The 57,671-nt window shown below is 43.2% G+C and carries 40 protein-coding genes, 1 tRNA gene and 7 pseudogenes (2 of these 48 only partly in view); 21 read left to right on the top strand and 27 right to left on the bottom strand.

Going from position 1 to position 57,671, the window contains the following annotated elements; genetic code table 11:
• The 7 genes and pseudogenes from CCS41_RS07215 to CCS41_RS07185 all read right to left on the bottom strand — a co-directional run.
• Positions 1 to 584, bottom strand: a pseudogene (locus tag CCS41_RS07215) (NADH:ubiquinone reductase (Na(+)-transporting) subunit D) (it extends 51 nt beyond the left edge of the window).
• Entirely contained in the window at positions 577 to 1,392 is an 816-nt protein-coding gene (locus CCS41_RS07210) for a Na(+)-translocating NADH-quinone reductase subunit C (protein WP_072549618.1), read from the bottom strand. The pseudogene CCS41_RS07215 and the gene CCS41_RS07210 overlap by 8 nt, the downstream one beginning before the upstream one ends.
• Positions 1,382 to 2,623, bottom strand: a complete 1,242-nt coding sequence (locus CCS41_RS07205; RefSeq protein ID WP_119797446.1) for an NADH:ubiquinone reductase (Na(+)-transporting) subunit B — start codon at positions 2,621 to 2,623, stop codon at positions 1,382 to 1,384. Before CCS41_RS07205 ends, CCS41_RS07210 begins: the two co-directional genes overlap by 11 nt.
• Positions 2,624 to 2,626: 3 nt before the next feature.
• Positions 2,627 to 3,970 (bottom strand): Na(+)-translocating NADH-quinone reductase subunit A, encoded by a 1,344-nt coding sequence (locus CCS41_RS07200; RefSeq protein WP_072549619.1) that lies wholly within the window; start codon positions 3,968 to 3,970, stop codon positions 2,627 to 2,629.
• A 213-nt stretch (positions 3,971 to 4,183) separates the two neighbouring features.
• A pseudogene (gene lpcA / locus CCS41_RS07195) lies at positions 4,184 to 4,807 on the bottom strand (D-sedoheptulose 7-phosphate isomerase); the annotation flags it as partial.
• Between the two features lie 33 nt (positions 4,808 to 4,840).
• Positions 4,841 to 7,714: a valine--tRNA ligase gene (locus CCS41_RS07190; protein WP_072549620.1), complete on the bottom strand. Its 2,874-nt coding sequence runs from the start codon at positions 7,712 to 7,714 to the stop codon at positions 4,841 to 4,843.
• A gap of 13 nt (positions 7,715 to 7,727) precedes the next feature.
• Entirely contained in the window at positions 7,728 to 8,210 is a 483-nt protein-coding gene (locus tag CCS41_RS07185) for a DNA polymerase III subunit chi (protein WP_072549632.1), read from the bottom strand.
• Between the two features lie 381 nt (positions 8,211 to 8,591).
• Here CCS41_RS07185 and arnB point away from each other — a divergent pair, with 381 nt between their 5' ends.
• From arnB to arnF, 7 genes are read left to right on the top strand one after another with little or no spacing between them, the layout of a single operon-like run.
• Positions 8,592 to 9,752, top strand: coding sequence for a UDP-4-amino-4-deoxy-L-arabinose aminotransferase (gene arnB / locus CCS41_RS07175; RefSeq protein ID WP_072549621.1), 1,161 nt, complete (start codon positions 8,592 to 8,594; stop codon positions 9,750 to 9,752).
• Positions 9,739 to 10,725, top strand: coding sequence for an undecaprenyl-phosphate 4-deoxy-4-formamido-L-arabinose transferase (arnC, locus tag CCS41_RS07170; RefSeq protein ID WP_119797444.1), 987 nt, complete (start codon positions 9,739 to 9,741; stop codon positions 10,723 to 10,725). Before arnB ends, arnC begins: the two co-directional genes overlap by 14 nt.
• Positions 10,722 to 12,704, top strand: a complete 1,983-nt coding sequence (gene arnA / locus CCS41_RS07165) for a bifunctional UDP-4-amino-4-deoxy-L-arabinose formyltransferase/UDP-glucuronic acid oxidase ArnA (protein ID WP_072549623.1) — start codon at positions 10,722 to 10,724, stop codon at positions 12,702 to 12,704. The genes arnC and arnA overlap by 4 nt, the downstream gene beginning before the upstream one ends.
• Positions 12,705 to 12,731: 27 nt before the next feature.
• Positions 12,732 to 13,634, top strand: coding sequence for a 4-deoxy-4-formamido-L-arabinose-phosphoundecaprenol deformylase (arnD, locus tag CCS41_RS07160; RefSeq protein WP_072549624.1), 903 nt, complete (start codon positions 12,732 to 12,734; stop codon positions 13,632 to 13,634).
• Positions 13,634 to 15,298: a lipid IV(A) 4-amino-4-deoxy-L-arabinosyltransferase gene (gene arnT / locus CCS41_RS07155; RefSeq protein WP_072549633.1), complete on the top strand. Its 1,665-nt coding sequence runs from the start codon at positions 13,634 to 13,636 to the stop codon at positions 15,296 to 15,298. The genes arnD and arnT overlap by 1 nt, the downstream gene beginning before the upstream one ends.
• Entirely contained in the window at positions 15,295 to 15,636 is a 342-nt protein-coding gene (gene arnE / locus CCS41_RS07150; protein WP_072549625.1) for a 4-amino-4-deoxy-L-arabinose-phosphoundecaprenol flippase subunit ArnE, read from the top strand. Before arnT ends, arnE begins: the two co-directional genes overlap by 4 nt.
• Before the next feature lie 44 nt (positions 15,637 to 15,680).
• The gene (gene arnF / locus CCS41_RS07145; protein WP_072549626.1) at positions 15,681 to 16,067 is read left to right on the top strand and encodes a 4-amino-4-deoxy-L-arabinose-phosphoundecaprenol flippase subunit ArnF; all 387 of its coding nucleotides are present in this window, start codon (positions 15,681 to 15,683) and stop codon (positions 16,065 to 16,067) included.
• Positions 16,068 to 16,170: 103 nt separating this feature from the next.
• On the opposite strand, the gene CCS41_RS07140 is transcribed toward arnF, so the two are convergent.
• The 5 genes and pseudogenes from CCS41_RS07140 to CCS41_RS07125 form a co-directional block, all read right to left on the bottom strand.
• Positions 16,171 to 16,995: an IS110 family RNA-guided transposase gene (locus CCS41_RS07140; protein ID WP_240313887.1), complete on the bottom strand. Its 825-nt coding sequence runs from the start codon at positions 16,993 to 16,995 to the stop codon at positions 16,171 to 16,173.
• Between the two features lie 8 nt (positions 16,996 to 17,003).
• Entirely contained in the window at positions 17,004 to 17,129 is a 126-nt protein-coding gene (locus CCS41_RS17145; protein WP_275887647.1) for a hypothetical protein, read from the bottom strand.
• A 400-nt stretch (positions 17,130 to 17,529) separates the two neighbouring features.
• Positions 17,530 to 18,975 (bottom strand): deoxyribodipyrimidine photo-lyase, encoded by a 1,446-nt coding sequence (gene phrB / locus CCS41_RS07135; protein ID WP_119797443.1) that lies wholly within the window; start codon positions 18,973 to 18,975, stop codon positions 17,530 to 17,532.
• Positions 18,976 to 19,748: 773 nt separating this feature from the next.
• Positions 19,749 to 20,762: pseudogene (locus tag CCS41_RS07130) on the bottom strand (IS630 family transposase).
• 57 nt (positions 20,763 to 20,819) lie between these two features.
• Positions 20,820 to 21,032: pseudogene (locus CCS41_RS07125) on the bottom strand (helix-turn-helix domain-containing protein); the annotation flags it as partial.
• A gap of 61 nt (positions 21,033 to 21,093) precedes the next feature.
• On the opposite strand from CCS41_RS07125, the pseudogene CCS41_RS07120 reads away from it, so the two are divergent.
• Positions 21,094 to 21,644 (top strand): annotated as a pseudogene (locus CCS41_RS07120) (IS5 family transposase); the annotation flags it as partial.
• A 929-nt stretch (positions 21,645 to 22,573) separates the two neighbouring features.
• On the opposite strand, the gene pgsA reads toward CCS41_RS07120, so the two are convergent.
• From pgsA to CCS41_RS07075, 7 genes and pseudogenes are all read right to left on the bottom strand, one after another.
• On the bottom strand, positions 22,574 to 23,119 hold the full coding sequence (gene pgsA, locus CCS41_RS07110) for a CDP-diacylglycerol--glycerol-3-phosphate 3-phosphatidyltransferase (protein ID WP_072551128.1): 546 nt from the start codon (positions 23,117 to 23,119) through the stop codon (positions 22,574 to 22,576).
• 48 nt (positions 23,120 to 23,167) lie between these two features.
• A pseudogene (uvrC, locus tag CCS41_RS07105) lies at positions 23,168 to 25,005 on the bottom strand (excinuclease ABC subunit UvrC).
• Positions 24,998 to 25,654: a UvrY/SirA/GacA family response regulator transcription factor gene (gene uvrY / locus CCS41_RS07100; protein ID WP_072551130.1), complete on the bottom strand. Its 657-nt coding sequence runs from the start codon at positions 25,652 to 25,654 to the stop codon at positions 24,998 to 25,000. Before uvrY ends, uvrC begins: the two are co-directional and overlap by 8 nt.
• 689 nt (positions 25,655 to 26,343) lie before the next feature.
• Positions 26,344 to 26,703 carry a hypothetical protein gene (locus CCS41_RS07095; RefSeq protein WP_119797442.1) on the bottom strand — a complete coding sequence of 120 codons (360 nt, stop codon included), beginning with the start codon at positions 26,701 to 26,703 and terminating at the stop codon, positions 26,344 to 26,346.
• A gap of 74 nt (positions 26,704 to 26,777) precedes the next feature.
• Entirely contained in the window at positions 26,778 to 27,110 is a 333-nt protein-coding gene (locus CCS41_RS07090; protein ID WP_162860025.1) for a leucine-rich repeat domain-containing protein, read from the bottom strand.
• 529 nt (positions 27,111 to 27,639) lie between these two features.
• Positions 27,640 to 28,149, bottom strand: coding sequence for a helix-turn-helix domain-containing protein (locus tag CCS41_RS07080; RefSeq protein WP_119797440.1), 510 nt, complete (start codon positions 28,147 to 28,149; stop codon positions 27,640 to 27,642).
• A gap of 175 nt (positions 28,150 to 28,324) precedes the next feature.
• Positions 28,325 to 28,726, bottom strand: a complete 402-nt coding sequence (locus CCS41_RS07075) for a YchJ family metal-binding protein (protein ID WP_083429648.1) — start codon at positions 28,724 to 28,726, stop codon at positions 28,325 to 28,327.
• An 898-nt stretch (positions 28,727 to 29,624) separates the two neighbouring features.
• Here CCS41_RS07075 and CCS41_RS07070 point away from each other — a divergent pair.
• Both CCS41_RS07070 and CCS41_RS07065 read left to right on the top strand, forming a co-directional pair.
• Positions 29,625 to 30,026, top strand: a complete 402-nt coding sequence (locus tag CCS41_RS07070) for a hypothetical protein (RefSeq protein ID WP_119797439.1) — start codon at positions 29,625 to 29,627, stop codon at positions 30,024 to 30,026.
• A gap of 32 nt (positions 30,027 to 30,058) precedes the next feature.
• Positions 30,059 to 30,802, top strand: coding sequence for a hypothetical protein (locus tag CCS41_RS07065; protein WP_119797438.1), 744 nt, complete (start codon positions 30,059 to 30,061; stop codon positions 30,800 to 30,802).
• A 181-nt stretch (positions 30,803 to 30,983) separates the two neighbouring features.
• On the opposite strand, the gene CCS41_RS07060 is transcribed toward CCS41_RS07065, so the two are convergent.
• Positions 30,984 to 31,484: a GNAT family N-acetyltransferase gene (locus CCS41_RS07060; protein ID WP_072550896.1), complete on the bottom strand. Its 501-nt coding sequence runs from the start codon at positions 31,482 to 31,484 to the stop codon at positions 30,984 to 30,986.
• 687 nt (positions 31,485 to 32,171) lie between these two features.
• On the opposite strand from CCS41_RS07060, the gene CCS41_RS07055 reads away from it, so the two are divergent.
• Together CCS41_RS07055 and CCS41_RS07050 are read left to right on the top strand one after the other, a co-directional pair.
• On the top strand, positions 32,172 to 33,194 hold the full coding sequence (locus CCS41_RS07055; RefSeq protein ID WP_205411508.1) for a glycoside hydrolase family 10-like protein: 1,023 nt from the start codon (positions 32,172 to 32,174) through the stop codon (positions 33,192 to 33,194).
• Between the two features lie 480 nt (positions 33,195 to 33,674).
• Positions 33,675 to 34,454 (top strand): N-acetylmuramoyl-L-alanine amidase, encoded by a 780-nt coding sequence (locus CCS41_RS07050; protein WP_119797737.1) that lies wholly within the window; start codon positions 33,675 to 33,677, stop codon positions 34,452 to 34,454.
• A 397-nt stretch (positions 34,455 to 34,851) separates the two neighbouring features.
• Here CCS41_RS07050 and CCS41_RS07045 read toward each other — a convergent pair whose 3' ends face one another.
• Together CCS41_RS07045 and CCS41_RS07040 are read right to left on the bottom strand one after the other, a co-directional pair.
• The gene (locus tag CCS41_RS07045) at positions 34,852 to 43,761 is read right to left on the bottom strand and encodes a C80 family cysteine peptidase (RefSeq protein WP_119797437.1); all 8,910 of its coding nucleotides are present in this window, start codon (positions 43,759 to 43,761) and stop codon (positions 34,852 to 34,854) included.
• Positions 43,762 to 43,808: 47 nt separating this feature from the next.
• Positions 43,809 to 44,939: a hypothetical protein gene (locus CCS41_RS07040; protein WP_119797436.1), complete on the bottom strand. Its 1,131-nt coding sequence runs from the start codon at positions 44,937 to 44,939 to the stop codon at positions 43,809 to 43,811.
• A 593-nt stretch (positions 44,940 to 45,532) separates the two neighbouring features.
• Here CCS41_RS07040 and dksA point away from each other — a divergent pair.
• The 4 genes from dksA (at position 45,533) to queD (ending at position 48,449) form a co-directional block, all read left to right on the top strand.
• The gene (dksA, locus tag CCS41_RS07035) at positions 45,533 to 45,988 is read left to right on the top strand and encodes an RNA polymerase-binding protein DksA (RefSeq protein WP_072550888.1); all 456 of its coding nucleotides are present in this window, start codon (positions 45,533 to 45,535) and stop codon (positions 45,986 to 45,988) included.
• Positions 45,989 to 46,037: 49 nt separating this feature from the next.
• A complete protein-coding gene (gene pcnB / locus CCS41_RS07030; RefSeq protein WP_205411511.1) occupies positions 46,038 to 47,474 on the top strand; it encodes a polynucleotide adenylyltransferase PcnB in 1,437 nt (478 codons plus the stop codon).
• Positions 47,471 to 47,953: a 2-amino-4-hydroxy-6-hydroxymethyldihydropteridine diphosphokinase gene (folK, locus tag CCS41_RS07025; protein ID WP_072550887.1), complete on the top strand. Its 483-nt coding sequence runs from the start codon at positions 47,471 to 47,473 to the stop codon at positions 47,951 to 47,953. The genes pcnB and folK overlap by 4 nt, the downstream gene beginning before the upstream one ends.
• 133 nt (positions 47,954 to 48,086) lie before the next feature.
• On the top strand, positions 48,087 to 48,449 hold the full coding sequence (gene queD / locus CCS41_RS07020) for a 6-carboxytetrahydropterin synthase QueD (protein WP_072550886.1): 363 nt from the start codon (positions 48,087 to 48,089) through the stop codon (positions 48,447 to 48,449).
• Positions 48,450 to 48,468: 19 nt separating this feature from the next.
• Here the strand turns inward: queD and queE are convergent, their stop codons facing one another.
• From queE to parC, 4 genes are all read right to left on the bottom strand, one after another.
• On the bottom strand, positions 48,469 to 49,152 hold the full coding sequence (gene queE, locus CCS41_RS07015; RefSeq protein ID WP_072550885.1) for a 7-carboxy-7-deazaguanine synthase QueE: 684 nt from the start codon (positions 49,150 to 49,152) through the stop codon (positions 48,469 to 48,471).
• Between the two features lie 145 nt (positions 49,153 to 49,297).
• On the bottom strand, positions 49,298 to 51,382 hold the full coding sequence (locus tag CCS41_RS07010; RefSeq protein WP_476727323.1) for a tRNA(Met) cytidine acetyltransferase TmcA: 2,085 nt from the start codon (positions 51,380 to 51,382) through the stop codon (positions 49,298 to 49,300).
• A 45-nt stretch (positions 51,383 to 51,427) separates the two neighbouring features.
• Entirely contained in the window at positions 51,428 to 51,880 is a 453-nt protein-coding gene (locus CCS41_RS07005; protein WP_072550884.1) for a DUF441 domain-containing protein, read from the bottom strand.
• Positions 51,881 to 51,930: 50 nt separating this feature from the next.
• The gene (gene parC / locus CCS41_RS07000) at positions 51,931 to 54,180 is read right to left on the bottom strand and encodes a DNA topoisomerase IV subunit A (RefSeq protein WP_072550883.1); all 2,250 of its coding nucleotides are present in this window, start codon (positions 54,178 to 54,180) and stop codon (positions 51,931 to 51,933) included.
• Positions 54,181 to 54,354: 174 nt separating this feature from the next.
• Between parC and CCS41_RS06995 the strand changes: the two genes are divergently transcribed.
• From CCS41_RS06995 to CCS41_RS06980, 5 genes are all read left to right on the top strand, one after another.
• Positions 54,355 to 54,430 (top strand) — tRNA-Phe (locus tag CCS41_RS06995).
• A gap of 197 nt (positions 54,431 to 54,627) precedes the next feature.
• Positions 54,628 to 55,872, top strand: a complete 1,245-nt coding sequence (locus tag CCS41_RS06990; protein ID WP_072550882.1) for an integrase domain-containing protein — start codon at positions 54,628 to 54,630, stop codon at positions 55,870 to 55,872.
• Between the two features lie 169 nt (positions 55,873 to 56,041).
• Positions 56,042 to 56,212, top strand: coding sequence for a hypothetical protein (locus CCS41_RS16075; protein WP_205411507.1), 171 nt, complete (start codon positions 56,042 to 56,044; stop codon positions 56,210 to 56,212).
• On the top strand, positions 56,196 to 56,636 hold the full coding sequence (locus CCS41_RS06985; RefSeq protein WP_119797435.1) for a hypothetical protein: 441 nt from the start codon (positions 56,196 to 56,198) through the stop codon (positions 56,634 to 56,636). The genes CCS41_RS16075 and CCS41_RS06985 overlap by 17 nt, the downstream gene beginning before the upstream one ends.
• A 115-nt stretch (positions 56,637 to 56,751) precedes the next feature.
• The gene (locus CCS41_RS06980; protein ID WP_119797434.1) at positions 56,752 to 56,967 is read left to right on the top strand and encodes a helix-turn-helix transcriptional regulator; all 216 of its coding nucleotides are present in this window, start codon (positions 56,752 to 56,754) and stop codon (positions 56,965 to 56,967) included.
• A gap of 20 nt (positions 56,968 to 56,987) precedes the next feature.
• Here the strand turns inward: CCS41_RS06980 and CCS41_RS06975 are convergent.
• Positions 56,988 to 57,671 (bottom strand): annotated as a pseudogene (locus tag CCS41_RS06975) (IS5 family transposase) (it continues 139 nt past the right edge of the window).

The raw sequence follows: 57,671 nt of genomic DNA, 5'->3' as shown, positions 1-57,671 counted from the left end.
AATCAATAACCCAATAATAAAGAAGGCGCTAGGTGCCAACAGGAATAATCCATTTGGCTGATACCAACCGCCATTCTGTACAGTATCGAGTAGTGTCATGCCAAAGAGTTTGCCGGAACCTATCAGTTCTCGCACAAAACCGACAGCAATCAACACCACACCGTAACCCAGGCCATTACCGATACCATCCATGAAGCTTTCAATCGGGGGTGATTTCATCGCATAGGCTTCTGCACGCCCCATAACAATACAATTGGTGATAATCAAGCCAACAAAAACCGATAATTGTTTAGAAATTTCATAAGCATAAGCACGCAGGATTTGATCGACAACAATCACCAGCGAGGCAATAATCACCATCTGTACAATAATTCGTACACTATTGGGAATGTGATGACGAATTAACGAAATAAAAAAACTAGAGAATGCCGTCACTAACGTCACTGCCAACGTCATAACCACTGCGGTTTCTAGCTTAGTGGTAACTGCTAACGCCGAGCAAACACCAAGGATCTGCAAAGCAATGGGTTATTATCAAATAACGGGCCAAGGAGTACCCGCTTAATTTCTTGGTTATCAGCCATTTTTTAATACTCCTTTTCTCAAAACCCCTTGATGTACTTTTTTTAGAAACGGCCCAAAACCATTTTCACCCAGCCAGAAAACGAAGGTATTTTGCACTCCCTTTGAAGTAATGGTCGCACCGGATAAACCATCAATAGTGGAAGGATCGTCAGCACGAGCGCTACCCTTGACAATCCGAATCGCCGGTTGTTCTTGCGTATCAAACAACTTTTTACCGACCCACAAACGACGCCAAGCCGGATTCTCAACTTCCCCTCCCAGCCCTGGTGTTTCCCCTTGATCATAATAAGTAATACCGCTAACCGTTTGGCCATCTGGCTCTAGAGCAACAAAAGCGTACATCATTGACCATAGACCAGAGCCATACACCGGTAAGATAATTTTGCCTGTTTGGCCTTGTTGATTGCGTACCAAATAAATTTCCACCCTATTAGCACGACGTTTGATACCCGCGATATCTTGTTGCGCCGTTAGTGCGATACTTTTTTGATCATCACGCAACGCCTGTACCCGATCAAATTTTGCTGGATCGTCGTTAACGAAATCACCACTGGCTAAATCCAATAGGCGTGGCACAATGCGCGTCTTAAACAGATTGTTTACTGCCTCCTTGCTCATTTTGGGTTGTAACAAACCTACCACATCCAGAATGTTGCGTTGTTTATCCAGTAAACGTTGTGCCTGCTGCGTTGCTTTCAAACCAACGGCTGCTCCCGCCACAACAACAGAACACACTAGGCACAGCAGGATCACCACCATTAAGGTTTTGCCAATGCTGTCGTTATTTTTTACTTTATCATTCGCCACGGGCTTTCCTCCGCTTAATATTGGCCTGCACAACCATATAGTCAAATAACGGCGCAAACAGATTAGAAAACAGGATTGCCAACATCATTCCCTCTGGATAAGCAGGGTTAACTACCCTAATTAGCACGCAGAGCACACCAATCAACGCGCCATACCACCATTTTCCTTTGTTAGTAAAGGAAGCAGATACCGGATCGGTCGCCATGAAAATCATGCCAAAGGCAAAACCACCGAGTACCAAATGCCAGTACCACGGCATAGCAAACAGCGGATTGGTATCCGAACCAATGGCATTAAACAGATAGGCCGTCGCCATCATACCCAGCATTACCCCAGCGACAATCCGCCAGGAAGCCACACGAGCAAAAATGATGATGGCCCCCCCCATCAAAATCAGCAGAGTTGAAACCTCACCCGTAGAACCAGGAATGTTTCCTATAAAAGCATCCATCCAGCTAATAGGTTGTCCATTCACCGTATTGAGCAGACTTTGACCTCCATTAACGCTCCATTGAGAGAGGGGTGTCGCACCAGAGAAACCGTCAGCGGCATTCCATACCAAATCGCCGGAGATCTGTGCCGGATAAGCAAAAAATAAAAAAGCCCGTCCAGCCAGTGCCGGATTGATAAAATTACGGCCTGTACCACCAAAAATCTCTTTGCCGATCACGACACCAAAGGAAATGCCCAGAGCCGCTTGCCATAATGGTAAGTTCGGCGGCAGGATCAAAGAAAATAGAATCGACGTAACAAAGAAACCTTCGTTAATTTCGTGTTTACGGACAATGGAGAACAGCACTTCCCAGCATCCACCGACCACAAACACCACGGCATAAATCGGAAGAAAATAAACCGCCCCTAACAGCATCTTACTAATCCAGCCCGCATCCTCCACCAGCGATGCCCCTAACCCTTGCGCCAAACGATAATGCCAGTCTCCCGCAATCACCTGTTGTAATTGGCTATCACCGTAAAGATGATGTAAGGCAGGTATCGCCTGCTGACCAATATTATACATCCCCCAAAACATCGCAGGGAAAACCGCTAGCCAGACCAGAATCATCATCCGTTTTAAATCGATAGCATCGCGCACATGAGATGCGCCCGACGTTACTTTACCTTGTGTATAAAAAATGGTCGCCGCCGCTTCATACAGTGGATAATATTTTTCTAATTTGCCACCCGCTTCAAAGTGAGGTTCTATTTTTTCAAGAAAGTTTTTTAGCCCCATCAGTTATCCTTCCTGCTCAATTTTGTTCAATATGCCACGCAGCAATGAACCGTACTCATATTTTCCCGGGCAAACAAAGGTACATAACGCCAAATCTTCTTCATCCAGTTCCAGACACCCCAGAGCCTGAGCGCTGTCACTGTCACCAGCGAGTAAATCCCTCAGTAAATGGGTCGCCAAAATATCCAATGGCATCACCCGTTCATAGTTGCCAATCGGCACCATAGCGCGTTCACCCCCATTCATATTGGTTGAGAAAGCGAATAATTTATTTTTCAAGAAATGCCCCAAGGTGGTACGCGTAATCGAATATTTATCAACACCAGGCATCAACCAGCCAAAGAGTTCTTTCTCACGCCCTTCGAGTAATACTGATACTTGCTGATGGAAACGCCCAAGATAATCACAAGGGGAAGAGGCTTGGCTACCACTCAACACCGAACCGGAGATTAACCGGTTTTCGCCAGCTTTTAACTTGCCTGCGGTCAATTCGCATAAATTCGCGCCCAAGCGAGTGCTTAACAAGGTCGGCTGGTTAACCTGTGGCCCACCAAGTGCAATGACCCTATCCGTATACAGTTCACCCTGAGTAAAGAGTTTACCGATGGCAATGACATCCTGATAACCGATATGCCACACCCATTTGTTTGCGCTGACAGGTTCAAGAAAATGAATATGTGTCCCCACCAGGCCAGCAGGATGAACCCCAGAAAAGGTGTTGTAAGTGATCTGTGTTCCGCTATGTCCATTGAAGCTTTGCTCCACGGCATGACAAACATGAACCTTCCCTTCAGTCAGACGTGTCAGCACCTGCAAACCATGATTAAAAGCGTTAGCATGCAGCGCAATAATAACCTGAGGGTCTGCTGCCAATGGCTGAGTATCAATGGCGGTGACAAAAATAGCCCGTGGACGACTGTCAAGTCGAGGTGTTCGACTAAAAGGCCGAGTACGCAACGCCGTCCATAATCCAGATGCGACCAGGTTAGCTTGCACCTGCTGATAAGTCAGCTGAGGCAAATCGTTAATTTCGTAACGATCGAAGGAAATTTGCTCCTCACCTTCTACTCTGATCACCACAGATTGTAATACCCGACGTTCACCACGATGAATAGCGCTGATTTGACCACTGGCTGGAGCGGTAAATAACACTCCCGGATTTTTTTTGTCTTCAAACAGCGCTTGACCTTTTTTAACCCAATCGCCTGGCTGCACCAACATTGAAGGACGCATACCAATATAATCTTCGGCAAGCAGCGCCACATGATGAATAGCCGATCCATCTTGTATGACCTGAGCCGGTTTTCCAGCGATAGGCAAATCCAATCCTTTTTTTATTTTGATCATAAGGTTTGCACAATGATAATTTTATTAATGCTGCACAACGTAGAACCTATTTAGGTCCTGAAATGACACAGCAACGCAGAGATAAGATTCTACAGGATTCATTTAACCACGAGAGCTTTTTGAGCTTTAAGGGGGACGACATCACTGCTATTCCCTTAGGTTTATTGTAGAACTGGTTGCCCCATTCTTCCATTCAGCCAACTTATCCCATTTCTTCTTCATTTCTTCTTCAATCAACAGAATCAAGATATGTATCACTTTAATATGAATTTCTTGAATACGATCGGCATAACCCAAATGCGGCACTCGAATTTCAACATTGGCGGGTTGAGCCCTCTTCGCCATTTCACCCCCCTCTTTGCCGGTTAACGTAATGACTTTCATCTCTTTTTTTTGCGCCGCTTCCATAGCATTTATAATATTGATTGAATTGCCCGAAGTAGAAATAGCCAATAATACATCCCCTGCCTTACCTACTGCCTCAACGTAGCGCGAAAAAACATACTCATAACCCAAATCATTACTCACACAGGAAAGATGACTCACATCCGAAATGGCAATTGCCGCATAGCCAGGACGATCTTCGCGATAACGACCGGTCAGTTCTTCAGCAAAATGCATCGCATCACAATGAGATCCCCCGTTGCCACAGGAAAGTACCTTACCTCCCGCTTTGAACGTCTCCGCCAACAACACTGCTGCTTGCTGAATGGCATCAATATTGGCATCATTATTTAAGAAAATATCTAACGTATCAGCCGCTTGCTGGAGCTCCGCCTTAATTATTTCACGATACGCTGTTTGCTGGTGTTCAGCAGCAGTTAATTTATGGTACATAGAAACCCTTTCCGTTTGCTTTATGTTTTACAGTTATAACGCTGTAACAATGGCCTGTTGTGCCAACAGTTTTTCTTTGTCTTGTGCACAGGTGGCCAATCTTTCACGTTCTTTACTGACTACCTGCTGCGGGGCACGTGCCACAAAATCGGGATTAGCCAATTTTTCTGTGATACGTGTCATCTCAATGTCAATTTTTACCACTTCCTTCTCTAGTCGATCTAGCTCGTTAGTTTTATCGAGAAATCCGCTCATGGGGATCAAAATTTCGGCACCTGCCACCAATTTAATCACCGAAAGGGGCTCTTGATCGCCATCAGCAAGTAACCTGATCGAACTCAAACGGCCTAATGACAGGATCACGGGCTGATTTTCCTGTAATCGACGTTGAACTTCGTTGCTTGCTCCACGTAGCAGTAGCGCCAAAGGTTTAGCAGGAGCAATGCTCATTTCAGCACGCAGGTTACGTACCGCGATAACCACTTGTTTAATCCATTCCAAATCGCTCAGAGCTTGTTGATCGACCTGATGAATGTCAAATTGTGGAAAAGGTTGCAACATAATGCTATCAGCCGTGATCCCTCGTAGGCCTTTTACCCGCTGCCAAAGTGTTTCCGTGATATAAGGAATAATAGGGTGTGCCAAACGTAGTAGTGCTTCCAATACCTGAATCAGGGTATGACGGGTAGTGCTCAACTCAGCCCCTGAACCGCCATTGAGTATCGGTTTAGTCAGTTCGAGATACCAATCACAAAATTGGTTCCAAGTGAATTCATACAAAATATTAGCGGCTAAATCGAAACGATAGTTATCCAGTGCTTCGCGGTAGCTTTTCACGGTTTGATTGAATTCGGCGAGGATCCAACGATCAGCCAGTGAAGGCCTGTTTTCCTGGTTATCATCTTGAGTACAGGCTTTCCCGTTGATCAACACAAAACGGCTGGCGTTCCACAGCTTGTTACAGAAATTGCGGTAGCCGGCTAACCGTTTCATATCCCAGTTAATATCACGTCCAGTAGAAGCCAGCGCGGCTAACGTAAAACGTAGCGCATCGGTACCATGTGGTTCTATACCGTTGGGAAACTGTTTTTCGGTACGTTTGCGGATTTTTTCCGCTAACTGTGGCTGCATCATATTACCGGTACGCTTTGCCAGCAGATCTGCCAGTGAAATACCATCCACCATGTCCAAGGGATCCAGCACATTCCCCTTAGACTTGGACATTTTCTGCCCTTCATCATCGCGGATCAGGCCAGTCATGTAGACGGTTTTAAACGGCACCTGTGCTTTACCGCTATCATCCTTGATGAAATGCAGGGTCAACATGATCATGCGAGCGATCCAGAAGAAAATAATATCGAAACCGCTCACCATGACCGTACTGGGATGAAATGTTTTCAGCGCCGTGGTTTGTTCTGGCCAGCCAAGGGTAGAAAAAGTCCACAAACCAGAAGAGAACCAAGTATCGAGAACGTCATCATCTTGACGTAATTGCACATCATCAGCCAGTTGGTGCTCAAAACGCACTTCTGCCTGGTCACGCCCCACATAAACGTTACCTTGTTGATCATACCAGGCAGGGATACGGTGTCCCCACCACAGTTGACGCGAGATACACCAGTCCTGAATATCACGCATCCAGCTGTAATACATATTTTCATATTGCTTGGGAACAAATTGGATATCACCCTTTTCCACTGCTTCAATGGCAATTTTTGCCAAAGGCGCAGTACGAACATACCATTGATCGGTAAGCATCGGTTCGATCACCACACCGCCACGATCGCCATAAGGCACCGTCAACGCGTGGGCGTTAATTTGTTCCAGCAAACCCGATTGTTGCAACTCAGCGACCACCGCTTTACGGGCGCTAAAACGCTCCAACCCTTGAAATTGCAGTGGGATCGCCTGACTGTATTGCTCACTGATTTCACCATGTGTATCAAAAACTTCTGCCTGATCACGAATATTGCCGTCAAAAGTCAAAATATTGATCATGGGTAGCGCATGACGTTTACCCACTTCATAATCGTTAAAATCATGAGCGGGTGTTATTTTTACACAACCACTGCCTTTTTCCATATCAGCGTGTTCATCACCCAGGATTGGGATACGACGCCCCGTCAGCGGCAAAATGATAGTTTTACCGATGAGATCCCGGTAACGTGGATCTTGCGGATTGACCGCCACCGCAGTATCACCCAGTATGGTTTCCGGCCTGGTGGTCGCGACCACCACATAATCCTTACCCTCAACAGTTTTCACGCCATCCGCCAGCGGATAGCGCAGATGCCACATGGAGCCATTGCATTCACGGTTTTCAACTTCCAGATCAGAAATAGCCGTACGGAGTTTCGGATCCCAATTCACCAAACGCTTGCCACGGTAAATAAGATCCTCTTTATATAGACGGACAAACACGTCGGTTACCGCGTTTGATAGACCTGTGTCCATCGTAAAACGTTCGCGCTGCCAGTCAACAGAGTTACCCAGACGCCGCATCTGGTGGGTAATGGTGCCGCCAGATTCCTCTTTCCACTGCCAAATTTTATCGATAAAAGCTTCACGACCATAATCATGGCGTGTTTTACCTTCTTCAGCAGCGATTTTACGTTCGACCACCATTTGCGTGGCAATACCTGCATGGTCAGTACCCACCTGCCACAAAGTATTTTTACCTTGCATACGTTGGTAACGGATGAGGATATCCATAATGGTTTGCTGGAAAGCATGCCCCATATGTAGACTACCGGTAACATTCGGTGGTGGGATCATGATGCAAAAACTTTCCTGGCTGCTATCATCATTTGGCTTAAAATAACCTTGTTTTTCCCAATGTTTATAGAGCGGCTGCTCAATTTTTTGCGGATCGTAGATTGTATTGAGGGAATGATCGCTCTTTTCCATATTTTTTATTCAGTTAGGTTGGCAGCGTTGCTGTGATCAAATGGAAACCGACGCGGCGATAAGATTTGTATCGCTCACGCGCCAGCTGTTTCAAATCTTCTTCGTATGGAACGAAGTCTATCACTTGATGGAAAGTGATAGCAAAATCTGCAAGCTGTGGCAGCAAATTGATTAACAGATCACGTGGAGAATTTCCACGCCGTTCCGGCCAAGCCAACTCAACCGGAGCACCCTGTTTTGGGCCTTCTCCCGCCAAATTATGTGGTACAAATTGTTCAGGTATCCGTTGCCACAGTGCTTCATCTAGCCGTTGCGCCTGTGCAAGATTTTCACAGGCAATCAGTATTCGCTTACCCGATCGCCAATGTTCGGCCGCCAACTCACAGGCTAAAGCTTCATACGAACATAACTCAGCAGAAGGCTTTTCCTGTTCACGATCTTTGTTTTGAGAAAGCAGTTTTTCTTGTGAGAGGAGATAGAAAGTTGCATTTTTCATCATTAAGTAGCCAGGTCATCCGTAGAGGGTGGATATAAGCTTATCCTTCCCTGCCGTTATGAGGAAGGAGCAAGCGAAAAATAGTCAATATACCCTTCGCCTTTCAAGTTACGGCGGCGTTGGCTGCTCACACTCATCCCAGTCATGTACTACCTGTACACTCCTGGAATTCGATTGATTGCCGCCTTGCCGTAACTCGAAATTCATTGGGTAGAGACTTCTTGCAAAACCGTCGTTCGTCATGTGAAGTCAAGGCACCTGAATAGAATTTATTTTGTTGTCTCGATGTTGTTTGGTATTGTATGGGTGTTTAGTTTTGATTAACTCATGGCAATTCGTTGTAGCTTTGAGGCTCATGTATCTGCTTGGAATTCTTCTATTATGCATAGAGGTAGCTTTTTGCCTTTTTCTCGTCCGGCTATCGGTGAGAGGGAAATGACAGCTGTTGTTGATGTGCTAAAATCGGGTTGGATCACGACGGGTTCACAAAATAAGCAATTGGAAGCAAATTTTTGTCAAGCTTTTGGTTGTAAGCATGCCATTGCTGTTTGTTCAGCGACTGCGGGTATGCATATTACTTTGATGGCGTTGGGGATTGGTCCGGGTGATGAGGTCATCACACCTTCTCAAACCTGGGTTTCTACCTTGAATATGATCCTGTTATTGGGTGCCGAGCCGGTAATGATCGATGTTGACCGTGAAACGTTAATGGTCAGCGCTGAGGATATTGAAGCGGCTATTACCCCGAAAACCAAAGCCATTATTCCGGTTCATTATGCTGGGGCACCCTGTGATTTGGAGGCTATCAGGGAGGTGGCGATGCGTCATGGAGTGGCACTGGTTGAAGACGCGGCTCATGCTGTCGGCACACGTTATAAAGAGCAATGGATTGGTGCACAGGGTACAGCTATCTTTTCGTTTCATGCAATTAAAAATATCACTTGTGCAGAAGGAGGGCTGATCGCCACAGATAATGATGAACTGGCAGCACGCGTACGCTGTTTAAAATTTCATGGATTAGGCGTTGATGCGTTTGATCGTCAAACACAAGGACGCAGCCCACAAGCCGAAGTTGTCGAGCCAGGGTACAAATATAATCTATCGGATATTCATGCCGCCATCGCCGTTGTGCAGCTAGAGCGTTTGACTGAAATTAATGCGCGGCGTCAAGCTTTAGCGCAATGTTATCAACAGCGACTTGTTGATGTTCCGCTACAGCCACTGGGCATACCTAATTATCCTCATTTACATGCCTGGCATCTCTTTATTGTGCGTGTGGATAAAGCATGCTGTGGCATCGATCGCAATCATCTGATGAATCTCTTAAAAGAACAGGGTATTGGTAGTGGACTGCATTTTCGTGCAACACACACGCAAAAATATTATCGTGAGCGTTACCCAGACGTGGCACTACCCAATACCGAATGGAATTCAGCCAGATTATGTTCATTACCCTTTTTCCCTGATATGCAAGACAGTGACGTCGATTGGGTTGTCGATACATTGAAAAAAATTATAGGTTCACATCATGGTACAAATTGAATCAATAAAAAAAGTCTCGATTGTTATCCCTGTTTATAACGAGCAGGAAAGCTTGCCTACATTGATTGCCAGAACATCTGCAGCCTGTAAATCACTGGCGCAACCCTATGAAATTATTTTGGTGGATGATGGTAGTACTGATGACTCGGCAGCTATCTTGATGCGGGTGGCAGCACAACCGGACGACTCAATTATTGCTGTATTACTTAACCGCAACTACGGTCAGCACGCTGCTATTATGGCAGGTTTTAATCAGGTCAGTGGTGATTTGGTCATTACTCTGGATGCTGATCTACAAAATCCGCCAGAAGAAATCCCTCGCTTGGTTAAGGTGGCGGAAGAAGGCTACGACGTAGTAGGTACGGTACGTGCTAATCGGCAAGATTCCCTGTTCCGTAAAACCGGGTCCCGCTTAGTCAATATGATGATCCAGCGAGCGACGGGAAAAGCGATGGGCGATTACGGCTGCATGCTACGAGCTTACCGGCGGCATATCGTCGACGCAATGTTACGCTGTCACGAACGCAGCACCTTTATTCCGATCCTGGCCAATACTTTTGCTAGGCGTACCACAGAAATTACTGTTAATCACGCAGAGCGTGCTTTTGGTGATTCTAAATACAGCCTAATGAAGCTGATCAACCTGATGTATGATTTAGTGACCTGTCTGACGACAACACCACTGCGATTACTCAGTTTGCTTGGTAGCGTGATGGCGGTTTCAGGTTTCACTCTGGCTTTATTACTGGTAATGCTGCGTTTGGTTTTGGGATCAGTTTGGGCAGGAGACGGTGTATTCACGTTATTTGCTGTACTCTTTATGTTTATTGGTGCGCAATTTATCGGTATGGGTTTACTGGGTGAGTACATCGGGCGTATCTACCATGATGTGCGGGCCCGTCCTCGTTACTTTGTAGAAAAAGTGGTTAACGGTCAGCAAGTCGAAAATACTCAGGAAAAAGAACAACGATGAAAGCAATTGTGTTTGCCTATCACGATATTGGCTGTGTGGGTTTGCGTGCGTTACATGACGCTAATTACGATATTAAAGCAGTATATACCCATGTTGATGACCCCAACGAGAATCGTTTCTTCTCTTCTGTGGCGCATGTCGCCGCAGAACTGAAGCTACCCGTGTTTGCACCAGAAGATATTAATCATTCTCTGTGGATTGAGCATATCCGTGAGTTACAGCCAGATGTTATTTTCTCCTTCTACTACCGCCAATTATTAAGCCAAGACATTTTATCATTAGCTCCGCAGGGGGCCTTTAATTTACATGGTTCTTTATTGCCCCGTTATCGTGGCTGTGCACCGATCAATTGTGCACTGATTTATGGAGAAAGTGAAACGGGTGTAACATTGCATCAGATGGTTGTTCAAGCGGATGCGGGCGCGATTGCCGGTCAACAAAAGGTTCCTATTGATCCCGAAGACACCGCCTTAATACTCCACGGTAAAATGCGTGATGCGGCACAGCTATTGTTAAACGATCTATTGCCCAAATTCAAAAAAAATAAGTCGTTACCTCTGGTAGCCCAGTCTGAAGCACACGCCAGTTATTTTTCTCGCCGCAAAGCGGCCGATGGTGAAATTGACTGGCGACAATCGGCAACGGCGATTAATAATTTGGTCCGTGCCGTCACGGAGCCTTATCCCGGTGCATTTAGTTACTTTGGTCAACAAAAACTGATTGTTTGGCAATCACGCCCAATAGAGAGAATAGATAATATAAAACCAGGTACGGTGTTGAAGACGGATCCGTTGACTATTGCCTGTGGTGAAGGCGCGTTGGAAGTCATAACCGCCCAAGGTGAATCAGGTCTGTACGTGCAGGGCTGTAGATTGGCACAGGAAATGAAGATGGTTACGGGTGTGCGCTTGGGCGTAAAAACCAGTATAGGGAAAAAAAGACCAATTCGTGTACTCATCCTGGGTGTGAATGGTTTTATTGGTAATCATCTAACTGAACGTTTATTGCGTGATGATAACAAAGACGATTATGAAGTCTATGGCTTGGATATCGGTTCAGATGCCATTAGCCGTTTTATCAGTCATCCTGGTTTTCATTTTGTTGAAGGGGATATTAGCATTCACTCCGAATGGATTGAATATCACATTAAAAAATGTGACGTCATACTGCCTCTAGTGGCGATTGCCACACCGATTGAATATACCCGTAATCCATTACAAGTTTTCGAATTAGACTTTGAAGAAAATTTAAAGATTGTACGCGATTGTGTTAAATATAAAAAACGCATTGTTTTTCCTTCAACCTCAGAAGTCTACGGTATGTGCGACGATAAAGAGTTTGACGAGGATAACTCACGTTTGATCGTCGGGCCAATTAACAAACAACGTTGGATTTATTCAGTTTCCAAACAATTACTAGACCGTGTTATTTGGGCATATGGTGCTAAGGAAGGGCTAAAATTCACCCTGTTTCGTCCATTTAACTGGATGGGTCCACGGTTGGATAATCTCGATGCTGCCCGTATTGGCAGTTCACGTGCCATCACGCAGCTTATCCTCAATTTAGTCGAGGGTTCACCGATACAGCTGTTTGATGGTGGTGCGCAAAAACGTTGTTTTACTGATATTAATGATGGCATTGAAGCTTTATTTCGCATTATTGAAAATCGTGGAGGCCGTTGTAACGGTCAAATCATCAACATTGGTAATCCAGGCAACGAGGCCAGTATTCGTGAATTGGCAGAAATGTTGCTGAACAGTTTTAATCAGCATGAATTGCGTCAGCATTTTCCTCCTTTTGCCGGGCTTAAGTCTGTCGAAAGCAAAGCCTATTACGGTGAAGGCTATCAAGATGTCACATACCGGACGCCCTGTATTAAAAATGCGCGTCGTTTGCTCAATTGGCAGCCAAAGATCTCTATAGAGCAGACAATAGCCGAAACCTTAGATTTTTTCCTACGTTCTGCTTTGCAAGAGTAGATAACGCAGGATTATGGGAAGTAGCAAATGAAACAAATTGGCCTGAGAATTGATGTCGATACCTACCAGGGTACTAAGCAGGGAGTACCGGCACTACTTGCTTTATTGGAAAAACACCGTATTCAGGCCAGTTTTTTCTTTAGTGTCGGCCCCGATAATATGGGGCGTCATTTATGGCGTCTGTTACGTCCGCGTTTCTTATGGAAAATGTTGCGATCTAATGCCGTGTCTCTGTATGGTTGGGATATTCTTCTTGCGGGAACGGCCTGGCCAGGGAGGCTGATCGCCAGGGATCTTGGTGCATTGATGAAACAAACACGAGAGAATGCACATGAGGTGGGTCTTCATGCTTGGGATCATCAGGGATGGCAGGCAAGTGTTGCTCGTTGGTCCCAGCAACAACTGAACGAACAGGTAAAACTTGGGGTGGAAGCGCTGCAACAGAGCATCGAGCAAAGGGTCACTTGTTCAGCAGTCGCGGGATGGCGGGCAGATGACACTGTTTTGGCGGTCAAACAACATTTTTCTTTTAACTATAATAGTGACTGCCGTGGCACGCATCCTTTTCGTCCACAATTGGCGGATGGCAGCATTGGTACGGTACAGATCCCTGTGACCTTACCGACCTATGATGAAGTGGTGGGAAGTAAAGTGCGCCAGCAGGATTTTAATGATTACATTTTACAAACCATGTTGTGTGATCGCGGGGTGCCAGTCTACACCATTCATGCGGAAGTGGAGGGAATGTCGCAATTGCTAATGTTTGAGCAACTGCTACTGCGAGCAAAGAAACAAAGCATTCAATTTTGTCCGCTTAGTGCTTTGTTACCACAGGATACACAGAGCTTGCCCTTGGGCAGAGTGGTGCGTTCCCCCTTCCCCGGGCGGGAAGGCTGGTTGGGCTGTCAATCTGTAGTGAATGAACCATGATAAAATTTTTTAAAGGCAATATTGCGGCGTTATTGACCGTTTTTTTTGTCATACTGTATCTGATCCCTATTAATGGTCGTCTGCTGTGGCAGCCAGATGAAACCCGTTATGCAGAAATAAGCCGTGAAATGCTCCAGCGTGGTGACTGGATAGTTCCACGCCTGTTGGATATTCGTTACTTCGAGAAGCCGGTTGCAGGTTATTGGATAAATAATATCAGCCAATGGCTGTTTGGTGAGAATAATTTTGCGGTACGCTTCGGCTCAGTGTTTAGCACTGGTCTTAGTGCTCTGCTGGTTTTTTGGCTGGCTACTCTACTATGGGGTAACCGTGCTACTGCAACACTGGCGACATTAATTTACTTCACTTCTTTACTGGTATTCAGCGTTGGTTCTTACGCGGTGCTGGATCCCATGATTTCGCTGTGGCTAACCGCAGCTATGGTAAGTTTTTATTTCACCTTGCGTGCCGAAAAAACATGGCAAAAATTAGCGGCCTATGCATTGCTGGGTATGACTTGTGCGATGGGGGTAATGACCAAAGGATTTCTTGCTTTGGTGGTGCCGGTGATTGCGGTCTTACCCATTGTTATGATGCAGAGACGGGTTAAGGAACTGCTTCTTTTTGGCTGGATAGCAGTACTGACGGCGATCCTGTTTTGCCTCCCTTGGGCGTTGATTATTGCTCAACGTGAGCCAGATTTCTGGCACTATTTCTTCTGGATTGAACATATTCAGCGCTTTGCTGCAGACGACGCTCAACATAGAGAACCATTCTGGTATTATCTGCCAATTTTATGTTTGGGAGTGTTGCCTTGGCTGGGGTTACTGCCGGGTGCTCTTCTCAAAGGCTGGCGTGAACGGATAACACGTCCAGAATTGTTTTTTTTGTTGAGTTGGGTACTGATGCCGCTGATTTTTTTCAGCGTCGCCAAAGGTAAATTACTGACCTACATCCTGCCTTGTATGGCACCGCTCTCTTTATTAATGGCAGCTTATGCGACAGATTGCGTTAAGGGTATGCGCCCTCAGATGCTGAAAATTAACGGTGTAATTAATTTGATACTGGGTCTTATCTGTGGATTAGCGATATTGATCTTGAGCATTGGGTTGTTTCCTCAGTGGGTGATCCTGACTAAACAGGAAACATATAAAGCAATCCTGGCTATTGTTGCCTTTGCTGCTTGGGGTGGGATGGGTTGGTGGAGTATGAAAGCCCATGGACAACATTGGCAGTGGGCGGCAGCATGCCCATTATTGTTTGCCTTATTGGTAGGTTTTATCATTCCACAGAAAATAATTGATGCAAAACAACCACAAAATTTTATTCACCATCATATTAGTCTATTAAATCAAAGCCGTTATGTTTTAGCGGATGAAGTTGGTATTGCAAATGGTTTAGCTTGGGAATTGAAACGCAGTGATGTGATGATGTTTAGTACAAAAGGTGAGCTTAACTATGGTTTGCGTTATGCGGATAACAGTGATCGTTATGTCGATAATGCCGATTTTCCGCAGTGGTTGATACAGGCACGACGGCAAGGAAGTGTTTCACTGGTATTACTTTTATCACGTCATGGAGAGATCCCGGCGTATTTACCCGTGGCTAGCAGGATCGAACGGATGAATCGTTTGGTTTTGTTGTGGTATGCAAAAACGTCATGATTGGCTATCTATTGTTATTAGTGATCAGCTTGCTAACTTGCATCGGGCAATTATGTCAAAAACAGGCGGCAAATCACTGGCAGCAAACTCAGTGTGGGCAGATTAAACTCTGCTGCTGTTGGTTGCTCACTGCTTTAATGCTGCTTGGATTGGCGATGTTGTTATGGTTGAAATTATTACAGCATATGCCGCTGAGCCAGGCCTACCCTTTACTAAGTTTTAATTTTATTTTGATGACGCTAGCGGGGCGATTTTTTTTTGCTGAACAAGTGACTTCACGCCATTGGTTGGGAATTGCAGCCATCATGTTAGGTATCTTGTTGCTGAGTTGGCATTAATAGATCTCTTGTACAGCCCTGTTTAGCTTTCGCAAGGGGGGTTGATGAAAGGTTATCTCTGGGGTATCGGCAGTATGTTGTTGGTCACACTGGCACAGTTACTATTGAAATGGGGTATGATGTATACTCCACTGATATCGTTTTCTGATATCAATCTACGATTCTTAACCGATCACTCAAGCCAGGTAACAGCCGTTATCTGCGGTTTGCTGGGCTATGGCCTATCGATGTTATGTTGGTTTCTCGCCTTGCGCTATTTACCACTCAATCAGGCTTATCCATTACTGGGTATCAGTTACGCATTAGTCTATGTGGCGGTGGTATCATTGCCGTGGTTCAATGAACCGGCAACCACACTTAAAACACTGGGTGCCGCTTTAATTTTACTTGGTGTCTGGTTGATTCACTCCAAAGCAAATAAACCAGACTGACGCCATTGTGCTTATTTAGTGGCACAGACGCTATGCAACACCTCGGTTCGATGCCTTCAAGCGTGGGTTATTATTACAATCAAGTCAGATACCGTCTTGCCCATCATGATGCAAGTGCTATTTTTGTATCGAATGGGATGCCTGATTTCAGCACACCATACGCCAGTTGGAGTAATTTGCGCATTGCTGCACAGACGCCCATTTTACCCCCTTTATGGCGTGATACGAGTCGTTGCCACTGTGCTTTCACTATCGGATTACAAGAAAGGGCAGCCAGAGCGGGCATATACAACGCTTTCCTGAGCTCGGTATGACCCCGTTTTGATAGGCGGCTCCGTCCTTTAAATAAACCTGATTCACAAAGTTTTGGGTTAAGCCCGGCATAGGCCACCACTGCCTTACTGTTAGTGAATTTTGACACATTACCCACATACGCCAGCAAACTGGCACTTAGTATTTCACCGATACCAGGAATACTCTCCAGCAACGCTTTATTTTTCTTTAAGTCAGGATCGTTATCGATATGGTTTTTTATTTTTTCTTTGGTGGCCTGGATTTGTTGTTTAAGTGCAGAAATGATTTCAAGCAGTGAGGATTGAACGACATCGTCAGCCACTGATTGCCGATTTTCTTGCATTTGCCTCATTTCCTCTAAACTCTTTAGATGGCGTACTAGCGCGGTTAATTGACGTTCGCTCAAGGGAGGAGGAGTCCAGAGGACAGGTGTATGCAGTGCGCAGTAGCGCACTATCATTTTTGCATCCCCCTGATCCGTCTTGTTCCGACTCAGTTCACTCTCACCAAAGGCATGAATACGTGATGGGTTTTCTAGGCTGACGTCAATGCCATTATCAACTAAGAACATAGCCAGTGGAACACTGTAACTCCCTGTGGCTTCGAGACAAATATGACAATCCCCGTAAGGGATAAGCCATTTCAGTAGTTGGCTAAATCCAGAGGGGTATTCGGGAATGCTTTTGTTTTATACTTTTTTCTCTCTACCCACACTGCAACATCGAATTTTAATTTGGCAACATCAATACCCACTGAGGTCTTGTCCATGGCTGATTCTCCCATGAAAAACAGATAATTAAATGATCGCCCCGACCTTCCTTATAAATACGTGCTCTTAGCACAAGATACCGTTCGGTCTTACAGGCGACGATAAATATGTCACCGGGGTTTTATCTGACTGCACAAGCTTTAAGCCTAAGGGCGCAAACAAACTCTCCGGTGACATCCCAATGATCAGTTGGGGATCATCAACCTTTGAAAGTTAATAATCAAGATATAAGTTAATAATCAAGATATAAGGGCGCAAGTTTTGGAGCACTAGACCAGTTAATTCTGGTCACAAATGTTGTTGTTTACAGGTTATTACAGCTAGGTCTTTATATCCGGATTGGCAGTCTGGCCCGCTTCCCATACTGATTATTTTTCGACGCCTCAATTCGATGGAATTTTAGACGTTGCCTGCCATTTTTTTAGCGCGTTCGAAGGCGGCTAATGTTCGGGTCCTCGCGGCTCCATGGTCGACGATGGGAAGCGGATAATCGAGCGGTTGACCCTGTTTCGTTGCCCATTCGTGGGGAGTATGAATATAGCGATCTGGCACCGCTGTTAATTCCGGCAGCCAATGGCGGACAAATGCCCCGGTGGGGTCATATTTTTTCCCTTGCAGGGTAGGATTAAAAATACGGAAATAGGATGCGGCATCAGTTCCCGTTGAAGCCGCCCATTGCCAGCCGCCATTATTCGCAGCCAGATCCCCATCAAGCAGTTGAGACATAAAATAACGCTCACCTTTACGCCAATCAATCAGTAAATCCTTCACCAAAAAGCTTGCTGCGATCATCCGTAGTCGATTGTGCATCAAACCCGTTTCATTGAGCTGACGCATCGCGGCATCGACAATCGGATAGCCTGTCTTACCTTCCTGCCATGCGAGGAGCGCTTGGGGGTTGTTATGCCAAATAATTTTATCAGTCCACGCCATAAAAGGCTGATGTTGGCAAAGGGAAGGATAGGCGACGATAAGATGGCGATAAAATTCTCGCCAAATCAGTTCATTTAGCCAACTAAACGCGCCAGAAACCGTGTTTTCAAATAAATGGGGACATTCCGCTAGCAGACGACTGAGACATTGCCGCGGGGATAACGCCCCTATCGCCAAATAGGGAGACAGGCCACTCGTGCCATCCAGGGAAGGAATATCCCGTTGGGTAGAATAATGCTGTACTTTTTGGCGGCAGAAAACGCGCAAACGATTCAGTGCGGCCTGCTCGCCCACCGGAAAGGTTTTATTCGGCACGACATGATGGGGTGTAAACGGGGGAATCGGGAAGGGATCGAGCGCCTGAGCAGAAGATCTTTTCTCCGGACGAGGGAGGCAACGATTATTTTCACAACGGAGTTTTTTCAAGTAGGCCTGGCGAAAGGGCGTGTAAACTTTGTACATGGCCCCACTTTGCGTCAAAACGCTATCTGGTGGTAGTAACAGGCTGTCATCAAATACGACAATTTTCACGCTGTCTTGCAGTAACTTGGCTACCAAGTGGTCACGGCGGCGTTCGTTAATTTCATATTGGCGGTTGAAAAAAAGCCTCTCTACCCGATTATTCATGCAGTAGTCTGCTAACCATCTCGCCGCCTCCGTATAAGTATCGCAGAGGTGACAGATCAGTGTGATCCCAAGTGCCTGCAGCTGTCTGCTAATTTGAATGAGGTGATCATGGATAAACGTCAGTTGACGCAGTGACATCGCATGCTGTTGCCATTGCCCCAGTGTGGCGGTAAACACGGCGCTGACCGTGGCATCAGGGTCATCACAGGCTGTGTACAGGGCCTTATTGTCCGTCAGGCGAAGATCGTTACGTAGCCAGACAACATGATGTTTTCGGTGATGCATGTCGGATCTCCTTTTTTCGCTCGCGTTTGTGCCGTACGCTCCATGGTTTGACAAGGGGTATAATCGTTTTTTGCAAGTTTATTACGACACAATAAATTATGATAAAGAATTAATTATTGATCTTTTCAAGGAAAATAATTAAGAAAAGTGATCATAAGGATAATTTTTGTGTTAATTCCCTATACCTCAAACAAGACTCCAACCGTAACATTATCTCAACATCCAGCCCGCCTGCTCGCCAGTTCTCAACCCTCCTCTGTCTTGGCTACTACAGAAGTTAAAAATACAGCTCTATCACTTGCTAATACAAGACCTGTTAACGGGGGTAAGTCATGATACGTGTGTAATTGACCAGTTTAGATTTTCAATCTGCCTCTAAAACCATATGAAACAAGGCTTGGAGCTATCCGAGATTCAAATAACAATACCCCTAGGGGATACCGGTATAAAGATTGAAAATATTTTGATAACAGATTGAGAATTTATTGATTTAACCTCATCGCAACATGCCGTCTTAATTCACCATCAGGACCCACATATCGGAATAGGGTCGCGCGGGTAACGCCTAGCTCCTTACATAACTCACTGACAACCGTATCTTTATTACCCATGGCGGCCTCTGTGCCAGGCTGATTTGAGCTCTGGAGAGGGGTCGTGTGGAAGAACTGACAAAAATGTTCGTTCTAAATTAACATTCTGAAATTATTTTCTTTTTTCTACCAAAAAATACACCACGTGATCGCAAATATACTCATTCAACTTGAAGGTCTGGATTAGATGGTTTGGAAATTATCGTTAATTCTGCCCCTGAGAAAGGGAGCAATTTTTGCCAATGTACTATCAAAAAATTCGGCTATAGCCCCACGAAACTCTTTGGCTGAAGAGAAAAATCGGTTGTTTCTGACACGCTCGTTCATGACCTTCCATAATCGCTCGATGGGATTAAGATTAGGGCTATAAGGGGGTAAATAATGGAGTACGATAGCCTTCTCTAATGCGGCGTCTTTGACTCGCTGACGGCAATGATAGCCAGAATTATCTAAAATAATGTGTATCTTTTGTGCATCAGGATAAGCAGCTTTGAGCTGCTCAAAAAAAGCGACGGTGGTTTCTGAATTCACCTGCTCAGGACGGGCACTGACCACCTTCATGGTGCTCAATTCAATGGCTCCCATGACATTAACCCGTGTTTTTGCCCCTGTTTTGACCAGCGGCTTATCTTTGCCTTTCCTTATCCAACCGCAGACCACTTTGGTGGCCATCGTTGGAGGGGCTGAATCCATAAAAACAATCGGTTCATTCTTAAGAGCACTCTCTAGCAAAGTGAAATAAGACGCGATAAACGCTTCTTGCTGAGCAACATCCACTTTAACCAGCATCGCTTTGGGCTGCTTATAGCTAAAACAATGCGCTTGCAGCCATTTTGTCATGCCAGATACGGTGTAACAGACGCCAAATTGGGTTTCCACATAAGCACAGATATCGATGACACGGCTATAAGTCGTGCTTTCAATGTGTTTTTCAAGCAATAAAGATTCATGCACGCTCAACTTACTATACGAGCCGCCATTTTCAGGCTTTAATTTTTCGTCTGAAAGCCAATCTGTTACATGTTACCTCACTGTTTCTTCATGAATACGTAATGCTTGGGCAATCGCTTTGTTATTCCAGCCTTCATTTTTCAACAACACCGCTTTGATTCGATCTCGAACACGGCCATCGTGTTCGTAACGATTAAGGCGTTCCAAATCTTGTTTTTGAGAGGCTGTCAGTGAGTTTATTTTCATGACCTTATTTTTAATCTAGTTGAGCAAATTTTCCAGTGGTTTTAATGGCGATGGGTATATATGCGGCTCCACTCGATTTTTTTCGATAGGTTTTTTACGGCTTATTTCCACCAAGGCTGGCTCACCTCCCTGCTCATACAGCTTTTTAAAACGGTAATAACTGTCTCTGCTGTAGCCCATGACTTTACACGCTGACTGAACATTACACAGCTGTTTTGCCAGGTCAAGTAAGCCGAGTTTCGGTTTGATTATTTTTGCTGTTTGATTCATTTCTAACACGCCTTCATTTCATATTAAATATATTGAAATGTCAGATTAAATTCAAACTTTTACAAAATTAAAGCATCCTGATTTTGCCCTACCTGGACGCAAAGCTTTATTAAAAAGTGATAGGGAGTATGAGCTCGTTCTTATTGACGCCACAGAAACGCCGATTGAACGTCCAAAAAAAACAAAAGCAGTTTTACTCAGGAAAAAAGAAACGACCCACCTTAAAAACCCAAGTGTTCGTCGATAAAAAAAGCAAAGCAGTCATCTGTACAACCATTTACTAATGGGAGGCGTCATGATTTTAGGTTGCTCAAGGAGTCTGGTGTGCGAATACATCCTGAAATCAAAACAGTGACAGATACAGGTTACCAAGGGCTTGGCAAGATTCATTCAAACTCGGCGTTGCCTAAGAAAAAGACAAAGAAAAATCCTTTAACACAAGAAGATAAACTCAACAATCGTAAGTTATCAAGCCTGCGTGTATTAAACGAAAATGTCATTGGTATGATTAAACGATTTAAAATTGTATCAGATCGTTATCAAAACAGGCGAAAACGGTTTGGATTAAGATTTAATCTGATTGCAGCAATTTATAACATGGAAATTAGATAAATGAGAGTTTCCGAAGAGGTCTAATGAGTCAGGTGGGGAAATACATCCGCTTGTGCTTGTTGAACGGTACTCAAACAACGGCAATATTGGTGTACAATGACACAAATGACAGGTCAAAACGAATCAGCAACTTAATGAAGAACTGTGACACATCATTCCTGCAAAAAGCGACCCGAAAAACGCCATTGTTTCCTAAATAAAAACAAGAAAAAAAAGTGATTTCCGGCATTCGTATTACCACTGAACACGCCATCGTGGGCATCATTAATTATCTGATCCGTTGTAAAATTCAATTTTTTGCCATAATAATTCAGCGTATAACAAGTAGGGTTGACGCTATTTTTGAGTAATGGATTGACACTCCATGAATACCAATATATCAGACCGTCTATTATATTCTGTGTACTGACTCGAATAAATAAGTTCACTATGGTCATGACCATGAATGACATGATTATATAATAAAAAATGATATTATTTATTTGTAGGAATATACATAGACGCATAAAAGCGACCTGCCCATCCTGCGTTAAATCATAGGAATTCAGGTTCATTATTTTCTCAATGTAAAGCAGGATGAATGGAAGGGTAACTTGAATTTAGTGGTTTCTGCCTCCATCTTCTTACTATCCAAACGTAGTTTAGAAAGCTCAGCATTTATCCTTGATGTTTCAGCACTGATTTTTGACGTTTCAGCCATCAATCTTGCTATTTATGCATATATTTTTTCAGATTCGTGATTGTCCAATCTCTTACTGGTCATTTTTTTTCTCCTGAAGAGCATTGGTGCTCGCTTTTAATTAATAGCCATTTGCAAATAAAGAGCGAGCCACTGCTTGTTGCTATATTTTCAACATTATTTCCCACTGTGTATGCGGATGATCCTTACAGAATTTCTATCCTATTTTATGTAAAAATTGTGTAAGTCCTTATAAATGTTTCCATACCCTAACCCTATTTAAATATTGAAACATTGACCAAAATGTCAGCACCACAGCAACGTAAAGCAAGACAATACTGGTAAATTCGACAATGGGTATCGGCCGCCAGAGTAAACCTACCAATGATAACATTTGCGCCGTTGTTTTCATTTTACCCATCCAAGAAACAACCATACTGCTACCTTTTCCTATCTCCGCCATCCATTCACGTAATGAAGATATGATAATTTCACGTGTAATCACAATTGCTACAGGTAATGTAATCCACCAAACATGGTAGTACTCTGTAACGAGCATGAGAGCGATAACCACCATCACTTTATCCGCAACTGGATCAAGAAACGCCCCGAAACGAGTGGTTTGTTTCCAACGCCTGGCTAAAAAACCATCAAACCAATCAGTCACTGCGGCAAACACAAAGATAAGAGCACAGAACATCGGTGCCCACGTGAAAGGCAGGTAAAATGCCAGAACGAAAAATGGGACAAGTACAATACGAAGCAAAGTAAGCCAGGTCGGTATATTCAATTGCATAGTGCTACGCTAATCTGATCGAGGTGAATGGACGAGTATGGTGCAACATTAACTCCCGTGTTTCAATGCATCGTAGACTCTTTTAGCCAATGTTTGTGAAATACTCGGCACTCTTGCAATTTCTTCAATGCTGGCACTAAGTAGTGGTTGTAATCCCCCCATATGCTTCAATAACATTTGACGTCGTTTCGCACCTATACCTTGAATCGTTTCTAATATACTGGTCTTTTTCACTTTCGAACGGCGTTGCCGGTGCCCGACTATGGCATGATTATGAGAATCATTACGGATTTGCTGGATCAAATGCAAAGCAGGTGACTCTGGCGGTAACGATTGTCCTTCACTTTGCTTTACAAAAAATAACATTTCTAATCCCGCTTTACGATCACGCCCCTTTGCAACAGCCACCAGCAATGGTTTTTGCTTATCCCAAGGAACATCTAATGAAGAAAATACATTAATAGCCTGAGTGAGTTGCCCTTTTCCTCCATCAATAAAGATAACATCAGGAATGTACTTATCATCCAGCGCTTTATCATAGCGTCGTATCAATACTTGTGACATTGCAGCGTAATCATCTCCCGGGTAATAGCACTAATATTATAGCGTCTGTATTGAGATCGTAGTGCGCCATTGCCATCGAAAACGACACAAGAGGCTACTGTCTGTTCCCCCATCGTATGGCTGATATCGAAGCACTCTATCCGATTTATCACTTCGAGGTTTAAAATGATAGCCAACTCTTTCATTCTTTTCTGGGTAGTAGATCGTTGTGATAAACACGTCATCAATGCAGTCGTAGCATTGGTGCGCGCCAATTTTAGGTAGCGAGAACGAGTGCCACGCGGATGGCTTTGTATCTGAATTTTACGACCTGTCACCTTCGTCAACGACGCCAAAAGTAGATCTTTTTCAGACAAACTAAAATCCAGTAAGATCTCCCCAGGTAAAGTACGCAATTGACTACCCTGCAGATAAAATTGACCGATGAAAGTCTGTATTACCTCGTCTAGCTCCGTTCCATTTGGTACTTTAGGAAAGTAGCTACGACTACCCAACACTTTACCTTGACGAATAAACAAAACATGAACGCAGGCTAAGCCCGCATCAAAAGCAACTCCGATCACATCAATATCTTGATGATCTCCAGAAACAAATTGTTTTTCCGTTACTTGGCGCACAACCTTAATTTGATCACGAATACGGGCAGCTTCTTCAAAATGTAATAATTGGCTAGCGGCTTCCATACGGGAGATTAATTGAGTTAACACTTGCTGGTCTTTGCCAGTAAGGAACCAGCGAATATAATTGACCTGCTGTTGATATTCTTCATCACTGATGAAACCCTTTACGCAGGGAGCTGAGCAACGGCCGATCTGATACTGTAAGCAAGGGCGAGAACGATTGCGATAAATACTATTCTCACATTGCCGCACGGGGAACAACTTTTGCATCAATGCCAATGTTTCTCGTACGGCATAAGAATTAGGAAATGGCCCGAAATATTCTCCTTCCTCGTGCGTTGCTCCACGATGCAGAGCAAGACGAGGATGAGTGTCTGCACTGAGAAAAATAAATGGGTAGGATTTATCATCACGCAGTAAAACGTTATATCGTGGCTGATAGCGCTTAATATAATTGTGTTCCAGTAACAATGCCTCAGTTTCGGTATGTGTTACTGTAACATCAATTTGAACAATATTTTTAACCAAATGCTCTGTTTTCAGGTTGCTTACCTGGGTGTGAAAGTAATGGGTCAGGCGTTTTTTTAGGTCTTTAGCTTTGCCGACATAAATCACCGTCCCTATCGCATCATACATGCGGTAGACGCCGGGTTGACTAGTGACCGTTTTTAGAAACTCTTTTGCATCAAAACAATTACTCATCGTTTGACAAAGTCTCCTTATTAAAAAATCCATGACGAATAGCTAAATGAGTCAATTCAACGTCGCCATTTATATTAAGCTTGCTGAACATCCGGTAACGATAGCTATTAACTGTTTTTGGACTAAGATGAAGTTGCTCAGATATTTCATTCACTTTTTGTCCTTTGGTTATCATTCGCATAATCTGCAATTCACGATCCGAAAGACAAAAAAGCGAGGTCTCAACCGGAGGCTGCAGTTGACTTAAGGCCATTTGTTGCGCGATATCTGATGCAATATAGCGCTGGCCTGAGTGAACAGCTCGAATAGCATTGACTACATCTTGAGGAGCTGCACCTTTACTGAGATAACCACTCGCCCCTGCTTGCATAACTTTCGCTGGCAATGGATTCTCCGTATATATAGTTAGCATTATTACTTTACTATCGGGCGAGAAACGCAAAATTTTCCGGGTCGCTTCTAACCCACCGATACCGGGCATGTTCATATCCATTAATACGATGTTTGCTGAATGGCTACGGCACCATTTTACAGCTTCTTCACCGCATTGCGCTTCACCTGCAACTTTGATACCCCTGGTATCTTCAAGAATGCGTCGCATCCCTGTGCGCACAAGTTCGTGGTCATCAACAAGAAGAACGCTAATCAAAAAAATTCTCCAAAATAAGTGAGTAACCTAATCGCTCTTTGTTTAAAACTTACATCAGCGATATTACTTGTTTTCAGTCAAAGAGTGAATACTGAAAATTTATAATGTTACATTAATGTTGTTTAACATTTCATGCTAGTCCAACTGTTATACTGCCACATTTGCAGTTAAAAAAACTAATTAAAAACATTTATCTATTTACCTTGATTATTTCATGTCTAATATAACTTATTAATTTTTAAAGGCATTGTAAATATTTTCAAGTTCATTTTTTAAAAAAATATTGATAGTGACAGATTAGAAAATAATCCAATAAAATATTACTATTTTATAATCTGTAATTTTTTAGAGTCATAAACTGGAAATTGAAACGAGACAGATAAGGGAAAAAAAATAATATTAAATTCTATTAATATTGCTTATGTAAGAATATTAAACAATAAGCATTTCTCATGAATACTATAAAATTATAAAAAAATAATGGATTCAATGTAATTAGGTAAAATAGATGAGTACTCTTTTAAGCGGATGTACGTCCCTACCTGACTCATTATTACAATCAAGTCAGGCTACATAGTGTTAATGATTACCAAGCGCCACTGATGAAAAAACATAAAGCGACATAAAACCCCTGAATTTGTGTCCAAAATTACTTGACCAGAATATTAAGAGCGCGGATTGGTCGTGAATTATTTCCTTCTGGCAAAAATCTGTGGCCCCTGATAAGTTAAGTCGGTATTGATATTCCACAGGGCCTGGAGGGTTCGTTCTGAAAGTGGGTTACCTCCAAGGAAAACGTGGCCACTCTGAGGCAAACGAGTTATGGACACAGGTAGGCTGGTTAGTTGATTATCAAACACCCATAATATTATCAGAGATACAGGTAAATTATCAGGCAGTACTGTCAGTTCATTATCAGACACATCTAATGTTGTCAGAGATGCCGGTAAATTATCAGGCAGTGATGTCAGTTGATTATTAAACACCCATAATGTTGTCAGAGATACAGGTAAATTATCAGGCAATGCTATCAGTTGATTATCAGACACATCTAATATTGTCAGAGATACAGGTAAATTATCAGGCAGTGATGTCAGTTTGTTATAGAAGAGATTCAGTGTTTTTATACTAGGGGAAGTAGGTTTGGCAATGAGCTCAGCTTAAGATCAGAGAGCCAGAGGACTGCATCATTTTTCTCCAAGCAATTTTTCATTTTCAATAGGGCTTCCTGCCGTTTTTCGCCTTCTTTTACAGCTTCATTTGCCCATTTATGCCATACCTGATGGTATTCTTTTGTCATTAAATATTTCATTGAGGTTTGATTTGTTTTTCCCATTTGTGCATGACTGTTTGGGGCACTCGGTACTGGCAGTGGATGTGATGTTTCATTGCTATCCGAACCTGTAGCTGTTCTTCGACTAAGGGGCAAATTAGAATTAAGGTTTTCGATGGGCACTTTTTCTCCGGTACGCATTTAAATATTTTTTATGTCATAGTTACTAGATGAGTATATTTTAAACAATATACACTCATCACCATCCATAATATTGGAAAAATCAGATTATTTAATAGTGCTCAACATTATGATTTTTATAAAAAATTGATAATATTCTTCTAAACAAAAAACAGTATCTTCAAATCAAATGGATATCAGTGAAGGCCATTATATTTTTTATAAAAATATATGTTTTCAAAAAACGACCAAATGGGGTAATAACCGGAAAGATAAAGAAGCAAAAAGGGGACTCTGGTCTTTTTCCGAATCACAGAAAGTACAGCCTTCGGAAGCGCACAAATCAAAAGGTCAACTGGAGAGAAAAAAATCATCCCCCCTCACGCTATCTGAGTTTAGCTACGATGGAAAACATTTTTGTAGCAGGGATTCAAGTGTATACTCATTCAACTTGAAGGTCTGGATTAGATGGTTTGGAAATTATCGTTAATTCTGCCCCCTGAGAAAGGGAGCAATTTTTGCCAATGTACTATCAAAAAATTCGGCTATAGCCCCACGAAACTCCACTCTCTAGCAAAGTGAAATAAGACGCGATAAACGCTTCTTGCTGAGCAACATCCACTTTAACCGGCGTCGCTTTGGGCTGCTTATAGCTAAAACAATGCGCTTGCAGCCATTTTGTCATGCCAGATACGGTGTAACAGACGCCAAATTGGGTTTCCACATAAGCACAGATATCGATGACACGGCTATAAGTCGTGCTTTCAATGTGTTTTTCAAGCAATAAAGATTCATGCACGCTCAACTTACTATACGAGCCGCCATTTTCAGGCTTTAATTTTTCGTCTGAAAGCCAATCTGTTACATGTTGCCTCACTGTTTCTTCATGAATACGTAATGCTTGGGCAAGCGCTTTGTTATTCCAGCCTTCATTTTTCAACAACACGGCTTTGATTCGATCTCGAACACGGCCATCGTGTTCGTAACGATGAAGGCGTTCCAAATCTTGTTTTTGAGAGGCTGTCAGTGAGTTTATTTTCATGACCTTATTTTTAATCTAGTTGAGCAAATTTTCCAGTGGTTTTAATGCCGATGGGTATAACTGCGCGATTTAATATATTCTTCTAAACAAAAAAACAGTATCTTCAGGTCAAATGGGTATATACAGTGCCAGAGAAGTGTCACAACAGTGTCACTGATTTCACGTCATTGTTTTACTACCTGGAGTATTTAGAAATACCATCTACATAATACCAGCGTTTTTTTAAACGGAGAAAACGTGAACATTCATATATCATGCTTGTTTTTGTAGTATTCCTATCAGTAAAGCCCGTACAAAATTCAACAAAACCTTCATCGGTATGAGATCCTGCCATTTCTTTTATCACGATCAGTCCATGCCATTCAGTGTCACATTGCATTAGCATTGCACGAAATTTTTCTGCATGACAATCCGGATGCCAACTGATAATCAAATAATCAACATTGTGTTTCACATAGGCACTATAGCGTGAACGCATCAAAATTCCGGGCGATGAGGCTATTTTTTCACCTATTACATAGGGTTCACAGCAAACATTATATTTTAATATACTACCGCATGGGCACAATTCTGACACGATATCCCCCTGGTATAAGCAAATTGATGCCAGACATACTACTTAATTTTAACTTAAAATTCAAAGTCATTGCTCAATTTATCCCGGGCTGAAGTTATTTATGAACGTCAAAAAAGCCGTAATCCGTTTATTGACTATCCTGAATGGGCAGTCAGTCTTTACGGGGAGAGTTGTGGGAAAGTCGACGTGAATATGACAAGGACCTCTACAAACATCGACATCTTGTGAGAATGCTTTTCTACATCTCAAGCGCTAGCGGGGCATTGCCACACGTTATGCAAAGAATACCCCCCCCCCCCCTCTTTTCTCTCTGCTGTACAAATACAATGCCTTGCTCGACGGCTCAAGATTTTATGACGACACTATCTAGAGACGGTTTCCTCTTTTTCATCGTTAACTTTTGCTAGTAATATCAGACAGCTTTTGTGGTCAACTCATGTCATCAGACTGCCATCTTGCCCGTATACAGTATTATCTTCTCAATCTCTCATTGTCATCATATTACCATCAGGATTTATTACTAGAAGGTTGACTATAATAACCCTAAATTAAATCATGTTGCTATTTTATGATAAACAAAAAACCATGATAAAAATTGTGAAACTTAATGATTCAATTGATTCTGTATGACAATATTTTTTAATAATTCATCAAATAATTGATGAATTATTAAGGATATAGAAGAAGAATTTAATTATAATTATAATATGAAAACAAGTTATTCATTATATTTAAGCAGAAAAGTATTCATTATGTAATTATTATTATATCTTTTGTATATATGTGGGATTAGAATATTGAGATAATATTTTATTTAAAACAGAGTAATTATTAACACAAATAAAATTTCAATATTTTTTAAAAGATAAAAAATTAATTAAAATTTTGGAGATAATTTATGACTATTGGTGTAACACCCGTTTCCACTAATTCTTATAATATGCGAAACGGAAATCCTCACTATGATCAAAAATTACCGATAATCGCATCTGGGAATATACCGGAGTCGCTATTATTCAAGGAAAGAAATGATAGCTTTTCTAGCAACTCGAGTGGCTCGAGTGGCTATTACAGTAATATATCCGAACATTTTTGTACAAAACAAACAGTGCCCATGAAAGCGGCAGCGGTAAAGAAAACAAAAGTCAATTCTAAACACTTAGAACAGACAGAGATTGAAAAAATCGTGGCTCGTGACTTTATCAGTGAAATACATATGAAGGCGATAGCCAAAGTTTCAATAAAACATCGTATCGCTATCACTTTTCGCTCAGCAGGAGAGATACCCTGGAAAAGATAGCACAAGGAGCGGCAGCCAAAGGGCATGACATTATGGAAAAAACAATTAAACTTTCATCCATTGCAGCAGCCTATCCTAAGGAATCAAAAACGTTTCATCAAAAGATCTACGACCAATGTAAAGCGGTTGGTATCACAGGTTGTGTAGGACATTGGGATAAAGAGAAGGGGTTGATCGGTATTTATCTAGCCAGCGATCACGGTTTAGGAAACAAAGTAGAAGAAGGCATTTATCCCATCGACATGTCTAGACTGGAGGAAAGCCTTAAAGCATTAACAGTAGATCCCAATTGGAGGCGATTAGTCTTTACGGGTGATTATGATACACATGATATCCTAGTCCGGGGAGGAGCAGGAAGACCGCGTACCCCATCAGAAAAAGAAGAAAAAAGGGTAATTAATCTCATCAACGAAGGCGTCGCTGAAGTGGACGAAAAGCGGCCCCTTGAGGATAGAGAACGTAATGTCGCTAGACATGGTGCTCAAGTTCGTTTTATTGCACATATGTTACAAAATGAACTAGAAAAGGTTAAAGAAGACCGTGGTTTTTCAAAGCCGATTGCTGAGGCAGGGCCTTTCCCATTAGCGGCGATCAGCAAAGGAGTGTGGGCTATCATTCATGATATTCATGAGCTTAAAGCATTTTATGAAGATCATGGTGCCATTATGAAAGAAATTTGGCAGCCTAACGGAAGCAGGCAATTACACGGAATTGGTGAAAAAGTGACATTAAGCAGGGGTAGTAGGCGAGATTTGCACACAACAGCCTCTCGCTAATATGGCTGAACCTATCTCCGTTTGTGGAAACAGACGTTGTCCATGACGGTGCCAAAACAGCTTTGACTTCAAGCTGATGCGTAAGAGTAAAAAATGGGTGGAATTGTGGAGATGAATGCCACTCATCTGACACTGTGTTAAAGAATTTTCTCCTATTCTACAGGGTCGGATAAGCATATTTTCACGTACCATTAGAAACGATTAATATCAAAGGATCTTGTTCTCGTTGCTGTCTACTAAAACCAAATCGCTCGTAGAAGGGATAGCTTATGTCACTTGGCCAGACAACAAGTAACTCTAGTTGTTCATTTTCCGCCCAATCACGTGCTTCTGATAGTAAAGCCGTGCCAATCCCTTTGTTACGGTATTCCGGTAATGTGTAAACATTAGTGAGGTATCCCCACTGGCCATTAATATCATTAGGACTGGGCATTTTCGTTACTTTTACTATCGACAAAACAGCTATTACAGTCCCTCCAGTCTCAGCTATAAAATGTACGATACCCTTGTGGCCTGCCATTTGTGATAATGTACACTCGCATTTTTCTATAAATTCTTTTTTCACGTTGGGATCAGCTACAGGGGCATCATCTGTGCAAAGCCTCCAACGGAGGTTAGCCAGTGAGGCAATGTCCTCCGGAACTGCCAATCGACATTGGTAGTTATCACCTTCATCAATCATTCTCATATGCCAATCGCCAGTATAGTTACCACAAAATAAAACAACTCATTAAAAATAATTAAATAAAATATTTTGGCTTAAATTACGGGCAACAAAACACAACTTTTCAGTCATGATTTATCAATCAATTGCCTCCTCATTTTGACCTATTATTCACGTCCCAGCGTGCCAATATTACCGTTGTTTGCCTAATAAAAAAATTTTATTAGGCATTACGTCACAACTTGAATCCGAACCTGCTATAACAAGGTTTACAGGCTATACAACAAACAGCACACTCCATTGTTAGCACTAATTAGTGCGCTTATAATAACTCAGGATACAATGTCAGATTTCTTTTGTAGAATAAGCTTCTTTGATCGGGTCATGTGTAAAAATTTGAGTTACTACAGTGAGTTGGAACCTTTATTTAAACTTCCCTTGCCTTCTTTAGCACGATGATAAAAATTAATCTTATAGATATAAAAAATGATTTAAAACGTCATTCTGTCTCTATATTATTATCTGTGCCTATTTTTCGTGTAGAAAAAATCTATGGTCACCCCAAAACCGACGAAGACACACGACGTACCTCCCAGGAAAAGATAGCCTGCTATAGAAAACAGGGAAGGTCGCTAGTGTATCTGGACCTATATAAACTGTCACCACACCAATATAATCAGAAAAAATCATAAAGGAGCGGCAAAAATGTCAGAACGCAAGCGAAATTTACGCGGTGCTTGGATTTCCACAGTGATCAACCTTGATTGGCCATCAAAAGAATCATCGGCAATCACCGATGAGACCGCACGGGTACATGCTCAGAAGAATGAATTAATCCGTATATTGAATGAAGCAGTGAGTATGCGTATGAATGCTGTTTTTTTTCAGGTGAAACCCTGTTCTGACGCATTTTATCAATCAACTCTGCTGCCGTGGTCTACTTATCTGACCGGCACGTTAGGGAAAGACCCTGGCTATGACCCGCTGCAATTCGCTATTGATGAAGCTCACCGACGTAATTTGGAACTACATGCCTGGTTCAACCCGTACAGGATATCGATGAATACCACGCAAAGTACAATTGACGCGCTGAACAATGTGCCAGCTGGATCGCCTGCCAGTGTTTATAAAGATCATCCCGATTGGGTAAAGACTGCTGCTAACCGATTTGTACTTGATCCTGGTATGCCAGAGGCACGGGCGTGGGTTATTCAAGGTGTGATGGAAGTGGCTGAAAAATACGATATCGATGGTGTTCATTTCGACGATTATTTTTATTATGAGACTGATGCTTCTACACTGGATGATGATGCTACTTTTTCCCTTCACGGTGGCGGATTTTCGAATAAGGGAGACTGGCGGCGTAATAATACACTCTTGTTGATAACCGAGCTTTCCACAAAACTCCGTTCTACTCAGCCACAGATTAAATTTGGTATTAGCCCTGCTGGCGTTTGGCGCAATAAAACTAACGATCCTGCAGGTTCAGATACGTCTGCGGGTAGTCCAAACTATGATAATCAATACGCCGATACCCGACTTTGGGTGCTGAATGAATTAATTGATTACATTGCACCACAGGTGTATTGGCCTTTTACTCGACAAGCTGCTCGATTTGGTGTCATCACACAGTGGTGGGCTGATACCGTGCGCGGTAAAAATGTTCACCTGTATATTGGAGAAGCCCTGTACAAAGTGGGTGTGCCGAGTACCACAGAGCCAGAGTGAATGGTTGATAATGGGGTGAAGGAAATAAAGGACCAACTTCTCTCAAATATCAAGATAGCTGAGATTCAGGGTAGCATTCTTTTTCGGCATTTATTCCTGCGAGAAGCGGCAGTACTGCCAGCAAAAGCGGCTATTCAACAAGAGGTATGGTCCTCTGTGGCGCTGATCCCTTCCATGCCATGGAAAGGGTGTATCCCGCCAAGCGCCCCAGTTAACTTGACACAAGTCGTGACAACCGGCGGTATTGAATTACGATGGGAACACGCCGATGACGCTAGCGTTTATTATGCTATTTATAGATTCATTGATGGCAACACGGTAGATATTAATCGGACTGACTGCTTGCTGGCCACCGTACGTAAAGTGAGTGGGCAACAACAAAGCTGGATTGACAAGTCGACAACTCAAGATACTGGCGTGTTGTATGCCGTGACGGCCCTGGATCGTAACCATAATGAAAGCAAGCCTTGTCGGAAATTAATGGAAAAGAGTAAAAAGATAAATATTGATTATAATTCTTACCGCTCAGTGAAAAGTTTTAATAGCCGGGTTCGTTTCTTGGTTATGCATTATACTGCGCTTAATTTTTCTGGTTCAGTCAATGCCTTAACCGGGCCATTGGTCAGTGCGCATTACCTCGTGCCAGATCTTACAGATCCAACTTATATCAGTGCTGGATTTAAGGAACAGCGAATTTTCAACTTGGTTGATGAAAAAGAACGGGCATGGCATGCTGGTGTCAGCGCATGGGGAAATCGTACGAATCTTAATGATAATTCAATTGGCATTGAGATCGTTAATCAGGCCAAAGATGTTAGTGGCGTATTTACTTTTCCTCCTTTCAATGATGAGCAAATTGAAGCGGTTAAACAGCTAGCACTGAATATTTTACAGCGTCACCCTGATATTTCGCCCACTCATGTTATTGGTCATTCTGATATTGCGCTGGGACGCAAAAGTGATCCTGGTGCCGCATTTCCATGGTTTACCCTTTATCAGGCGGGGATCGGAGCCTGGTATGATGAAGAAACGAAGTGCAAATATATTGCTCAATACACACAGAATCCGTTGTCTAACGATGAGGCCATAAAGCTGTTTAAAAAATATGGTTATAATACCAGTGAAGCAGCAACGCCGGTAGGGTTGCAAAAGCTGGTTCGAGCATTTCAGCTGCATTTCCGCCAGGATAAGTATGACGGGCTGCTGGATGTAGAAACCAGTGCAATATTGGCTGCCTTGGCTAAAAAATATATGGGGTAATATGGCCTAGCGCTCCGGAATGGGATTTGAGTTGGCAAGAAAGAATGGGGTTTATTAGATGCGATTAATGGTATTTAATAATGTCAAAAGTTGATTGAATCAAGAAAAACATTTTATAAATTACAAGATTAAATAATGCAAATATAACCAATAGATTAATAATAAAACTTGGCTGCTTATGCAGCCTTTTTTATTATCAGGAACCCCTACATGGCAAAATCCCCCCTACGCACTGTGCACGGAAAACTCGGGTACCTGTTTGGCCCTGTGCATCAATCCGAGGTAGAGGTGCCAAGGCAATTTTTAATGAGATGCTCCCTCCTGTAGGGTTGACAGGGTATGTTTCTTTCTGGAAAGAGCATCAAATAAGGAGTGAAAAAGCGAATCCTCTATCAAATTAAACTTGGGATGCTTGACGATTTTCTCTGTCAGCAATTGGAAAATCTGTCGTTGAAAATGACGCTTGTGTCAGTCCCATGTCAAATACGGCCTGTTCTGAAAAAGGAAAATTCGACATTGCTTCAACCATGTTATCAATCAACAGATCGTCAATGCTGCTGATAGCTAACTGAAATGCACCCACTGTTATTATTTCGATTTTGTACTCCAGTAATCCTCTCTCTGAGAGAGAATAATGATTTTTTATCGTTACACTGTCACTCAAACTGCTTGTTGAATCCAAGCCATCAATCAACACAACGAGATCATTACCCTGTCTTTTTAATCTGATATCCTCTTTGGTGATATCAGGGTCAGAGAAATAGAGCCTATCATGGCCACCACTGTCGGTAATAATATCCTGGCCATCACCGCGGGCGTATTGATAGATATCATTTTCATTGCCTGCTACCATTGTATCCTTACCTTTCCCACCTATCAGGATGTTATTACCTGTTTCAATGACTATCACGTCGTCACCTTCCCCACCCTCCACGGTATAGCCACCCATGCTGCGAGCAATAAAAATGTCATCCCCTGCCAGTAAGTTAAGCTTATTAACGGTAAGCACTGTCTCATGATATACCATGACGACGTCATCGCCTGATGTGACCTGCACCTGTCCCAAAGATACCGCACCCAAATCGTTACGAATTAACGGCTGAAGTACCCTGTTCTCATCCTGTAGCCAGAGATGGCGGTAATCTCGATGTTGCATAAAATTGAGAAGACGGATGCTAGAGTGTAGAGCGGGTGCATTACGGTGACTGAGCACAATATCCTTACCCTTTTGTGTCAGACGGATATCTTTGAACAGCCAGGGTAGCAACAAGATGTCTTCTGCAGGCTCTCCACCACTTGAAGCACCATTGTCATAGTTGTCAATGGTTATTTCTCGATTCCCAAGCCCCGTCATATAGTGATCGGTTCCCCCTTTTCCTACGAGAAGGTCTTTGCCGTGAGTACTCCATAAGTAGTTACTGTTATCATCTCCTTCCAAGTAATTGACAAATTTTGTGCCTACCATATCCAGCTGGATAAAACTTGGAAGCGCAATAACAGGTGTATTTATTGTGCTGGCATGCCCGACAATATTGATATTAATCTGCCCCTGTCCCCATCTGTTACGTGCGGTCAGATGAACCTGTACATTTTCTGCTCTGGCTCCTTGAATACGCTCCTGCCAATTACGATCGCGTTCAGGTTTATACTGCGCGGTTAAATGGGGCAGCCTCCCACCACCGTCTGAGCTATGTTCCATGATAGCTGGCCATTCTGTTATTAATAGACCGTCACGGCTAGATAAGTGATAAATATGTTGACGTTTTCTTTGCTTATTTTCGACGGAGCTGTACATTGCACGTAATACCACTGTGGTGAGTCGCCCCTCATCATTGCGTAGCCTGATCCAGACATCTTGCTTGTGTAATGTAATCGATGTAATTTGCTCTGCTTTGTAGTCGAGTAGTATGTTGCTAACTTCCGGCAAATTCTGGGTTTCTTCCACAACTATTGTCACATTTCGATCCGAATTATTTTGTAAAATGTGATAACTGTCTATTCCTCTGCCGCCCGATGCCATACCTGCCTGTAACGTCAAAATGTCATTGCCATCGTTGCCAATCAGAGTATCTATACCCCCCATGCCGTCGAGAACATTGTTACCATTATCACCCACTAATATGTCATTGGTGCCACTATGTCCGTAGGCATGTTCGATGTTGTGTAATTCAGCAATAATTTTTTTACTGTGTCGGTATTTTGCGTAACCCACATCGAGGTTAATGTTATACCCTTCTGTTCCAACCAGTTGAGCCGCTGCTATGACTGCATCACCCTGATCTTGTAATGCAGTTCCCCCATTCAGTACACTGGGCTGATCTGGCGCCGCCTTACCCATCAACAGGAAACGATCTGCCTGATGCCCACCGGTAAATTGTTTTCTTCCTGCCGCCACATCGAAATGATTTATCTGGTGCTGATGGCCGATAGCGCTATCGTTACCATCGCCTAATCGGAACCAGGCGATAGTATCCTTAATACGAGTGGAACTAAAAGTATGCGCATTAACGTCTCCTTGCTTATTGAGAGATAACAAGACCGCCTGGCCATCTTTACCTGTGTTAAGGCCAAGAATATGTTGTTCACCGGCCGCTAATCGATTAGGACGATAGGCTACAGTCTGGCCATTTTCCTGGCGCCAGGTATCATCGATCTCGGCACGGAATACTCCCTCTTCTCCCCCGTAAGAAATGGTATAACTGCCATCATTCTGTATGACGACTAGATCAGCATAACCATCAGTATTCATGTCATGTAACTGCACCCGCTGGCGACCAAAATTAGCCAGTAGCTTTTGAACAGAGTGATGAGATTGTTTTGATATTTTTTTAAATGGCTCCCACAAAAAACTGTCGTTTTTACCCAACAAGATGTGTAATTGGCCTTCACGCGTAATTGAAACAATATCGTCACAACCATCACCATCGATATCACCAGAGAGGTGGTGGATATAGTCATGTCCCAAGCGCCCATTTAATCTCGATACCGGTACACTAATTTCCGAGGTAAACTCTCCATCCGTGCCACCATAATGGATACTGATATGATCATCGATAAATGACACTAAATCAGCACGCAAATCACCATCAATATCCGCCAGGACGGTTATTGCTCGCAATTGCCATAGAGAAGGAAAACTCATCTTAGGTTTTTTAATGATAAAACCGTTATTTTCTTGCGCTAATAAAATATGAATCGGCTTCAGCTTACCGGCTTTGATAACAATATCATCACGGCCATCATGGTTGATATCTCTGACAAAAAGCCGTGGTTTTATTGGATTTTTTGCTGCATCCTGATAGATCGATTCGATCTCTTCAATTTGCCCTATCCGCTGGGCTTGACCATAACCCCCTTTTTTATCGGCCAGTAACAGATAAAATCCCTGCAGAGAAAAATAACCGATATCACGCCAACCATCACCGTTAAAATCCCCCATGACACTGTGATCACCTATGTTGTAATAGATAGGATTGTGATTATTGATCTGTACTCTGAGTTTTTTGCCTCTAGGATCAGTAAATTGACCTACTGTTTGGTACTGATTAGCAACCCGTGCCTTAAGCACCTGGTGAGAAAGATGACCACTATCATCAACAGTGTCGTCGGTACCCACTAGTTGTTCAGGGGTGTAATAAAGGTAGTCACTGTCGGTTACTGAGGGTGGCCCAAGTTTGGGTGGGTACTGATTATGCGCATGTTGTAATAAATATTCAGACAGGGAGGGTGCCACCATAGCCTTGGCATTTTCACTGGCAAGAATGTGATCACGTATCGTGTGCTCTCTACCCGCCAGATCTTTAGCCACTATTTTCCGATAATAATGTTGTTGCAATTTAATCTGACCACGAGTGGTGTAAAGAACGTCGATATTTCTATTAGACAACAGTATCTTCCGGGACTGCTCTCTGAGCAGGCGGTCATATTCCTGACGAGCCAGCTTTTTTGCTTGACTAAAACTTATCCTATTTTGTACCCTATTATCCAGTCCTTCTCCAGTGAAAACCCGCCAACCGTTGCTCAAGGTTTCCATAAAATCCAAACTCACATGGTGCTGAATCTCCTCTATTTGACGTACAGCCCCGTAGATTTCTGAACCCAATATCATTCCTGCGCCAATAATCAGGCTAACAGGCACGGCGACAGCAGCAGCCGTGCCTCCTAAGGCAAAAGCAATCGCGCTACCAATGCTGATCGCCGCCCCTACCACTGAAAGCGAACCACTAACGATGAAATCTTGTCGTATTTTGGGGTCTAAGATGTCCGCCTGGGCACGGAATAACCGTTGAGCCTGGAAGATATCAAAACCACTGGATAATCCGCCTAGTATTGGCCCACCAAACCTGGCTAACTTAGAACCTGCACTAACGCCTATCTGGCCCAGACGAGAGCCAGGAACCATTCTGTTCGCTAGATAGCCGCCCAGTTTACCCAAGCCGTATTGAGTCACATCAATCGCTATATTTGAAGCAAAAGAAGCCATAGCAAAATTTCTTTCAAACTCTAAATCAACCGGCTGTGTGGCAATCTCTTGCTGGATAAGGGCACTGTTATTAACTCTTTCATCATACCTTTTAAGATCATAAAGTCCACGCAGGTAACCGTATCCCTGCATCCCGATACCTGCACGGTGACTAAACTTGATGGCACGTTGCCAACCGTGGGTCACACGCATACTTTCTAATATTCGGGGAGCTAACGTGAACGTATTTAAGACAAAATTAAATGCCCGGTCCAGCCTTTTTGACTGATGGTGAAGTTGCGGTGTGTGGAGGGATTGTGGGGGATGGCGAAAATCGCTCAACAATACTTGTAGAGCCGTCAACGCGGGATAGGTCGTTCTTGCCTGGGCAATATTAATTTTGTAGGTTTCAAACAAATATTGGCCCCTTTGTTGCTTGACCCCATAATATTCTGCCCGAGTTTGGTTATCCAATGGGTAAATTTTACCCGCGAGATAGTTTTGCAGCACCGTATTCAATACTTCCCTGTTTTTTACTACATCAGGGCCACTCACTCTAAGTTCTCCAACAGCGGGATCATACAAAAAATAGCTGTGTTGCCTACCTTGATAACGACTGGACAACATCAATACATGATGGTCAGTTTTTAATAGATATTCTCCACCATCATGATCAGAAGCATGCGCCTGCAGACGAGTAAAGATCGCTTGATTATTGAGATCGATTGATGCCAATTGATTAAATTTATGGCGGAATGCATCAATCTGACGTGAATTTACATCGGATAGGCTGCCTTTTGCTCTTTGTTCGTTAATCAGGGCGTGCGTCACTACACCCTGAAAAAAACGCTGTGTTTCGGTTGTTCCCAACATGTGAGCATGAAGCCAGATTAATCCGAGCCCGGCAGCGGCAGCCTGAGCACGAGCGCTTTTATTGCTAATAAATAGCCCTTGAGGAGAAAGGTGTGTCTGAATTTCTACACCAGACGTGAGATTTTTTATGCCTGCGTTCTGCCACGCAGCGAGGCTGCTTGCCTGGCTGGTATTCCAATGTTGGCTTTGTTGCCGCGCTACTTGACCACTTAATTCACGTAATTGTGAGTGAATACCTTGCAGTTGTAAAAGTTGATCAACCTGGTGGCGCCACCACTGATGGTACTTACTATCAAAAACAGTTAGCATTAATTGTTTTACGTCCAAAACCTTTTCAGCTAACGTGCCTGAGCTGTGTTCTGTTACATGAAAAGAATCCGTCAGATCACGGCGTTGCTGGTCATCCAGTGCAACATATTTCACCTCTCCCGCCGCCAGCTTATCTATCAACACGACGGCACGTTCTAAGCGTGCGGCCAGATTTCTGGCTGAGACTAATTGGCCGTCTTTATTCCAACTGAATACTAACTTGTCATCACCTATTTTATCCTGCCAGGCACCTGCTCCCTGTGGTGTGAGTTTCTGGCCGAGCTCATTGACAGTCAGCCTCGTTCTGCGAGCACCAATGTCGGCATAGATACCTTGCTTAGCCAGTAATATGCCAAATTCTTTAGCATAACCGCCAGTTTGTCCGCTTTCGTCAGTTAACGAACATCCTACAAGGCTAACGTAGCTAGGCACCGCATGGATACCATAGTTAGCATGCAATTGAGTACTAAGCTGTGTTATCTTTTTAGCCAAGCTAGCAGGATTATACCCGGCCAGTGTTTGATGATTAATATGGTTTTCACCGCCACGGCCATGCCCTACCACTTGCCAGCGCAGATTACCGGTCAGCCACCGCAAGGAGCCATAGATGACACGATAGTTGCCCTCACTGTCGAGCTGCACAAACACCGATTTATTTGGATGCTTTCCGGCCAATTTTGCTGCCGCGTCTCTGACTTCGACGTCATCTTCAAGCTGAAGAATAAGCTGGCCATCAAATCGCGTATTGGTGTGGTTGCTAACTAGATTAACTGTTGCCCGGCTCCATCCGTCCACATCATTATTTCGCCATGCTGAGTGAGAATGATGATCACTTAATCCTTGGTGATAAGCATCTCCCACATTGTCATAAACACCACGCTGCGAGAGATCATCGGCTCGGATATAAAACCTGTTTTGTTCATCGATACCCACTACAGGCAATCCCAAACGGTGAGCAATACCTGGTAAGAAACGTCCTCTACCAGGATTAGATAGAAAAAGCGTATCATCAGCGACGACAATGAATTTTTCACCTTTAGGCACCGATTTTAGTTTTTCCTCCGCCAGATTATTTACCATACTTTTTTTGTACATGGTGTTCCAAGCAGAAGTTCTTTTGCCCAGCGCAATGACGTTCATCCCTTTTTCACAGGCAGCAATAAACAATCTTTCCAGACCAGCATGATGTAACATCATTTGTAAATACATTGGCATCTGCCTGGTACGCTGGTAATCATCGATGAACGGTTGTGTTATGCCGAGCAGAGGTAAAGCCAGGGTAGTGACACCCAGTTCTTTCAGTGTATCAATCTGTGGAATAATAAGATCATGCCGATCTAACAAACCAAATTGCAGGTTCATCAACAACCCCTGACGCCCCTCAAGCAGCAGAGCGAACCGCCCTTTTACGCTGGTTTGTTGATGGAGTAGTTGATTGAGCTGAAGCCGAGATTCAAATGAATACTGCTTATCCCAAGCCGCTATATTGGTATGGTAAATGCTGTGGTAAGTTTGTTTTATGCGCAGTAAACCTGCTTTCTGCTGCTTGCGTACATACTCTTTATTGGCATATTTATCAAACACCTTATGTTCATCATTATAATGATTATGGTCAGAATGGAGTGCAAGCAGTAGGGGAACAATAGCCTGTGTTGCCTCTTTTTGATGGAAATTTAATGCGTATAATTCTTTAACTGTGTAGCCCACATGGATCCATCTTTTTACTCTATCAACCGCAATTTTCTTTAATAACCTTTTTTCTTGCGCCATTGATAATGCAGTCTCAAAATCTTTAAATTTCTCGGTCAGTGGAATGTGGAAGATGACGCCAAAGCCCAGATTATTTTCATCCGGCAGTGCACCAGAAATTCCCTGGGTTACCATGAAGTAATAATTTTTTTTCATCCCTCGGATAATAAAATCCATTAAAATGGGTCGAACATAAAGAGACTCATTAAATATCATCTGATACACATCCGCCGCCAATGCCGGCTGTGTTTGTGCAATATCAAGGATCCCCTTATTGACAGATTTTTGCTCATCCGAGATAAATAACACCTTATCGATTTGATAATTGAGCGTTAAAAAATCCGGATTACGCTTAGAATTCGGATACCGACGAATATAAGACTGTATCTGGTTTTTCAAAATGAAAGCAGTTTCGATCTGCTCGCTATCGGATATCAGTGGATCGTTTAATCTAGCAAGAGAACTCTGTATATCTTTATAGAATTGACCAGATATTACTGCCGGTTCATCTAGCTCAGCAATGGAAAATACCCGGTAACGAAATAGATTTGAAGTCGCATGATCCGGCAGATTATTTGGCCATGTTAAATTATGTTTTTCCCGTTGAAGAATGCTGATAACGGCTGGGGAATTGGGGGCTCGCTGTGCACAAGCTATCGCTCGATGGTAAATGTTGGATTGGTCTGGGTTGGAGGGAGGTGGGCGCTCTAAGGTTACCAACGCTCTAACCATTTCGATATTTCCTTGTTCGATGGCAAGCATCAATGCATTAGCGGAATCATCCTTGGCTTGATACGCCAGTAATATCTTCACCATCCTGCTGTCTTTTGACAAAACAGCCTGTTCCAAAATCGTGGTTTTGGTCGCGACACGCGTGTTAAATAAATCTCTCATCAACACATTTTTTTCATCCGGATCAGCACCGGCAATCAACAGTTCTCTAAGTATCTCGAAATTTTTGTGTGCGACTGGATGATAAAGCACGTTATAACGACCGGGATCTTGATAATCTGCTAATGGATGCCGAGCTAACAATAGGGTGACTAATTCGGTTTGGTTTTTCCTTAGTGCCAAAAATAAAGGATTCTCACGATGCCCATACTGAATCTGCTTTAAACCGATTTCTTCTCGTTGCAGCAATAAACGAGCCATGTACTTATCTTCATATTCGATAGCACAAATCAATAAATTACCCAGAATACCTGCATGACTAATGGGGGGACTGTGCGGCGCTGCCAAGGCCTGCTTAATAATTATTTCTAACAGTAGACGCCTTGGTTCGATATCCTGGGCAGTCCAAGGATCTGCCACATCATAGGATATATTCTGATATTGACTGTTAAACCAGGTAACGTAATTTTGGATATAAGTTGCAGCACGATAATTGTTCCGCTGCTCAAAAAAATAGCATATTTCTGCCGTGTTCATCGTTGGCAATAAATCAACAGAAATGTCGGCTAGCTTCTCATTAGGCAGTGTTAAGAGTACCGACATCAATGGATTGACTGTTAACGTTTTAAACCATTCAATATAACGTTGCGCATAATCAATACCTCCCTCATCACCCAATTTTAAGAAAAACAAAGCAAGGTCTGCAGGGGACGCTTCCTGTAACAAATCAGCCGGAATGTTAGCCAGTTGATCACCTGGGCGTTTTAATAGAATCGGCATTAATGGATTAGTTGCCAGTGTTTTGAACCACCCACTATGGCGTCTTGCATAGGCGATACTCTCCTCGTCACCCAGTTTTGAGAAAAACAAGGCAATTTCCTTCGGCTCTGCTGCCTGTAGATATCTAGGATTAAGTTGACTTAGCCACTGCGCATCTTGCTCACTGGTTTTCCCCAGAATGCGCATTATCTGCCCAGAAGCAATTTGATCGGTATAGTGGCTGTATTGCTTGAGATGTATCATATCCAGTGGGCTTAACTCACCCTCTTCTTCTCGCCAAAATAAGTCACCTATCCGCTGAATCTTATTCCCCTGCTATCATCGTATAATGTTTCTATTGACCAGCTTGGCCAGCGGTTTTTAGGCAATGAACGTGAGAGCTGAGAGAGTTGTCTGGCGATGTCCACCTGCAGTAAAGTCATATCTTGCCGTAGCTGATAGCCACCGTCTGCGGCTTCCTCGATAAGAGAAGATAAGCTGATTTCTCCATAGCCCGGTTGCAAAGCAATGACAGTATCCCGTATTAAAGAAAATTCTGGCATTTTGTCGGACGGGTTTTTTGGGAAGATATTACGCAGATTGTGCAAATAATGCATAGCCAGCTCATAAGTCAGGTTATAGGGCGTTACGGCAGCCATTAACGCTTGCTGACAAGCCAGGTAATTTCGTGAGTCTATCGGCATAAATCGTGCGTGTGGATCGTGACTGCGAGGGATGTTAAGTTCTTCACTAAATCGATCAAGGTAAAAATTAAAAGTGTGTACACCGGCTCTATAATAGACGGGTATAGCATCACTACTGGTAAACTCAGTGACCACCCGACTTGCTATTTTTAATTTAACGATATCCATTTTGCTTAAGAGATCGCCAAATGGAGTACTCAGGCTGAGTTTAGTATTCAAGATATAACTTTTAACGCCAGAACCACACCACTTAATTTTTTTTGCCAGTTCACAAATTTCATCCAGTTTTTTTTCGAGAGGAACGTCCCTTTCTTCTACCGGTTGTTTTTCTATCCTCTCTATTCCTGCCTCTCGTTTACCTTCTTTGTCTCTTTCTACAAGAAGTTGAGCAATCTCTTCCATATGTTGTTTTGCTGAATAAAGACTATGCAGATAAGTCACATCAACGTTACCGGCAAACAGTTCAGCTTTGAATTGCGTTAACATTTCCTCTACTGTGGCCTTGATCCCATGTTCCGATGTAATAACACTAAGCCCTTTATCCGGACTATGTTGGTTATAGAACCTAATGATATTATCAATAGCCTGCTCATATTCTTTTCTAAATTGAGGATAGTTTGCAGACTGTTTAAAAACATGGATCTCAGTGGCCTGTTCACCAGTATAGTAAATGGGTACATAAGGGGTTTGTGAGACCGTCGAGGGGTGAACTGTTGTTGAAGCCTGCATTCTTGGCATAGCAATCATCCTTAATCTGCTTGATATAACGCTTCCATGACAATACGCTAAATCTAGACCGTCCCTGGCTTTTTTACCATACTTATTTTATGTCGTTTTGAATGGAGGTAAATGTAAATTGCACTGTAGAGTATCTCGGCTGGGTTATCTCTATCATTCTCACACCACGCAGTAGGTTATGCAAAAAGTCTATTATTGAATCAATTAGTTACAATTATGAGTAATAAGAAATTAAATATATTAATGAAGACAGCCGTATAGACCTATTGCTGTGGTCAAATTGTTTCGGGCAGAGAGTACATCTAACTGCTATATTGGGATCGGTTGTCTGCCTGGACATCAGCGAGTGCAACAGATTTCGAATAGACCCTCAAAAAAATGGCTATTGTCAGAACCGTTATCACCGTTAATAGAGCTGCTGACGTAAGCACGGTAGTCTACAGTAAAAATAATTGGCTACACTTCTTAAGCCAGTAACAGGAATAATTGCCAATTTATCTTTCATCTGTTATTTATAGCGGCCTGATTTTCCCCTGTTTGGGGTTTTCAATAATGCGTATGAATACAGTGCGTATGAATGTAGGAGAAACATCATGCAAGAAGGGCAGAAACATAAAACCATACCCTTGAGCATTCTCGCCAACGCTGGGTTGGAACGTTACCAAGAGAAACCAGGTGAAGAGTACATGAATGTTAATCAGCTGGCTCATTTCAAAAGGATCCTGACAGAATGGCGGCATCAACTCAGGGGTGAAGTCGATCATACTGTAACCCATTTGCAAGACGGGGCGGCTAACTTTCCTGATCCTGTTGACAGGGCGGCACAAGAAGAAGAATTTAGCCTCGAACTGCGTAACCGTGACCGCGAACGTAAGTTGCTCAAGAAAATCGAAAAAACGCTGAACAGAATCGAAGATAAAGACTTCGGCTTCTGTGATGTCTGTTATGAAGAAATTGGTATTCGCCGCTTGGAAGCGCGACCCACAGCTGATCTGTGTATTGATTGTAAAACCTTGGCTGAAATACGTGAAAAGCAGATGACAGGCTAGGGTGTTATCGTTGTTTAACTTTTTTTATTCGTCACTATCGAGGTGTACCATTTTTACCCGAGTCGCCAATTTCTGCCGCAAGATCCTGATCTGCAAAAGTAAAGTTGTTATTGAAGATAAAATTGCCAGCCAGGCAACTGCGCGGAGGCTGCCTGAGGAAAAGTGTCTAATGACAGTGGTTCCTCGTGGTAAGCACAACATTGCTCGCAGAGATATCAGCGATAATGCATGGAAGGTGCTTCATCGTTTGAATAGATCTGGCTATGAGGCTTATTTAGTCGGTGGTGGTGTTCGTGATTTGCTGCTCGGTAAAAAGCCACAGGATTTTGATATTACAACTAATGCCACACCAGAGCAGGTGCGCAAGTTATTCAATAATTGCCGCTTAGTTGGACGTCGCTTCCGTTTGGCTCATATCATATTTGGTCATGAAATTATTGAAGTCGCAACTTTCCGTGGTCATCATGATGAAAATGGTGATGAACACTCTTCACAGCAGACCGAAAATGGGATGCTATTACGAGATAATATCTTCGGTTCTATTGAAGAAGATGCGCAACGTCGCGATTTCACGATAAATAGCCTTTACTATGGAGGTTCAGATTTCGTACTACGAGATTACTCTGATGGTCTACGTGATCTAAAAAAAGGGGTTATTCGCTTAATAGGTGATCCTGAAGTTCGTTATCGGGAAGATCCTGTGCGAATGCTGCGTGCCGTGCGCTTCGCTGCCAAGTTGGATATGACTATCAGCCCTGAGACGGCTGAACCTATCCCGCGTATGGCTCCACTATTGAGCGGAATTCCATCGGCTCGTTTATTCGAAGAAACCCTTAAATTATTACAGGGCGGTTGTGGCTATAAAAGTTATTTAAAACTCTGTGAATACCAGCTTTTTCAACCGCTATTCCCGCTGGTTTCTCGCTATTTTACTCAGCAACATGACTCATTAATGGAACGTATTTTAATTCAGCTACTGAAAAATACCGATTATCGATTGCATCATGATCAGCGGGTCAATCCAGCATTTTTATTTGCGACCATGTTATGGTACCCGTTGGTTGAATGTACTCAAAAGCTAAAACAGGAAAGTGGTTTACCCTATTGTGATGCTTTCTCTTTGGCGATAGATAATGTACTGGAAGAAGTAAGCCGTTCATTAGCTATTCCGAAACGCATCACTATGATGGTACAAGACATTTGGTTATTGCAGTTACGCTTTTCTCTCCGTCAAGGGAAACGTGCTTACCAGCTTATGGAACATCCGAAATTTCGAGCTGCCTATGATCTACTCGTGCTACGAGCCGAAACAGAAAAAAGCCATAAATTACAGAGCCTGAGTCAATGGTGGAGCGAATTTCAGGAAGGGCTGCCGGAGCAGCAGCAATTGATGCTAGGAACCTTAGCGGTGGCACCATACCACTTCCGTCGTTCCACAAACCAGAGACACAGATACCGTAAAGAAATGGTAGCAAAATCGCTATGATCCGAGTTTATATTTCCTTGGGGAGTAACCTGGCACAGCCGCTGCAGCAAATTACATCAGCATTGAAGGCATTGGCCAATTTGCCATGTAGTGAACTGATAAAATGTTCGCCGTTTTATCGTAGTAAACCTTTAGGATCACAGGAACAACCAGATTATCTTAATGCTGTGGTTGCTGTGGACACTCTCTTGTCGGCAGAAAAATTGCTGGATTATACTCAAGCTATTGAACTTCAGCAGGGGCGAGTTAGAAAAGAACAACGCTGGGGAGCTCGCACATTGGATCTGGATATCATGTTATACGGTGATCACATCATAAATAGCGAGCGCCTTGTCGTTCCTCATTACGGTCTGAAAGAAAGAGAGTTTATGCTCTACCCTCTAGCGGATATTGCATCAGGGCTAATTTTTCCTGATGGTGAATCTTTGGCAGAAAATCTGACAAGGATAACGAAAAATGGTTTGATGCTTTGGAAGTGATAAAGCCATCGAAAATGATAAAAGCATCATCTTGGATCCTGGTCAATAAATAAGCATGCTGAGCGCATTTTTGACAAAGTATCAGTAAGCGCAATAGATTTTGAACAGGTTCTAACAAAGGAAGACTGAAATTGTGATCACCACTTTGTTTAAAGATTTTCAATTTGAAGCCGCACATAGGCTACCGAATGTTGCCAAAGGCCATAAATGTGGGCGTTTGCATGGTCATTCATTTACGGTTCGGCTAGAAGTGACGGGTGAAGTGGATCCTCATCAAGGTTGGCTGATAGATTTCTCTAAACTGAAAGAGGCATTTCAACCCATTTGGCAGTGTTTGGATCATCATTATCTGAATGATATTCCCGGCCTGGAGAACCCTACCAGTGAAATATTAGCAAGTTGGATTTGGAAACAGCTTAAACCAGAACTTGCTGAACTCAGTGCTGTGATAATAAAAGAAACCTGTTCAGCAGGCTGCATATATAAAGGTGAATGAATCTAGAAGAACAGAAGTATCAAGCGATATTCAAGTATTTATGCATTTGTACAGATAATCGCCAATTACGGGCAATACAGGTTTTAATGCAGAGCTGGGTTGCCCCATCTGTCTGCTTGTTTTCTTTTCCGATAGGTTGTAACGCAATGATCCTTTTTTTATCATCGTGTAACTTAGCCAGTAACTCATCTAGCTGCTCAATGTCCCGTTCACGCGCAACGGGATGTTTTATTTCATCAGCTCTCTGTAATGCTTGCTCAAGTACTTTCAATCCACCGCGCATATCGACTTTTGCCGATACCGTCACCCAGGTTGCAGCAGAACAGTGTACTTCATGAGTACCACTGGTTTCGATCTGGCAACGATAGCCATTTTTTTCTAGTTCTGCGGTTAACGGCACCAGATCATAAATACAAGGTTCTCCACCGGTTATGATCACATGACGGGCGCTGTATCCCTGTTCCTGCAAGACATTCAACAGCTGTAGCTCATTGGCATTACTCCAATCATCACTCACTGAGTTCTTCACCATGATACGTTGTAGGTCAACTTCTCGGTCGTTTTTCTTTTCCCAAGTGTGTTTGGTATCACACCAGCTACAACCTACCGGACAGCCTTGTAACCGTATAAAAATTGCCGGAACGTTAGTGAAATAACCTTCTCCCTGCAACGACTGAAAGATCTCATTAATCGGGTACAACATCGATATCTCTACATAGAATAAATCAGTGGGCGATTATTGCAGATTCTTAGCTTTTCACCAAATGCTCTATTTAACATTAGACACAAGTTTCACATTGTATACTCAAAAGAAGAGGTAGACTCTTTATATGTTTTGCGGTCTTAATTCACAAATAGGAAGTATCTATCGCCCACGCTTTCCAAATATCGCTACGTGCCTTATCTAACGCTAGCAATGCCTGTTGAACCTCCTGTCTCCAGAGTAACATCAACGCCTTGCGTCCACTCAAATTGCGACTTGCTACCACTTCCATCGTCGATAACCGCTGTTGTAAATGCTGGCGTAGCATAGGTAATGGTAGCGGACTACTAAGCAACAATCTCTGTAGAGCCGCCAAGCTCGTCGCCAGTGAGCGGTAAGCATAGGCAAAACCGGCTAATTCACGCCAGTCATCATCATTGAGTGATTGATCAATTTTACCTTGCTGTAAAAAATATTCTTGCTGTGGCTGTAACGAAGGTTGTAACCAAGCCTGTAACCAGGCTCCGTCCCGTGCCAATTGTTGTTGTGCCGATTGACACAAGATCTCTCCTGCTTTACTTAGCGGCAATATTGCCATCGCGGTATAGCAACCACTGCTGGCTTCTTTACGGTCACCTATTCGCAGCAATTTAAAACCACATGCTTGCCAAAAACTGTTTAATTCATCGTTATAACCGAAACTGACAGATAAAAAATCTCGTTTCTGTTGCAGTGCAGATTCTTTCTCTTCTTGTATCATACGATTGGCAATCCCTTGTCGCCGCCATATTGCCGTTACGGCTATTCGACTAACACGGCGAGAGCGCAGAGTCGGTGCTAACCATTGTCCACTGTGTGCAGCTAGCGACTGTGCAACTAAATTGCCTCTTGGTCGTCGACGTCCCGCCCAAATATCTCGCGCCAATTGACTATCTAAGCCACCCTCTTCCACTAGCCATATCGCCCCAATCAGTGATCCCGCTGCAAAAGCGGTAGTAAAATGCATCCCTGGCGCATCCATCAAGCGTCGTAGATCAAGTGGTGTCGTACGATAATGAGCGCTGGATAACAAACCATAGAAACAGCGTAGTAAATGCGGTTTCAGGCGCCATTCATGTTGTTGGCAAGACAGGATCTGCACGCTTACACTAGAGTTAACGACTGTAGGAGGAGGATCATTAAACAACAATGTTTGATTTAAAAAGCGTTCCAGTGGGTCATCAACCGCCCAGCGAATAGGATCGGTGAGGATCAGATGATGCCACTGTGTTAGATTGGCACAAAATTTCAGCAAAAAACCACGACCGGTACCCTCATAGCCCTGGATAGTGGTAGTTAGTAGGATCCTGGGGAAATACTTCAGCAGCGAGGAGAGCAAGGGAATGGGGATCGCTGCTGCTTCATCGATAAGCAACCAATCCACCTGACTGACACTGTACTGACGACAAAAATTTAGCAGAGCATCGGGTGCCCAAAACACCACGGGTTTATCTGTTTTCTGGCACCGTATCTGCTGACACAATACTTCGGTCGTAGCTTTACTCGGCGCAGTTATCCAACAAATCCCCTGCCATTGCGCAATTAACATACCTGCCAGTGTGGATTTACCTCGTCCACGTGCTGCAGTTAGTACCCATACACCCCTTTTAGCTCGCATTAATCGGTGCAAAATAGTCTGTTGCTCCGAAGTCGGCATACCATCCTGCCATCGATGCTCAGGCCGCGTCTGCATTCTAGGGATAAAGGAAGGATGTCCCTGATGCCAAAAAGCGATTTCTTTATCCACCAAAAGTTGTTGCTGAAAATGATTAATAAAATTTGGAGTGGCAAGGGGATCATGTTGTTCACTCCAACGTAAACTATCCTTATCCGTTAGCTGCGGCCAAAGACGCCACTTCGGCACTAGCAGTAGTAACCAGCTACCGGCACGCAAAGTACCCGCTAATATCGCCAAGGCTTCGACATTGAGTGCCATGGTGGCATCAAATACAGCGTGCATTTTTTCTTGTCCCAGCAATTTTTTGGCGGCGATAGCCGGGATGGCACTCACTTGAGTTTCCATCTCACTGATCCATTGCCAATCGCCAGGCAACGATTGACCCAGTAGTCGAGCCTGTTGCCGACACCAGTCAGCATCACCACTGATAACAAATAAACGGCGGACACCTTGTTGCTGCATCTGCTGTTGACTATTGTAAAATAATGGACTGATTATCTTATTGTTTACCAATCTCGCTTACCAACTTCTGTTTACTGAGTGACTGTTTCGCCATTTTTACTGCTTACCAATCAGCAATGAAAGCAAACCAGCAGCAACCAGCGGCCCTACCGGAATCCCTTTGAACAACGCCACACCTAAAACCGTCCCGACAAGTAATCCGGCGACCACTGAAGGTTGATTGGTCATCAGTGATACACCTCTGCCGCCTAAATAGGAAACCACCACACCAACGACAATCGCTAAAAGAGGCTTCCAATGAAGAAAAGAGTGAGTAATATCATTGACATTGATCTTACCACTGGCAATCGGGGCTATCATCCCAATGGTCAAAATCAGTATCCCGAGAGTGAGAGCATATTTTTCAATCCAAGGGAAAAACTGACTCATGGGTGTGATACGGACGATAAACAACGTCAAAATTGCCCAGGTTAATGGCATGTTATGGCTGAAGATCCCTAATGTAGCGAGCACCAGTAAAATCAGCAAAGTTGGATCAAGAAAAGCCATCGGATATTCCTAATAATTATCATTTCGAATGGTGGACTCCTGGATAGATATCAGGATAATTTACCTAAGACATCAACTCGATCAACTCGTGTTAAGCCACGTGGCAATACACAACCTCTACGCCCACGTTCAGCGCGAAATTTCTGTAATTCTTCCGGCGGTAAGGTTAATTTACGTTTGCCGTTGTACAGTGTGATCGACGCTTGAGGCGGTAATATCAATAGCCACATCAATCGATCTTCGCCCGCTGCTGCTTGCTTCGATGAAATAGACACAATTTTGTTGCCTTTCCCCTTCGGTAGGGTAGGCAAGTCGGCGGCCGGAAACATCAGCATCCGTCCCGCAGCGGTAATTGATAGCAACATATCGTTAGAATCACAAATTTCCAGTGGTGGTAAGACTCTGGCATTCTCTGGCAACGCAATTAATGTCTTACCTGCTCGATTTTTAGTGACAAGATCACTGAAGCTACAAATAAAACCGTAACCTGCATCAGAGGCCATCAACAATTTTTGATCGTCGGCAGCCATAAGCAGATGTTCGATGGTGGTTCCGGGAGGTAGAGTGAATTTGCCAGTGAGCGGCTCTCCTTGGCCACGAGCGGAAGGCAACGCCAGCGTATTAAGCGAATAACTACGACCCGTAGAGTCAATAAACACCACGGGTTGGTTGCTTTTACCTTGAGCACAAGCGCAAAAACCGTCACCGGCTTTATAACTTAATCCACTGGGATCAATCTCATGCCCTTTGGCGCTACGCACCCAGCCCATTTTAGATAACACTACGGTGACAGATTCAGAAGGCACAATATCATGTTCACTCATCGCCTTGGCTTCTCCTCGTGCGATCAAGGGAGATCGGCGCTTATCACCGTATTTAGCAGCATCGGTTTGGATTTCTTTTTTCAATAAGCTGTTTAATTCACTTTCTGATGCTAACAATTCCTGCAGTCGATCCCGCTCTTTGGCTAATTCATCCTTCTCATCTGCGATTTTTATCTCTTCCAACTTAGCCAACTGACGAAGTTTTTGTTCAAGGATCGCTTCAACCTGGATTTCCGAAAGTGTAAAACGCTGTATTAGTACAACTTTGGGGTCATCTTCCGTGCGAATGATATGGATCACGTCATCAAGATCTTGTAAGGCAATCAGTAAACCTGCCAAAACGTGCAAACGTTTCTGCACTTTTTCTAAACGATAATGCAGACGACAACGCACCGTATTACGACGGTAGACTAACCATTCGTTCAAAATATCCAATAATCCTTTGACGGATGGGCGACGATCCAGCCCGATCATATTCATATTGATACGATAACTTTTTTCAAGATCGGTGGTGGCAAATAAATGATTCATCACCGATTCCAAATCGATTCTATTAGAGCGAGGAACGATAACTAAACGTGTAGGATTTTCATGATTAGATTCATCACGTAAATCCTCTATCATCGGCAATTTTTTGGCACGCATTTGATTGGCGATCTGTTCCAACACTTTAGCACCAGATACCTGATGCGGCAGAGAGGTGATTACAGCATTGCCTTCTTCTTTATTCCATAGCGCTCGCATACGTATTGAACCGCGACCACTTTGGTAAATCTTATGGATCTCATTAGCAGGGGTAATGATTTCTGCTTCGGTGGGAAAATCAGGTGCTCGTACACAGCTTAGTATATCTTCCAACGATGCTGTGGGTTTATCGATCAACAGGATCACAGCGTCAGCGATCTCTTGCACATTATGGGGTGGAATATCGGTAGCCATACCCACTGCTATACCGGTCGTGCCGTTTAACAGAATGTTAGGCAGGCGGGCAGGCAGCATTTTGGGCTCTTGCAGGGTGCCATCAAAATTGGGGATCCAGTCCACTGTTCCCTGAGCCAATTCAGCCAACAACACGTCAGCGTATTTTGACAAACGGGATTCGGTATAACGCATTGCCGCAAAAGATTTGGGATCATCGGGTGCTCCCCAGTTTCCCTGTCCATCGACTAACGGATAACGATAAGAAAAAGTTTGTGCCATTAGCACCATCGCTTCATAACAGGCATTGTCACCGTGCGGATGGTATTTACCCAACACATCACCTACGGTCCGCGCTGATTTTTTAAATTTAGCGTTATTATTTAGTCCCAACTCCGACATAGCATAGACAATGCGGCGTTGTACCGGCTTCAACCCATCACCAATAAACGGCAACGCCCGATCCATGATGACGTACATGGAATAATTCAGGTAGGCGTTTTCAGTAAAAGTGTACAAAGCTTGACGCTCTATCCCATCATGAATTAATTCACTCACTACTTAACTATCCTTAAATCCTGATCAGTATCTACGATAGTAACTCATCTGTTGGGTCACTGTCACAATCGGTCAATGTATTGCATGAGTTACGCCCAAAAAAAAAGCAACTGACTCCTTGATAAGAAAAACTCATTGACGCTGAAACGTCAATGAGGTTTAATGCGCCCCGTTGCCCGGATAGCTCAGTCGGTAGAGCAGAGGACTGAAAATCCTCGTGTCCTTGGTTCGATTCCGAGTCCGGGCACCAAGCATTATATCAGCCAGTATCTTTTACTGACTGTGGTTTTAAAGAAACCCGCACTCTAACTAGATTTGCGGGTTTTTTGTTGCCTGTTATCTTTGAGTGTGGCATGGTTATACTCTGTTTTTTAGGGACTAGATTTGGGACTCTATTTTTTAATCTCCAAAATAGGTAGTCCCATAGTCCTATTAATGGTGATTAATATGGCAATACAAGCAAAACCCTTGACTAATACCGAAGTGAAAGCGGCAAAGGCAACCAACAAAGATTTATCTTTATACGATGGTGGTGGATTACTGCTGTTTGTTAAATCATCAGGCATTAAAACATGGCGTCTACGCTACTACCATCCTACAACGAACAAGCGGACAACTTTAACACTAGGACATTACCCTACTTTATCGCTGGCAGAAGCAAGACGTGTACGAGAGGAGGTAAGAGCACTCTTGGCACAAGGAATCGACCCTCAGGAACAACAAAGACAGCAACAAGAGAAAGAAAAAGCGTTTAATAACAATACTTTTGCTAAAATTACTGCTGATTGGTTCACAGTAAAAAAATCAAAGGGTTTGACCGAAGATACACTTAATAACATATGGAGATCACTGGAAAAGAACATATTCCCTTACGTGGAAGGGGTTTCTATCACTAATCTAACCGCACAAACATTTATACAAGCAATGGAGCCTATTCGTGCTAGTGGTCGATTAGAAACAGTACGGCGGGTTACACTGCGTATTAATGAAGTGATGAACTATGCCGTTAATGCGGGGTTGATACAGGCAAACCCTGCCGCGAAGATTAGTCAGGTCTTTGAAAATCCTACAGTAAAGCACATGCCCACAATTAGGCCGGAAAAATTGCCAGAACTCATGCGTACACTGTCCGTCGCTAATATAGAATTGCAAACCAGATTAGTTATAGAATTTCAATTATTGACCATTGCCAGACCTGCGGAGGCCGCTACTGCTCGTTGGGATGAAATAAATCTGGCAGATAAAACGTGGACGATCCCAGCAAGTAGAATGAAAATGCGCCGTGAGCATGTGATTCCACTGTCTCCCCAATCACTGGCGGTATTAGAAGCTATGAAGCCGATCAGTGCACACCGGCCTTACGTATTCCCGTCATTCAAGAACCCATTAAAACCAATGAATAGCACAACGGCGAATATGGCTTTACGCCGTATGGGGTATAAAAGCATATTGGTGGCACATGGATTTAGATCCATTGTCAGTACAACTCTCAATGAGGAAGGGTTTGCTCCAGATGTGATCGAAGCAGCCTTGGCACATGTTGATACGGACAAGGTACGTAGTGCCTACAACCGCAGCACCTATTTGGAACAACGCAGAGTATTGATGGATTGGTGGGGTGAGTTCGTTGAACAAGCTGCAACAGGGAAATTTACTGCCGCCGAAGGCGTGAGAGGATTACGAATTAAATAATAACAAGATGGAATAAGGAAAAATAGTCAAAGCATGATGTTGCCATCAGACGTTTACGTTAATTTCTGTAGACCCCTTCTCTTTCATGCATAAAATACTGGCCTCAAATATTAACTGACACTTTTCGATGTGTGTTTCATATTAGTAAATGGATAATAGGCATTAATTAATGAACGATTCATTCCTTGACGAATACGCCGAGTTTGCATACATGGATTTAAGTGTTGTGTTGGATGCTTTTATCACTGAAGGCTATTTAAATCACTGCGAAGCGCATTCTTATCTGTGCCGAATAATTAAAGGCAGTGCCACCCTTTCCCCCTGTGGCACTTTATCGTAAGCCCTTCAATCCTCTGCCTTTTGATGACTATCAAGAATTTGAAAAAACCGAAAGGGAGTCCGTGATAAAAGCGTTGAGAGACGCCGCTTATTTTAATACTGATCAGAATTTTTCTATCACTTATCTACAGCGAAAGGCATTAATTCACCGACTTAAGATTACAGGGAAGCCCATTCCTAACGCCATCATTTCACGTCGTCACCAAGCTAGTACTAGCAACACGGGTCGACTATCGACAACCTGTAAAATAGCCATTGTCACTCTTTACGAGAAAACACACGGCACTCTTTCAGCTAATTATACGCAAGCGGCAAACATATTGTCGGCTTATGTGACTGAGGCGGGTTATAACCATAAGTTCAATAAAGATACTATTAAGCGATGGTGTGAAGAGATAAAAGTGATAAAAAAAAGAACACAATAGCGCATTAAGAGACGAGAGGGCTTATTAAGCCCCCCTCTTTCTTTCAATCTATAAAAAAAAGATCAATCCTATCTATATCCGCTGGTCATCCCGTTTACTCAAGGAAAATAGAGAGATGTCAATGTTAGATCGTAAAATACTACTGAAGAAAGAAGTTAAGTCCATTCTACGTATTTCCGCAGACAGTGCCTTTGATGAAATGTGGAAACAACATGATTTTCCTAAGCCTATTCGTATTGGCATTCGTCGTACTGGATGGTATGCCGATGAAGTTGAGGGCTGGCTAAAGGAGCGGGATTTAGAACGTTTACCAAGGGAGATCACTCAATAGACCTCTTCGGAAACTCTGATTTATCTAATTTCCATGTTATAAATTGCTGCAATCAGATTAAATCGTAATCCAAACCGTTTTCGCCTGTTTCGATAACGATCTGATACGATTTTAAATCGTTTAATCATACCAATGACATTTTCGTTTAATACACGCTGGCTTGATAACTCACGATTGTTGCGTTTATCTTCTTTTGTTAAGGGATTTTTCTTTGTCTTTTTCTTAGGCAACGCCGAGTTTGAATGGATCTTGCCAAGCCCTTGGTAACCTGTATCTGTCACTGTTTTGATTTCAGGATGTATTCGCACGCCAGACTCTTTGAACAACCTAAAATCATGACGCCTCCCATGAGTAAAGCTTGTACAGATGACTGCTTTGCTTTTTTATCGACGATCACTTGGGTTTTTAAGGTGGGTCGTTTCTTTTTTCCTGAGTAAAACTGCTTTTGTTTTTTTGGGGACGTTCAATCGGCGTTTCTGTGGCATCAATAAGAACGAGCTCATACTCCCTATCACTTTTTAATAAAGCTTTGCGTCCAAGGAGTGCAAAATCAGGATGCTTTATTAGCGTATTTTCTATCCATTTAATCGTTTCATAGCAGGTGCTCTCACTCACCCCATCGCTTCGGCTAACATGAAAATAAGTGCGATATTCCCGTAGATACTCAAGGGCCATTAATAAGCGATCTTCTAAACCCAGCTTGG

This window comes from Candidatus Fukatsuia symbiotica, from assembly GCF_003122425.1.
Taxonomy (GTDB): Bacteria; Pseudomonadota; Gammaproteobacteria; order Enterobacterales; family Enterobacteriaceae; genus Fukatsuia; species Fukatsuia symbiotica.
Note: the sequence above shows the minus strand (reverse complement) of the source record. Positions and strands in the feature narration are given on the sequence as shown.

What these genes read in the sequence shown, in the direction of transcription:
- arnF (WP_072549626.1), top strand. Translation starts at nt 15,681, where the DNA reads ATGAAAGGTTATCTCTGGGGTATCGGCAGTATGTTGTTGGTCACACTG.
- CCS41_RS07185 (WP_072549632.1), bottom strand. Translation starts at nt 8,210, where the DNA reads ATGAAAAATGCAACTTTCTATCTCCTCTCACAAGAAAAACTGCTTTCT.
- CCS41_RS07065 (WP_119797438.1), top strand. Translation starts at nt 30,059, where the DNA reads ATGGAAAAAACAATTAAACTTTCATCCATTGCAGCAGCCTATCCTAAG.
- folK (WP_072550887.1), top strand. Translation starts at nt 47,471, where the DNA reads ATGATCCGAGTTTATATTTCCTTGGGGAGTAACCTGGCACAGCCGCTG.
- phrB (WP_119797443.1), bottom strand. Translation starts at nt 18,975, where the DNA reads ATGCATCACCGAAAACATCATGTTGTCTGGCTACGTAACGATCTTCGC.
- CCS41_RS07190 (WP_072549620.1), bottom strand. Translation starts at nt 7,714, where the DNA reads ATGGAAAAGAGCGATCATTCCCTCAATACAATCTACGATCCGCAAAAA.
- dksA (WP_072550888.1), top strand. Translation starts at nt 45,533, where the DNA reads ATGCAAGAAGGGCAGAAACATAAAACCATACCCTTGAGCATTCTCGCC.
- CCS41_RS17145 (WP_275887647.1), bottom strand. Translation starts at nt 17,129, where the DNA reads ATGGACAAGACCTCAGTGGGTATTGATGTTGCCAAATTAAAATTCGAT.
- CCS41_RS07060 (WP_072550896.1), bottom strand. Translation starts at nt 31,484, where the DNA reads ATGATTGATGAAGGTGATAACTACCAATGTCGATTGGCAGTTCCGGAG.
- CCS41_RS06980 (WP_119797434.1), top strand. Translation starts at nt 56,752, where the DNA reads ATGTCAATGTTAGATCGTAAAATACTACTGAAGAAAGAAGTTAAGTCC.
- arnB (WP_072549621.1), top strand. Translation starts at nt 8,592, where the DNA reads ATGCATAGAGGTAGCTTTTTGCCTTTTTCTCGTCCGGCTATCGGTGAG.
- CCS41_RS07040 (WP_119797436.1), bottom strand. Translation starts at nt 44,939, where the DNA reads ATGCCAAGAATGCAGGCTTCAACAACAGTTCACCCCTCGACGGTCTCA.
- CCS41_RS07005 (WP_072550884.1), bottom strand. Translation starts at nt 51,880, where the DNA reads ATGGCTTTTCTTGATCCAACTTTGCTGATTTTACTGGTGCTCGCTACA.
- queE (WP_072550885.1), bottom strand. Translation starts at nt 49,152, where the DNA reads ATGTTGTACCCGATTAATGAGATCTTTCAGTCGTTGCAGGGAGAAGGT.
- CCS41_RS16075 (WP_205411507.1), top strand. Translation starts at nt 56,042, where the DNA reads ATGAACGATTCATTCCTTGACGAATACGCCGAGTTTGCATACATGGAT.
- arnE (WP_072549625.1), top strand. Translation starts at nt 15,295, where the DNA reads ATGATTGGCTATCTATTGTTATTAGTGATCAGCTTGCTAACTTGCATC.
- arnD (WP_072549624.1), top strand. Translation starts at nt 12,732, where the DNA reads ATGAAACAAATTGGCCTGAGAATTGATGTCGATACCTACCAGGGTACT.
- pgsA (WP_072551128.1), bottom strand. Translation starts at nt 23,119, where the DNA reads ATGCAATTGAATATACCGACCTGGCTTACTTTGCTTCGTATTGTACTT.
- CCS41_RS07205 (WP_119797446.1), bottom strand. Translation starts at nt 2,623, where the DNA reads ATGGGGCTAAAAAACTTTCTTGAAAAAATAGAACCTCACTTTGAAGCG.
- arnC (WP_119797444.1), top strand. Translation starts at nt 9,739, where the DNA reads ATGGTACAAATTGAATCAATAAAAAAAGTCTCGATTGTTATCCCTGTT.
- CCS41_RS07050 (WP_119797737.1), top strand. Translation starts at nt 33,675, where the DNA reads ATGGAAAAGAGTAAAAAGATAAATATTGATTATAATTCTTACCGCTCA.
- CCS41_RS07200 (WP_072549619.1), bottom strand. Translation starts at nt 3,970, where the DNA reads ATGATCAAAATAAAAAAAGGATTGGATTTGCCTATCGCTGGAAAACCG.
- CCS41_RS07045 (WP_119797437.1), bottom strand. Translation starts at nt 43,761, where the DNA reads ATGATACATCTCAAGCAATACAGCCACTATACCGATCAAATTGCTTCT.
- arnA (WP_072549623.1), top strand. Translation starts at nt 10,722, where the DNA reads ATGAAAGCAATTGTGTTTGCCTATCACGATATTGGCTGTGTGGGTTTG.
- CCS41_RS07070 (WP_119797439.1), top strand. Translation starts at nt 29,625, where the DNA reads ATGACTATTGGTGTAACACCCGTTTCCACTAATTCTTATAATATGCGA.
- CCS41_RS06990 (WP_072550882.1), top strand. Translation starts at nt 54,628, where the DNA reads ATGGCAATACAAGCAAAACCCTTGACTAATACCGAAGTGAAAGCGGCA.
- CCS41_RS07080 (WP_119797440.1), bottom strand. Translation starts at nt 28,149, where the DNA reads ATGAAAATAAACTCACTGACAGCCTCTCAAAAACAAGATTTGGAACGC.
- CCS41_RS07055 (WP_205411508.1), top strand. Translation starts at nt 32,172, where the DNA reads ATGTCAGAACGCAAGCGAAATTTACGCGGTGCTTGGATTTCCACAGTG.